The organism is Sorangium sp. So ce131 (genome assembly GCF_051519095.1).
Lineage (GTDB): Bacteria > Myxococcota_A > Polyangia > Polyangiales > Polyangiaceae > Sorangium.
In genome coordinates, this window is record NZ_CP150455.1 from 459,643 (window position 1) to 517,313 (window position 57,671).

41 protein-coding genes and 2 pseudogenes are annotated in these 57,671 nt (G+C 71.4%); 31 read left to right on the forward strand and 12 right to left on the reverse strand.

The window, feature by feature from the left end; all coding sequences use genetic code 11:
* The first annotated feature begins 91 nt into the window (after positions 1-91).
* A complete protein-coding gene (locus WMF43_RS01790; RefSeq protein ID WP_437677007.1) occupies positions 92-1,081 on the forward strand; it encodes a carbon-nitrogen hydrolase family protein in 990 nt (329 codons plus the stop codon).
* Between the two features lie 208 nt (positions 1,082-1,289).
* The gene (locus tag WMF43_RS01795) at positions 1,290-2,486 is read left to right on the forward strand and encodes a serine hydrolase domain-containing protein (protein WP_437677009.1); all 1,197 of its coding nucleotides are present in this window, start codon (positions 1,290-1,292) and stop codon (positions 2,484-2,486) included.
* Positions 2,487-2,532: 46 nt separating this feature from the next.
* On the opposite strand, the gene WMF43_RS01800 is transcribed toward WMF43_RS01795, so the two are convergent.
* On the reverse strand, positions 2,533-4,104 hold the full coding sequence (locus WMF43_RS01800; protein ID WP_437677010.1) for an AbgT family transporter: 1,572 nt from the start codon (positions 4,102-4,104) through the stop codon (positions 2,533-2,535).
* A gap of 328 nt (positions 4,105-4,432) precedes the next feature.
* On the opposite strand from WMF43_RS01800, the gene WMF43_RS01805 reads away from it, so the two are divergent.
* The 11 genes and pseudogenes from WMF43_RS01805 to WMF43_RS01855 all read left to right on the forward strand — a co-directional run bounded on the left by WMF43_RS01805 (position 4,433) and on the right by WMF43_RS01855 (position 16,432).
* Positions 4,433-5,551, forward strand: coding sequence for an ABC transporter substrate-binding protein (locus tag WMF43_RS01805; RefSeq protein ID WP_437677012.1), 1,119 nt, complete (start codon positions 4,433-4,435; stop codon positions 5,549-5,551).
* A 35-nt stretch (positions 5,552-5,586) separates the two neighbouring features.
* Positions 5,587-6,462 (forward strand): ABC transporter permease, encoded by an 876-nt coding sequence (locus WMF43_RS01810; RefSeq protein ID WP_437684265.1) that lies wholly within the window; start codon positions 5,587-5,589, stop codon positions 6,460-6,462.
* Positions 6,438-7,235: an ABC transporter ATP-binding protein gene (locus WMF43_RS01815; RefSeq protein ID WP_437677014.1), complete on the forward strand. Its 798-nt coding sequence runs from the start codon at positions 6,438-6,440 to the stop codon at positions 7,233-7,235. Before WMF43_RS01810 ends, WMF43_RS01815 begins: the two co-directional genes overlap by 25 nt.
* A complete protein-coding gene (locus tag WMF43_RS01820) occupies positions 7,232-8,590 on the forward strand; it encodes an LLM class flavin-dependent oxidoreductase (RefSeq protein ID WP_437677016.1) in 1,359 nt (452 codons plus the stop codon). Before WMF43_RS01815 ends, WMF43_RS01820 begins: the two co-directional genes overlap by 4 nt.
* Positions 8,591-8,604: 14 nt before the next feature.
* On the forward strand, positions 8,605-10,005 hold the full coding sequence (locus tag WMF43_RS01825; protein WP_437677018.1) for an LLM class flavin-dependent oxidoreductase: 1,401 nt from the start codon (positions 8,605-8,607) through the stop codon (positions 10,003-10,005).
* A 900-nt stretch (positions 10,006-10,905) separates the two neighbouring features.
* The gene (locus WMF43_RS01830; protein WP_437677020.1) at positions 10,906-11,577 is read left to right on the forward strand and encodes an endonuclease/exonuclease/phosphatase family protein; all 672 of its coding nucleotides are present in this window, start codon (positions 10,906-10,908) and stop codon (positions 11,575-11,577) included.
* Entirely contained in the window at positions 11,574-13,586 is a 2,013-nt protein-coding gene (locus tag WMF43_RS01835) for a type VI secretion system Vgr family protein (protein ID WP_437677022.1), read from the forward strand. Before WMF43_RS01830 ends, WMF43_RS01835 begins: the two co-directional genes overlap by 4 nt.
* 36 nt (positions 13,587-13,622) lie before the next feature.
* Positions 13,623-13,907, forward strand: a pseudogene (locus tag WMF43_RS01840) (PAAR domain-containing protein); the annotation flags it as partial.
* 92 nt (positions 13,908-13,999) lie between these two features.
* A complete protein-coding gene (locus WMF43_RS01845) occupies positions 14,000-14,860 on the forward strand; it encodes a DUF4123 domain-containing protein (protein WP_437677024.1) in 861 nt (286 codons plus the stop codon).
* A complete protein-coding gene (locus tag WMF43_RS01850) occupies positions 14,857-15,261 on the forward strand; it encodes a hypothetical protein (protein ID WP_437677025.1) in 405 nt (134 codons plus the stop codon). The genes WMF43_RS01845 and WMF43_RS01850 overlap by 4 nt, the downstream gene beginning before the upstream one ends.
* Positions 15,254-16,432 (forward strand): hypothetical protein, encoded by a 1,179-nt coding sequence (locus WMF43_RS01855; protein ID WP_437677027.1) that lies wholly within the window; start codon positions 15,254-15,256, stop codon positions 16,430-16,432. Before WMF43_RS01850 ends, WMF43_RS01855 begins: the two co-directional genes overlap by 8 nt.
* Before the next feature lie 175 nt (positions 16,433-16,607).
* Here WMF43_RS01855 and WMF43_RS01860 read toward each other — a convergent pair whose 3' ends face one another.
* Genes WMF43_RS01860 through WMF43_RS01875 form a run of 4 tightly spaced genes read right to left on the reverse strand, consistent with a single transcriptional unit; the run spans position 16,608 to position 22,585 of the window.
* Complete coding sequence (locus WMF43_RS01860; RefSeq protein WP_437677029.1) at positions 16,608-18,962, reverse strand: DUF2169 family type VI secretion system accessory protein; 2,355 nt, start codon at positions 18,960-18,962, stop codon at positions 16,608-16,610.
* On the reverse strand, positions 18,959-20,068 hold the full coding sequence (locus WMF43_RS01865) for a hypothetical protein (protein ID WP_437677031.1): 1,110 nt from the start codon (positions 20,066-20,068) through the stop codon (positions 18,959-18,961). The genes WMF43_RS01860 and WMF43_RS01865 overlap by 4 nt, the downstream gene beginning before the upstream one ends.
* Entirely contained in the window at positions 20,068-21,093 is a 1,026-nt protein-coding gene (locus WMF43_RS01870) for a PEGA domain-containing protein (protein WP_437677033.1), read from the reverse strand. Before WMF43_RS01870 ends, WMF43_RS01865 begins: the two co-directional genes overlap by 1 nt.
* A 22-nt stretch (positions 21,094-21,115) precedes the next feature.
* Positions 21,116-22,585: a serine/threonine-protein kinase gene (locus WMF43_RS01875; protein ID WP_437677035.1), complete on the reverse strand. Its 1,470-nt coding sequence runs from the start codon at positions 22,583-22,585 to the stop codon at positions 21,116-21,118.
* 1,128 nt (positions 22,586-23,713) lie between these two features.
* Here WMF43_RS01875 and WMF43_RS01880 point away from each other — a divergent pair.
* From WMF43_RS01880 to WMF43_RS01920, 9 genes are all read left to right on the forward strand, one after another.
* The gene (locus WMF43_RS01880; protein WP_437677037.1) at positions 23,714-25,558 is read left to right on the forward strand and encodes a glycosyltransferase family 39 protein; all 1,845 of its coding nucleotides are present in this window, start codon (positions 23,714-23,716) and stop codon (positions 25,556-25,558) included.
* Positions 25,559-25,674: 116 nt separating this feature from the next.
* A complete protein-coding gene (locus tag WMF43_RS01885) occupies positions 25,675-26,313 on the forward strand; it encodes a peroxiredoxin (RefSeq protein ID WP_437677039.1) in 639 nt (212 codons plus the stop codon).
* Between the two features lie 44 nt (positions 26,314-26,357).
* Positions 26,358-27,713, forward strand: a complete 1,356-nt coding sequence (locus WMF43_RS01890; RefSeq protein WP_437677041.1) for a hypothetical protein — start codon at positions 26,358-26,360, stop codon at positions 27,711-27,713.
* A gap of 157 nt (positions 27,714-27,870) precedes the next feature.
* Positions 27,871-28,365 carry a cupin domain-containing protein gene (locus WMF43_RS01895; protein WP_437677043.1) on the forward strand — a complete coding sequence of 165 codons (495 nt, stop codon included), beginning with the start codon at positions 27,871-27,873 and terminating at the stop codon, positions 28,363-28,365.
* 136 nt (positions 28,366-28,501) lie between these two features.
* Entirely contained in the window at positions 28,502-29,068 is a 567-nt protein-coding gene (locus tag WMF43_RS01900; protein WP_437677044.1) for a hypothetical protein, read from the forward strand.
* A gap of 231 nt (positions 29,069-29,299) precedes the next feature.
* Positions 29,300-30,022: an RNA polymerase sigma factor gene (locus WMF43_RS01905; protein ID WP_437677046.1), complete on the forward strand. Its 723-nt coding sequence runs from the start codon at positions 29,300-29,302 to the stop codon at positions 30,020-30,022.
* Complete coding sequence (locus tag WMF43_RS01910; protein ID WP_437677048.1) at positions 30,013-31,323, forward strand: FecR domain-containing protein; 1,311 nt, start codon at positions 30,013-30,015, stop codon at positions 31,321-31,323. The genes WMF43_RS01905 and WMF43_RS01910 overlap by 10 nt, the downstream gene beginning before the upstream one ends.
* Positions 31,320-32,447: a hypothetical protein gene (locus WMF43_RS01915; RefSeq protein WP_437677050.1), complete on the forward strand. Its 1,128-nt coding sequence runs from the start codon at positions 31,320-31,322 to the stop codon at positions 32,445-32,447. The genes WMF43_RS01910 and WMF43_RS01915 overlap by 4 nt, the downstream gene beginning before the upstream one ends.
* 72 nt (positions 32,448-32,519) lie before the next feature.
* Positions 32,520-33,170 carry a hypothetical protein gene (locus WMF43_RS01920; RefSeq protein WP_437677052.1) on the forward strand — a complete coding sequence of 217 codons (651 nt, stop codon included), beginning with the start codon at positions 32,520-32,522 and terminating at the stop codon, positions 33,168-33,170.
* Between the two features lie 66 nt (positions 33,171-33,236).
* On the opposite strand, the gene WMF43_RS01925 is transcribed toward WMF43_RS01920, so the two are convergent.
* Together WMF43_RS01925 and WMF43_RS01930 are read right to left on the reverse strand one after the other, a co-directional pair.
* Positions 33,237-33,815 (reverse strand): hypothetical protein, encoded by a 579-nt coding sequence (locus WMF43_RS01925; RefSeq protein ID WP_437677054.1) that lies wholly within the window; start codon positions 33,813-33,815, stop codon positions 33,237-33,239.
* A 709-nt stretch (positions 33,816-34,524) separates the two neighbouring features.
* A complete protein-coding gene (locus tag WMF43_RS01930; protein ID WP_437677056.1) occupies positions 34,525-38,433 on the reverse strand; it encodes a serine/threonine-protein kinase in 3,909 nt (1,302 codons plus the stop codon).
* Between the two features lie 267 nt (positions 38,434-38,700).
* On the opposite strand from WMF43_RS01930, the gene WMF43_RS01935 reads away from it, so the two are divergent.
* The 6 genes from WMF43_RS01935 (at position 38,701) to WMF43_RS01960 (ending at position 49,159) form a co-directional block, all read left to right on the forward strand.
* Positions 38,701-38,901 (forward strand): hypothetical protein, encoded by a 201-nt coding sequence (locus WMF43_RS01935; RefSeq protein WP_437677058.1) that lies wholly within the window; start codon positions 38,701-38,703, stop codon positions 38,899-38,901.
* Positions 38,902-39,314: 413 nt separating this feature from the next.
* Positions 39,315-39,767: a hypothetical protein gene (locus WMF43_RS01940; protein WP_437677060.1), complete on the forward strand. Its 453-nt coding sequence runs from the start codon at positions 39,315-39,317 to the stop codon at positions 39,765-39,767.
* 174 nt (positions 39,768-39,941) lie between these two features.
* Positions 39,942-40,550 (forward strand): hypothetical protein, encoded by a 609-nt coding sequence (locus tag WMF43_RS01945; RefSeq protein WP_437677062.1) that lies wholly within the window; start codon positions 39,942-39,944, stop codon positions 40,548-40,550.
* A gap of 168 nt (positions 40,551-40,718) precedes the next feature.
* Positions 40,719-44,633 carry a protein kinase domain-containing protein gene (locus WMF43_RS01950; protein ID WP_437677064.1) on the forward strand — a complete coding sequence of 1,305 codons (3,915 nt, stop codon included), beginning with the start codon at positions 40,719-40,721 and terminating at the stop codon, positions 44,631-44,633.
* A 337-nt stretch (positions 44,634-44,970) separates the two neighbouring features.
* Positions 44,971-45,420, forward strand: coding sequence for a hypothetical protein (locus tag WMF43_RS01955; RefSeq protein ID WP_437677066.1), 450 nt, complete (start codon positions 44,971-44,973; stop codon positions 45,418-45,420).
* 172 nt (positions 45,421-45,592) lie between these two features.
* On the forward strand, positions 45,593-49,159 hold the full coding sequence (locus WMF43_RS01960) for a thioester reductase domain-containing protein (RefSeq protein ID WP_437677068.1): 3,567 nt from the start codon (positions 45,593-45,595) through the stop codon (positions 49,157-49,159).
* Between the two features lie 147 nt (positions 49,160-49,306).
* On the opposite strand, the gene WMF43_RS01965 is transcribed toward WMF43_RS01960, so the two are convergent.
* Positions 49,307-50,116 carry a class I SAM-dependent methyltransferase gene (locus WMF43_RS01965; RefSeq protein ID WP_437677070.1) on the reverse strand — a complete coding sequence of 270 codons (810 nt, stop codon included), beginning with the start codon at positions 50,114-50,116 and terminating at the stop codon, positions 49,307-49,309.
* A 181-nt stretch (positions 50,117-50,297) separates the two neighbouring features.
* Entirely contained in the window at positions 50,298-51,791 is a 1,494-nt protein-coding gene (locus WMF43_RS01970) for an aryl-sulfate sulfotransferase (RefSeq protein WP_437677072.1), read from the reverse strand.
* On the opposite strand from WMF43_RS01970, the gene WMF43_RS01975 reads away from it, so the two are divergent.
* Positions 51,790-51,972, forward strand: coding sequence for a hypothetical protein (locus WMF43_RS01975; protein WP_437677073.1), 183 nt, complete (start codon positions 51,790-51,792; stop codon positions 51,970-51,972). The two genes, WMF43_RS01970 and WMF43_RS01975, sit on opposite strands and share 2 nt — an antisense overlap.
* A gap of 248 nt (positions 51,973-52,220) precedes the next feature.
* Here the strand turns inward: WMF43_RS01975 and WMF43_RS01980 are convergent, their stop codons facing one another.
* From WMF43_RS01980 to WMF43_RS01990, 3 genes are all read right to left on the reverse strand, one after another.
* Positions 52,221-53,618, reverse strand: a complete 1,398-nt coding sequence (locus WMF43_RS01980) for a cytochrome P450 family protein (RefSeq protein WP_437677075.1) — start codon at positions 53,616-53,618, stop codon at positions 52,221-52,223.
* 323 nt (positions 53,619-53,941) lie between these two features.
* Positions 53,942-54,352 carry a cupin domain-containing protein gene (locus WMF43_RS01985; RefSeq protein ID WP_437677077.1) on the reverse strand — a complete coding sequence of 137 codons (411 nt, stop codon included), beginning with the start codon at positions 54,350-54,352 and terminating at the stop codon, positions 53,942-53,944.
* A gap of 299 nt (positions 54,353-54,651) precedes the next feature.
* Positions 54,652-55,197 carry a hypothetical protein gene (locus tag WMF43_RS01990; protein WP_437677079.1) on the reverse strand — a complete coding sequence of 182 codons (546 nt, stop codon included), beginning with the start codon at positions 55,195-55,197 and terminating at the stop codon, positions 54,652-54,654.
* 216 nt (positions 55,198-55,413) lie between these two features.
* Between WMF43_RS01990 and WMF43_RS01995 the strand changes: the two are divergent.
* Positions 55,414-55,542 (forward strand): annotated as a pseudogene (locus WMF43_RS01995) (pentapeptide repeat-containing protein); the annotation flags it as partial.
* 69 nt (positions 55,543-55,611) lie between these two features.
* Positions 55,612-57,528 carry a toll/interleukin-1 receptor domain-containing protein gene (locus WMF43_RS02000; RefSeq protein WP_437684267.1) on the forward strand — a complete coding sequence of 639 codons (1,917 nt, stop codon included), beginning with the start codon at positions 55,612-55,614 and terminating at the stop codon, positions 57,526-57,528.
* Positions 57,529-57,671 lie beyond the last annotated feature (143 nt).

Consider the following 57,671-nt stretch of genomic DNA (forward strand, 5'->3'; position numbering starts at 1 on the left):
CGTCGGGCGAGCCGCCGACGCCGGTGCTGGGGCCGACGACGCCGGTGCTGGAGCCGACGACGTCGGCGCTGGACCTGCGCTACAAGGGGCCATGACCACGTCCTCTCCGCGCTTCAAAGCCGCGGCCGTGCAGGCCGCCCCCGTGTTCCTCGACCTCGACGCCGGCGTGGACAAGGCCGTGGGCCTCATCGCCGAGGCGGCGAGCCACGGCGCCTCGCTGATCGCCTTCCCGGAGGCGTGGCTGCCCGGCTACCCGTTCTGGATCTGGCTCGGCTCGCCGGCGTGGGGCATGCAGTTCGTGCAGCGCTACGTCGACCAGTCGCTCGAGGTGGCCGGGCGGCCGATGGCGCGGCTCCGCGAGGCGGCCCGGCAGCACCACATCCACGTGGTGATGGGCTACAGCGAGCGCTCCGGCGCGAGCCTCTACCTCGGCCAGGCGCTGATCGGCCCCGACGGCGGGCTCGTCGCGGCGCGGCGCAAGCTCAAGCCCACCCACGCCGAGCGCACGGTGTTCGGCGAGGGCGACGGCGGCGACCTGAAGGTGCACGCGACCGCGGTCGGCCGGCTGGGGGCGCTCAACTGCTGGGAGCACGTCCAGCCGCTCGTGAAGCAGGCGATGTTCACCCAGGGCGAGCAGGTGCACGTCGCGTCGTGGCCGAGCTTCTCGCTCTACCGCGGCATGGCGTACGCGCTCGGCCCCGAGGTGAACCTCGCCGCCAGCCAGATCTACGCCGTGGAGGGCCAGTGCTTCGTCATCGCCTCGTGCGCGGTCGTCTCCGAGCCGATGACGGCCCTCCTGTGCGACGCGCCGGACCGGGCGAAGCTGCTCCAGCCCGGCGGCGGCTTCGCGATGATCTACGGCCCCGACGGCCGCCCGCTCGCCGAGCCGCTCGACGAGCGCGCCGAGGGCCTGCTCTACGCGGAGCTCGATCTGGGCCTGATCCCGCTCGCCAAGGCCGTGGCGGACCCGGCAGGGCACTACGCGCGGCCCGACGTCCTCCGGCTGATGTTCAACGACAGGCCCCAGCGGATCGTGCAGCGCTTCGACGCGGAGCCCGGCGGCGCCGACGAGACGGCGTGAGCCCCCGGCAGCCCAGCGCCCCGGGGCCGTGGCTTCTCGGTTGAGCCTGCTTTGAGCCCGTCGTCTGCCGCTGCGGGGGAATGCGGCGCCAGGCGCGGAACCCATGTGGTTATTCTAGCGTCACGGTAAATGTCGCGCCTTGATCGTGCGAACTCGACGAAATCGGAAGACCTTTGAACGGTGCCAAGCCGAGAGGGAACACACGGACATGGCACTCAACAAGCTCTCGATTCCGCTCTTCTGCATGGCATCTCTCGTCGCGGGTTGCCCGAGCAGCTCTACCGAGGAGGTCAACACGACCTACGACGAGCTGCTCCAGGAAGGGGTGGACAAGATTCAAGCGAGCGGCATTGTCGCCGTGCATGCGGAAATGCTCGACGGCGACCGGCGGATCCTCGCCCGCAGCGGCGTGGCGCAGCTCGACAGCGAGACGCCGATCGACTTCGACAGCTACTTCCGGATGGGCAGCAACACCAAGACGTTCGTCGCCATCGTCGTGCTGCAGCTCGCCGGCGAAGGCGCGCTGTCGCTGGACGACACGGTCGAGCAGTGGCTGCCCGGCGTCGTGTCGGGCAACGGCAACGACGGCTCGCTGATCACGATCCGCCAGCTGCTGCAGCACACGAGCGGGATCTACAACTACACCGGCCAGGCCGAGCCGGACGATCCGGATCCGCAGTCGAACCTGGCCGCGCTGGACACCGCCGACGGCTACATGCAGCACCGGCTCGAGCACGTGGACCCGGAAGAGCTCGTGGCGCTCGCCATGGAACACAAGCCGAATTTCGATCCGGGGACGGAATGGGCCTACTCCAACACGAACTACGTGCTCGCCGGCATGATCATCGAGCGCGTCACCGGACATCACTGGAGCGAGGAGGTCGAGGCGCGCATCCTCGAGCCGCTCGGCCTCGACCACACGTTCGAGCCCGGCGACGAGCCTGATCTGCCTGCCCCGCACGCGACGGCCTACCAGCAGTTCAAGGTCGGCGGCCCGCTGGTCGACGTCACGATCGCGAACCACACCTGGGCCGACGCCGCCGGCTCCCTCGTCACGACCAGCGCGGACCTCGCGAAGTTCTGGCGGGCGCTGAGCGAAGGCTCGCTGCTGGAGCCGGAGCAGACGGCGGAGCTCCACGACACGGTCCCGGCGCCCGCCTTCGACCCGATCGCGCCCGGCGCCGGGTACGGCCTCGGGATCATGTGGGTCCCGACCAGCTGCGGTGGAGGATACTGGAGCCACGCCGGCGACACGCTCGGGTACTCGACCCGGAACGCCGCGAGCGACGACGGCTCTCGCGTCGTCGTGATGTCGCTGTCGACGTCGACCAACGATCTCGAGGCCTCGTTCGCCACGATCATCGAGACCTTCAAGATCATCGATCAGCTCATGTGCGCCGAGTGAGCGTGGGCCCGGCGCGAGGGGCGCGGCCGCCCCCCGGGGGGGCCCGTCAGGGGTAGACGTACGGCGCGTCCAGCCCGAGCGGGAGCCCGAGCTGCCAGTAGGCGAGGAGGAACAACGTCCACGCGACGAGGAAGGTCACGGAGTAAGGGACCATCAGCGCGACGAGCGTGCCGATGCCCGTGCCCTTCACGTACTTCTGGCAGAACACCACCACGAGCGGGAAATACACCATGAGCGGCGAGATGATGTTCGTGGTCGAGTCCCCGATGCGGTACGCCGCCTGCGTGAGCTCCGGCGAGATGCCGATCGACATGAGCATGGGCACGAGGATCGGGGCGAGCAGCGCCCATTTCGCGGACGCCGATCCGATGAGGATGTCGGTGATCGCCGTGAGCAGGATGACGCCCACGATGGTCACCGCGCTCGGCAGCGCCAGGGCCTGGAGCCCCGCGGCGCCCTTCAGCGCGAGCAGCGCGCCGAGGTTCGAGCGGTTGAAGAGGTAGATGAACTGCGCGGCGAAGAAGGCCATGACCAGGTAATAGGCCATCGTGCTCATCGTCTTGCTCATGCCGTCGATCACGTCGCGGTGGCTCGTGAACGTGCCGGCGACGTAGCCGTAGACCAGCCCCGGGACGAGGAAGAACAGGAAGATGAGCGGCACGATCGCGCTCATCAGCGGCGCGCCGCTGATCGTGAGCTGCCCGGTCGGCGCGCGCAGCGGCGAAGAGGCCGGCGCGCTCGCCGCGACGAGCAGCGCGACGCCCAGCGCCATCGACGCGAGCGCCAGCAAGAGCGCGCGCGCCTCGCGCGGCGAGAGCGCCGACGTCATGTGCTGCTCCTGCTCCTCGGGCGCGGCGTCCACGGGCGTCCGGGCGACGCGCGGCTCGATCACGCGGTCGGTGATGTACCAGCCGACCGCGACGATCACGAGGCAGGAGGCGCTGCAGAAGAACCAGTTGCAGAGCGGGTTCACGGTGCGCTTCGGGTCGAGGATGCTCGCGCCGGCCTGCGTCAGGCCCTGCAGCAGCGGGTCGAGGCTCGACGGGATGAAGTTCGCGCTGAAGCCGCCCGACACGCCCGCGAACGCCGCGGCGATGCCCGCGAGCGGGTGCCTGCCGGCGGCCTGGAAGATGACGCCGCCGAGCGGGATGACGAGCACGTACCCCGCGTCCGCCGCCGTGTGGCTCGCGATGGCCACGAGGATCAGCATCGGCGTGAGCAGCGCCCTCGGCGTCACCGCGAGGACCTTCTTCAGGCCGGCGTTGATGAACCCCGAGCGCTCGGCGATGCCCACCCCGAGCAGGGCCACGAGCACGACGCCGAGCGGCTGGAACCCCGTGAAGGTCTGCACCATGGTCGCGAGGAACTCGGCGATAGCCTTGCCCGAGAGCTGGCTATGGACCACGAGCGGCTGCTTCGTGCGCGGGTCGATCTCGCTGAACTGCAGCGTCGCGAGCGCCGCGGACAGGACCACGACCACCGCGGCCAGCACGACGAAGAGCACGGCCGGATCAGGCAGCTTGTTGCCGGCCCGCTCGAGCGCGTCGAGGACGCGGCTCGCCCCGCGGAGCTCGGCGCGGGGCAGGGGAGGGGATTGCTCGGGTTGCTCGCTGGACATGCGCGCATCTTATAAGCGATCACCCCCGCGCGCGTGACGCGCTGAGCGCCGCGCCGGCTGCCTCGGGCGGACCCGCGCGCGTGCTCGTGCGGGAGCAGCGGATCACCACCGGCTGTTGCTGGAGCAGCAATGCGGGCCCGGGCGCCGCCGCCTTTGGCCGCGCCGGCGGCCAAAGGCGCGCGCGGGGGCCGGCGGGCGCCATAACGTTCCGGCGGCGGATCGGGGGGCGCGGCCGCCGGAAAGCGTCGTGGATACGGGCCGGTCGGGCGGGCGCGCCGCGCGGCACGGACAGTGCTCATCGCAGCGGGGAAAGGAAACGTAAGCACGCATGTCCCGCTGCCTCAGCTCTCCGCCGGCCACGGGCGTCCGCCGGCGCGCCGCGGCCCTCCTGGGCCTCTTGCTGGTCCTCTCGCTCGCCGCCCTGCCCGGGTGCGGGCGCGACGGCGAGGCGAACGCCGGCCCGCGGCTCGCCCTTGACGCGGCGATCCCGGCCGATTTCCCGCGCGAGACGAGGCTTCGCATCGGCGACCCGACCGTGCAAAAGCAGCTGCAGCTGAGCGGCGAGATCGACAAGCTGCCGTTCGCCCCCGGCTGGCAGAACATCAGCGGCGGGCCCCACACCGTCGAGGCGTTCCGCGCCGGCGCGCTCGACGGCGGCGCGGTCGGCGACACGCCCCCGATCCACGCCACCTTCACCGGGCTCGACATCAAGATCATCGCGGTGCAGGTCCGGGAGAAGCCGGTCTACGAGCTCGCCACGGCGCCGGGCGTGCGCCTCGCGTCGATCGAGGATCTCCGCGGCAAGAAGATCGCCTATTCGCCGGGGCAGGCGCAGGGCGCGCTCGTCCTGCGCGCGCTCAAGAAGGCCGGGCTCTCCCAGCAGGACGTGAAGCTCATCCAGATCAGCAGCGCCGAGTTCAAGGAGGCGCTCACCAGCCGCCAGGTCGACGTCGCGCCGCTCTCCGGCACGGTGCTCCGGCGCTACCTCAACGAATACGGCGACGATGGCGCCACGTCGATCACGCACGGCGTGCGCGACAACCTCAGCTTCTTTTACGTGCGCACCGCGGCGCTGGAGGACGCGAACACGGCGGCGGCGCTGCGCGAGTACGTGAAGCGCCGGACCCGGGCGCAGCTATGGGCCTACGCCAACCCGGACCCGTGGATCGAGGCGTATTACGTCAAGGACCAGGGGTTGACCGCCGCGGAGGGGCGTTACCTCATCGAGAGCGCCGGCAAGCCGCAGTACCCGAGCGACTGGACGGAGGCGATCGCGCTGACCCAGGAGACGATCGATCTCGTCGCCGAGGCCACCGGCCAGAAGCGGTTCGACGCGAAGACGATCTTCGACCTGCGATTCCAGTCGATCGGGGCGGAGGCGGCCCGCACCGCCGAGAACGCCGGCGCGGCGGACAGGCCGACGACGGCCCAGAGGAGCGCGCCGTGACGGCCGCGCTGCCCACGAGGGCGAGCTCCCCCGCGCTGGCCGCCTCCCCGGCGCTCGCCACCGCGACGCCGGCGCCCGCGCCGCCGGCCGGCTCTGCCCTGGCGCCGCAGCGCGACCTCGGCGGCCGCCGCCTGCGGCGCCGCCTCGGCCCGGGGCGGCCCATCCCCTATGGCCTCGCCATCGGCCCGGCGCTCCTGCTCGCGGCCTGGAGCGTCGCGTCGGCCACCGGCGCGCTCGATCCGCGCGTGCTCTCCGCGCCGTGGACGGTGATCGGCACCGCCCGCGATCTGCTCGCCGACGGCCGCCTGCAGGACAACCTGGCCACGTCGGCGATGCGCGCCTCCCTCGGACTCGCCCTCGGCGTCGGCGCGGGCGCGATCCTGGCGCTGCTCTCCGGCCTCACCCGCGTCGGCGAGGCCCTGATCGACGGGCCCGTGCAGATCAAGCGCGCGGTCCCGACGCTCGCGCTCATCCCGCTCCTCATCCTCTGGTTCGGCATCGGCGAGCAGATGAAGGTGCTCACCATCGCCCTCGGCGTCACCATCCCCGTCTACGTCCACACCCACGCTGGGCTGCGGACCATCGACGCGCGGTACGTGGAGCTCGCCGAGTCGGTCCGGCTGACCAAGTGGCAGTTCATCCGCAAGGTGGCGCTGCCCGGCGCGCTGCCCGGGTTCTTGATGGGGCTCCGGCTGGCGGTCACCGCCGCGTGGCTCTCGCTCGTCGTGGTCGAGCAGATCAACGCGACGAGCGGTATCGGATACATGATGTCTCTGGCCCGCTCCTATGGCCAGACCGAGATCATCCTGCTCGGCCTGGTCGTGTACGGGCTGTTCGGGCTGGCCTCCGACTCCGCGGTCCGGCTCATCGAACGAAAGGTCCTGTCATGGCGTCGCATCCTGGCCGGCTGACGCGACACGTCGAGGCCCCGCCGCCCACCGTGCGGATCCAGCGCCTGGTCCGCCGCTTCGGCGCCCGCACCGTGCTCGACGGCGTCGACCTCGAGATCCAGGCGGGCGAGTTCGTCGTCCTGCTCGGCCGCAGCGGCTCCGGCAAGAGCACCCTCCTCAGGGCCGTCGCCGAGCTCGACGATCACGTGGTCGGCTCGGGTGAGCTGATCACGCCCGAGAACCGCTCCGTGGTCTTCCAGGACACCCGCCTCCTGCCCTGGGCGCGGGTGCTCGACAACGTGATCCTCGGCCTCAACGAGCCGGGCGCGGAGGAGCGCGGCCGGGCCGCGCTCGCGGAGGTGGGGCTCGCGGGGCGGGAGCGCGCGTGGCCCGTCGAGCTGTCCGGCGGCGAGCAGCAGCGGGTCGCGCTGGCGCGGTCGCTCGTGCGCGAGCCGGCGCTGATCCTGGCGGACGAGCCGTTCGGCGCGCTGGACGCCCTGACCCGCATGCGCATGCACGACCTCCTGCGCGAGCTGTGCGCGCGGCACCGCCCGGCCGTGCTGCTCGTGACCCACGACGTGGACGAGGCGATCGCGCTCGGCGATCGCGTCCTCGTGCTCGTCGACGGCCGCATCGCCGTCGACCAGCGCATCGACCTGCCGGGCGTCCGCCCGCACCGCGACCCGGCCGTGCTCGCGTACCGCGAGCGGCTGCTCGGCGCGCTCGGCGTCGCGCACGCCGTCGACCTGAACCACCCCGCCCGCCCGATCGATCTGGAAAGGACCGCTCCATGACTGCGTCTCAACGTCCCGGCAAGCTGCACCTCAACGCGTTCCTCATGAGCGTCGGCCACCACGAGGCCGCCTGGCGCCTGCCGGAGAGCGACCCGTTCGCGAACACGAAGGTCGAGCACTGGAAGCACCTCGCCCGCGTCGCGGAGCGGGGCAAGCTCGACTCGCTCTTCCTCGCGGACAGCCCGGTCCTCTGGAACAACGTCGGCCGGCGGCCGGCCGGCACGCTCGAGCCGACGGTGCTGCTCGCCGCGCTGGCCGGCGCGACCGAGCACGTCGGGCTCATCGCCACGGCGTCGACCACGTACAACGAGCCGTTCAACCTGGCCCGCCGGTTCGCCTCGCTCGACCACCTGAGCGGCGGCCGCGCCGGCTGGAACATCGTCACGACCGCCGGCGTGGACGCGGCGCGCAACTTCAACCTCGACGAGCTGCCGGCGCACAGCGACCGGTACGCCCGCGCGGCCGAGTTCATCGACGTGTCGCTGAAGCTCTGGGACAGCTGGGACGACGACGCCCCGCTCGGCGACAAGGAGAGCGGCGTCTGGGGCGACAGCCGCAAGATCTACCCGCCGCGGCACGTGGGCCGGTACTTCAAGGTCGAGGGTGCGCTCAACGTGCCGCGCCCGCCGCAGGGCTACCCGCTGCTCGTGCAGGCCGGCTCGTCCGACGACGGCAAGGAGCTGGCGGCCCGGTACGCCGAGGCGGTGTTCACCGCGCAGCAGACGCTGGAGGACGGGCAGCAGTTCTACACCGACCTCAAGGCGCGCACGCGCGCGCTGGGCCGCGATCCCGACACGATCAAGATCCTGCCGGGCCTCGTCCCCGTCATCGGCGGGACCGAGGCCGAGGCGCTCGCGCTCGACGCCGAGCTCGATCGGCTGATCAAGCCGGAGTACGCGAAGCGCCAGCTCGCGCAGACGCTGCGCGTGAAGCCGGAGGACCTCGATCTCGACGCCGAGCTGCCGAAGGATCTCCCGAGCGAGGACGAGATCGAGGGGGCGAAGAGCCGTTACACGCTGATCGTCACCCTGGCGCGGCGGGAGCGGCTGACGGTGCGCCAGCTGATCGGCCGGCTCGGCGGCGGCCGCGGCCACCGGACGTTCGCGGGCACGCCCGAGCAGGTGGCGGACGCGATCCAGACGTGGTGGGAGCAGGGCGCCGCCGACGGGTTCAACGTGATGGCGCCGGTGCTGCCGTCGGGGCTCGAGGTGTTCGTCGAGCACGTGGTGCCGATCCTCCAGCGGCGCGGGCTGTTCCGCACGGAGTACGAGGGCAAGACGCTGCGCGACAACTACGGGCTGCCGCGGCCGGCGAACCGCAACCACGGTCAGGATCTGGTCGAGGCGGCGGAGTGAGCGGGAGGGGCGGCGTGACATCCTCGCGGCGGCAGCTGCACCTCAACGCGTTCCTGATGACGATCGGCCACCACGAGTCGGCCTGGCGGTTCCCGGAGAGCAGCCTGACCGGCACGTGGGACGTCGCGCATTACCGCCACCTGGCCCGCGTGGCGGAGCGGGGGACGTTCGACTCGATCTTCTTCGGCGACGGTCCGGCGCTGCAGGGCGACATCCGTTACCGGCCGGTGGGCCGGCTCGATCCGACGGCGCTGCTGCCGGCGCTGGCCGCCGTGACCGAGCGGATCGGGCTCGTGGCGACGGCCTCGACGACGTACAACGAGCCGTACAACCTGGCCCGCCGGTTCGCGACGATCGACCACATCAGCGGCGGCCGCGCGGGGTGGAACATCGTCACCACGGCCGGCAGCGACGCGGCCCAGAACTTCGGCCTGGACGAGGTGCCGGAGCACCGGCACCGGTACGAGCGCGCGACCGAGTTCGTCGAGGTGTGCCTCAAGCTGTGGGACAGCTGGGAGGACGACTTCCTGATCGGCGACAAGGCGGCGGGGCGCTTCGCCGACGGCGGAAAAATCCACCACATCCACCATGAGGGGCGGTTTTTCCGGGTGCGTGGTCCGCTGAACGTGCCGCGCACGCCGCAGGGGCATCCGCTGCTGGTGCAGGCCGGGTCGTCCGAGGATGGGCGGGAGTTCGCGGCCCGGTTCGCCGAGGCGGTGTTCACGGCGCAGCAGACGCTGGCGGAGGGGCAGGCGTTCTATGCGGACCTCAAGCGGCGGGTCGGGGTGCTGGGGCGGGACCCGGCGCGGGTGAAGATCTTGCCGGGTATCGTGCCGGTCCTCGGGGGCACCGAGGAGGAGGCGCGGAAGCGGGAGGCCGAGCTCGCGGAGCTGCAGGTGCCGGCGTACGGCCTGCGGCAGCTGTCCGGGCTGGTCGGCGTCCAGCTGACCGAGGCGGACCTCGACCGGCCGCTGCCCGACGTGGGCGAGGTGAGCGCGGTGCGGGGGATGCAGAGCCGCTTCGCGCTGGTCACAGAGCTCGCCCGGCGGGAGAACCTGACGGTGCGGCAGCTGCTTGCGCGGCTCGGGGGCGGCCGCGGGCACCGGACGTTCACCGGGACGCCGGAGCAGGTGGCGGACACGATCGAGGAGTGGTTCACAGGCGGCGCGGCGGACGGGTTCAACGTGATGCCGCCGCTGCTGCCCTCCGGCCTGGAGGAGTTCGTCGACCACGTGGTGCCCGTCCTGCGCCGGCGCGGCCTGTTCCGCACGGAGTACACGGGGGCGACGCTGCGCGACCACTACGGGCTGCCCCGCCCGGAGAACCAGTTCACGGCGCGCCGGTGGGCCGCCGGCGCCGAGCTGGTCCGGCAGGGCGCAGCGGAGACAGCGACGACCGCAACCCCGGTGGGGTGAACCCAACCGGGGCAACCGCAACCCCGGTCGGCTGAACCTACAATCCAACCGACGGCCGCGACCCCGGTGGGGTGAACCCAACCCCGGTCGGCAACTGCGTCGCGGTCACCGTCGCGGCGTCGATGCTCGCCGCGCTGCTCCCGCGCGACCTTCATGCCCGCCTCGAACGACTCGTCGAGAACAGGTCGCGGCCATTGACATTGCACGCGGTGCCGTTCCTCCCTGCGCCGCCGCTGCCGTCCCCTATGCCCACGCGCACGGCGCTATCCGGTAACCGCTGAGGTCCGCCTGTAGGGGCGCGTCACCGTCGCCCTAGAGCGACAAACGGGTTGAACCAGCCTGGGACGAGCCGAATTCGAAGCGCCAAGGACGCCAAGGACGCCAAGGACGCCAAGGACGCCAAGGACGCCAAGAAGAAGAGAGTGTCTTGGCGTCCTTGGCGCCTTGGCGTCCTTGGCGCTTGATTTATCGGTCGATCAACATGGCAACATGGCCGGTGTCCTAGCCTCTGAAGGACCAAGGGCGTGATTGTGGCGAGAACTTCCGCTCGACGTCGTCGTCTTTTTCAAGGCGGTGCGAGAAGGCATCGCGAACGAGCCACGGGCGCCGACGCGCAGGAGTGCCCCGTGCAACGAGAGAGGGAGACACCGTCGCGGACAAACGTACGTAGGAGTATCGCCAAGGCGTGCCCCACGATGGGCTTGACACGACCGATGGCTCTAGCATCATGGTCCACCGGACCGATCCTTCCCGGCGGTCGGCCTTGGGGGGCCCTCTCTGCGGTGCGGTGCGATCTCGGCACTGGACAGGCTTGATTTTATTGTGGCTCGGGCGGCGCGGGCGACGCAGGCGGCTTCATGCCATGATGAGGCCTTTGCCAAAAGGGGCAGGTCTTTCCTCATGAACATCTACACTTGGAACATGGAACATGCCAACCCCAATTGGGGGTTCTTGAGCCAGTTCGCGAACCTGGACGCGGTCTGCCTGCAAGAAACCGGGGCACGGATGACCCGCATGATACCGGATCGTCATTCGCCGCGGAACATTCATGGCGAGCTTGTTTACTTCGGAATGATCCAGATCGGTAGATACAATTTCATGAGGATAGCGCTCGCCTGGTTCAGGGCTGGGCAGAACAGCTTGGCCGTGGCGACCCGTGACACACATGCGCCTTTCGACATCGAGGTGATCCCACCACCGGCCGCGAACACGCGCGCGACCATCGGGCTGCAGCTCGCTCCCCCGCACCAAGATACGTGGGTATACTCGATCCATGCCCCATCGAAGCAGGGCAGCGCCTGGCAAATGGAATGGATCGCACGTGTGCTCGCGGCCATCGATGCCAGAGGCCACGCGAGGTGGATCTGCGCTGGAGATTACAACGCCTCGCCGGCCGCCGTCGGCGCGTTATGCCCGCCTGAGCACTTCGTCGTCGACGCGGGGCAAGCGACTCACCAGAAAGGAGGAAATTACGATTTTGCGGTATGCAAGCCCCTGATCGTCAACAGGGGGGCGGTGATGAGCAACCACGGCGGGGATCATTGGCCGGTACAACTTTGGAGAGAAGCATGAGGCGGCTCAGCCTGTGGTTCGAGGAGAAGGACGAGGACGAATACCTGTCGGTGCGCTCCTTCTCGGTGACGGAGGCGATGTCGGGCCCGTTCGAGGTGTACGCCATCGCGATGTCGCGCGAGTCGTCCATCGATCTCGAGGCGATCGTCGGTAAGCCGGCCGCCTTCACTCTCCAAGGTGGGGTCTTGTTCCGGGGCATCGACCAGCAGCGACGGTGGCGAGGGATCTGCAGCTACATCGAGCAGGTTCGCGTCGAGGTCTCTGACTCGGGCCTGTCGACGTATGCGCTCACCATCGTGCCCGGGCTCTGGTTGCTCGGGCAGCGACGCGATCAGCGCATCTTCCAGAACCGATCCATCCCCGACATCGTGGACGTCATCCTCGACCGCTGGAAGATCGAGCGGCGCTGGAAGGTGGACCGGGGCGCGTACCCGAAGCTCGAGTACCGGGTCCAGTACGGCGAGACCGACCTCGCCTTCCTGACCCGCATGCTCGAAGAGGCGGGCATCGCCTACACCTTCCCGGACCAGGACGGCGCGAGCGCCGTCCTCGAGCTCGGCGATCGCTTCGAGGCGGCGGAGGCGTACGGGACGCCTCTCGTCTTCGCCGATTCGCCCAGCCGGGACGACGAGAAGGAGTACGTCACCGGGGTCCAGATCGGCCGCGGCGTCCGGCCGGGCGCGTACATCCTCCGCGATCATGATTTCCGGCGCCCGGATTTCGAGCTTCAGGGCGAGGCGCCGCGCGCCAAGACCCCGGAGGATCGCTACGAGCAGTACCGCTACGAGGACGGCGCCCTCCTGCGGGTCGTGGACCAGGGCGGCGACACGCCGGTCGCGGACGGCAAGAGCGTCGCCCGGCGACAGCAGAGCTACGGCGTCGAGCGCGCCACCCGCCGCCTGGACGCGGAGCGCCACGAGAAGCAGGCCGTCAGCTTCGAGACCAACTCGATGATGCTGGCGCCGGGCACGGTGTTCTCGATCGCGCGTCACCCGCACCAGGACCTCGCCGGCCGGCGGCTCTTGGTGACGGAGCTGCGCGTGCAAGGGACGGCGACGGACGAGCCGCAGATGTTCGGGAGGGCCGTCTTCACCGACCGACCCTACCGGCCGCCGCACGTGACGCCGAAGCCGAAGGCGACCGGCATCGAGAGCGCCTTCGTGGTGGGCCCGAGCGGCGAGGAGATCCACGCCGACGAGTTCGGCCGCGTGCGCGTGCAGTTCCCCTGGGACCGCGAGGGCAAGAAGGACGACGACAGCTCGTGCTGGATGCGCGTGAGCCAGGGCTGGGCGGGCGCGGGCTTCGGCGCCATCGCCCTGCCCCGCGTCGGGCAGGAGGTGCTGGTCAGCTTCCTGGGCGGGGACCCGGACCAGCCCATCGTGGTCGGGCGGGTGTTCAACGCCAAGAACGTGGTGCCCTACAAGCTGCCCGAGCACAAGACGCGGAGCTCGTGGAAGAGCCAGTCGTCCCCCGGCGGCGGCGGCTCCAACGAGATCACCTTCGACGACGCCAAGGGCCAGGAGCTCGTCTACATGCAGGCCGAGAAGGACCTGCGCAAGCTGGTCAAGAGCGACGAGACCGAGGTGACGCGAGGCCATCACCAGCTCCTCATCGCGAGCGGCCAGGAGATCGTCGTCAAGGCGGAGAAGAGAGAGCTGATCGAGGGCGACAGCCATCTCCACGTGACGAACGATCAGCGCCGGAAGGTGGAGGGCAAGGAGTCCATCATCGTCGGCGGGAGCCGGCACGAGACGATAGGAGAGAGCCACGCGCTCGAGGCCGGCAAGGAGATCCACCTCAAGGGCGGGACCACGGTGGTGATCGAGGCCATGAACCTGACGCTCAAGGATCTATCCGGCAATTTCATCCACATCGGCCCCGGCGGGGTGGATATCGTGGGCACGATGGTGAACATCAACAGCGGCGGCTCGGCCGGATCGGGGAGCGGCGCGCGCCCCGATGCGCCGGACGAAGCAGCCGAGGCCAAGGTCGAGCCGCCCAGCGCATGAGCCCCGCGGATCCACCCCGGGAAAGGAAGAAGACCCATGCCTCCGGCCGCGCGAGTCGGCGATAAGCACCTCTGCCCGGTGACCGACGGCCCGAAACCGCATGTCGGCGGGCCGATCCTGCCGCCTGGAGCGCTCACGGTGACGATCGGGTTCATGCCCGCCGCGCGCGAGGGCGACATGGCGTTCTGTGTAGGAAAGCCCGACAAGATCACGCTCGGCGAGCCAACGGTGAGGATCTGCGGTCGCTCTGCGGCACGCGTGGGCGATATGACAGAACATGGGGGGAAGATCACGGTGGGGTGTCTGTCGGTGAATATCGGATCCTCGCCCCAGGCGGCGGCGCTCACGCAGGCGGCGCAGAACGGGACGCCGTTCTGTGAGGAGTGTGAGAAGGCGCGCATGCGGGGGGGGACGTGAGCCACGGGAGGCGGGCGATGCTGGAGGTGCAATGGGCCCAGCCCGCGCCGCCGGTGCGCCGGGTGGTGCTGGAGCCGGGGCGGGTGCTCCGGGTGGGGCGGACCGAGCTCGCAGATTTCCGGGTGCCGGCGGATGGGCAGATGTCAGGCGTGCACTTCGAGCTGGCGTGGGATGGAGAGCGCGGCGTGGTGCGCGACCGGGGCAGCGACAAGGGGACGTGGGTCGACGGGCGGTTGGTGCGCGAGGGGGAGGTGAAGAGCGGGGGGTGGCTGCGCGCCGGAGATACGCTGTTCATGGTGTACTTCGAGGGGGTGAGGGAGCGGCAGGGGCCGGCGGACGCGCCGGCGGTGGTGGAGAGGAAGGAGCGGGCGCTGGCGGCGCTGCGCGGGGAGGAGACGCCGCTGTTTGCGCTGCTCGACGCGGCGCGTGACAAGCGGGTGCTGGAGGTGTTGCGGGGGTCGGTGGAGGAGCATCAGTCGCTCTACGATGGGGTGAAGGGGGAGGCGCTGGCGGAGGTGGCTCCGTATCTGGTGAGTTTGCCCAGGGAAGGCGGGCTGCTGGAGCGACTGGTGCGCGAGGGGTGGGGGGAGAGCTGGGGGGTGTTCTTGACGAGCACGGGTGCGTTCGCGGCGGTGAGGCGGCATTTCCGGCGGATCTTGATGGTGGAGGCCGAGGAGGCGGGGCACCCCGCCCGGCGCGTGTATTTTCGATTCTATGATCCGCGGGTGCTCAGGGATTTTTTGCCGATGTGCAACGCGCGACAGGCTCCGGAGCTGTTCGGGCAGTGTGATTGCTTCTTGCTGGAGGGAGAGCGCGCGGAGGTGCTGCGGTTCGGCGCGAGCGAGGTGACAAGATGAAGATCACGGCCGAGCAGATGAGGGTGTTCGTCCGGTCGGCCGATCGCGCCTGGGTCGATGAGCTGTGCCAGCACCTGCGCGCCCACCACCGCGAGGCGGTGGCGCGCCTCGGCGACGAGCAGCTTCGTGAGGAGGTCGCGCGGGGCATCGAGCGGGCGCGCGGCCATGCGCTCTACGCTCGCTCCAAGGTCGGGTTCTTCGTCGCGCTGCTCTTCGAGATCGGGCCGGGGTTCGATGAGCACCCGCGCATCCGAGAGTGCATGGGACCTGGGCGCCTGTCTCCGGACGAGCGGCTCGCGTCGCTGGCGGGCGTCATCTCCGAAGAAGAGTGGGAGGAGGCGAGCCGCATCCCACGCCCCGGGCGGGGCGTGGAGGAGGCAACGGAGAGGGACTATGCGTGATACGGGGAGTCTCAAGCGCAAGCGGGAGCCCGATAACGACGAGACGTCGCTCCAGATCGCAAGGGTATTGCTGTCCTTATCTGCATCTACTGAGCTGGGGTCCACAAGCGGAACCACTACGCCCTGCGCCAACATCCGCAGCTTCGCCGCGTCACCACGCCCCCACTCCCCGCGGACCCGCACGGAGGCGGCGCCTCTCACGTCCGACGAGCAGTTCGATCAAGAAAAGTTCATCGCGGCGTTCAGCGAGCATTTGGCGAGCCAGAAGAATGACGATGAGGAAGCGGGGCGGGCAATAGTCCACGGAGCAGAGGCGCTGGTCGGCGAGAGGAGGCCCAGTGGCAAGGACCAGGCGCGGAAGAAGGCGAAAAACTCTCGCTGGGCAGCGTGCTCCGACGACGAGCGCGATCTCGTCCGGCTCACCTGGGTTCTGGAGAAGCTCGACCCGCGGAGGGTGTGCGTCGCAGCCCTGTTGACGGCGAACAATCACGTTTATCTCTATGCGAACGTGATCGACGAGGAGCGGTTCAAGCGCGACCTGGCGGACCTGGTCGAAGCCTCGTCCAACCCCGAGATGCGGAAGCGCATCTCGAACCAGGTGATCGAGAGCCTGGGCAAACAGGACCGCACGGCCCAGGGCAGACGGGACACGGCCGAGTACGAAAAGAAGGTGGAGGAGCGGACCGCGCTCGCAACCAGACGAGTGGACAAGGCGCTGCGCTTGCTCGAGAAGCTCGAATTGAACAAGGACGACTTCAGGATCCATGTCGCGGAGACCGAATCGAAGCACGCAGAGATGCGCGCCGGTGACGCTGCGGTGGAGAACGCCGGAGGCTTCGTGGGCATCTCCAAGCTGTGCTGCGGCAAGTGCCGGATGGGGCTCTTGGCCCTCGAGAAGAGCCGCCGCATCAGATTCAGCGTGCAGGGGGCCCACTACAAAACGTACGACACCCAGACCGGTTGGCCAGTGCCGGCGTTTCTGCACTGTGACGAGGAGGCCATGAAGGCGTTCCTGGGTGACGAAGCCTTCGCCATGTACCAGAAGCACCCGGATGAGGCCCTGCGCGCCGTGGCGAGCGAGAAGCTCAAGGCCCCAGCCTACGCGGCGACCGACATGGTATCGAGCGGCGAAGAGTACGGCGAAGGCGAGGCGGAGGACGACGACGATTGATATCCTCTTGAGTCGCGCCGGGAATCGGGATCTCTCGGGATCGGGGACCCCGCTTTCGGTTAGGAAGGGAGGCACCGTGAGGGCGGCCCCGGGAGCGCGCTCCTCCGCGGCCCTCCGGCGAGCACCGATCCACGGCGACCCGACCGAGGTCGGGGTGCTGCGGACCTCCCCGGCGTCACCACCCGCCGCTCGCGCCGACCCGCGCCACCGCCGCCGCCTTGAGCGCCGCCGGGTGCGCCTCGCGTTGATCGACCGGGAGGTGCGCCTCGGCCACCACCCGCGCCGGGAAGCGCTGGAACATCGGCAGCACCTCGGCCAGCGCCTCCGGCAGGTACGCCGGGATCCCGCCCGGGGCGCCCCGCGGCCGCAGCAAGCAGCGCAGATGAGGCCCCCCGAACAGCACCCGCCGCTGGTAGCGCCGGTGCTCCAGCAACACCCGATCGACCTGCATCTCCACCTCGACGAGCGCCTGGACGCGCGTGCCCCTCGTGTAAGCCTCCTTCATCGACGCCGTGAGCCCCTCGGCGGCGCTCGGAGAGCTCAGCGGGTCGAGCATCTGCAAGAACTCCCGCGCTGCCGTGACCGCCGCCTTCAAGCGATCATCACCTCCCGAGAGCGGCCCCATGATGGCGACCGTCGCTTTCAGGATCTCGATCTCCTCGAAGGGGAAGGAGAGCTCCCCCTCCACCAGCACGAGCGGCGGCACGAACCGCCCATCCCTCCGGATCGCCCCTCGGAGCGCGCCGCGGAGCGCCTCGTCGCCCATCGCCTCGCCGTGCGCGAGGACCTCGAAGATCTCGCGCCGATCCTCGGCCGCCGCCGGCTCCACGTCGAGCGCCGGATCATCGATGTCCGGATCGGGCGGCTCGTCCATCAAGCCCTCGAGGAGCGCCCGCCAGGCCGGCTGCCTGCGGATCCGCCCCATGCTCCGCGGATCGAACCACAAGAGGTCCAGCACGCCGAGGGGCTCGGCCCGCGGATCGACGCGCGCGGCGCCGTCCGGGAGCGCGCTCGTGGCCTTCGGCTCCTCGCGCGGCGGCGCCGCGACGGGCTCCGTCGCGCAGCCGGAAGCCGCCGCACGCCACGGCGAGGAGAAGACCGCCGGCTCCCGCGAGGGGGCGAGCCCGATCGGCGCCACCCCCAGGAGCGCCGGAGGTTGCACCGGGACCGCGACCGGCTCCGGCGGGCGAGGCGCGGCGAAAGGTGTCGGCGGCGCCGGCGGCGCACTCCCGGTGAACGGCAGCGCGGGCCGCCGCGGGGGGGCATTCTCCGGATCGGGGGAGATGTTCAACGTCCCGGTGAAGAGAGGCACAGGGCGCCCCTCCACTCCCGGCCGCTCAGGGGTTGTCGCGATCGCAGGCGCGGGCGAGCCTGGTCGAAAGGGCAGCGCCGCGCAGCGAGCGAGCGCCTCCGCCTCTGCCGGCGCCACGTCGAGGGTCACCTTCAGCAGGTCGCTCGCGCCTTCCATCGCCTCCGTCAGCGATCGCTCCTCCTCCTTCGTGGCGCCCTCGTCGATGACCACGAGCGCATCCGCCGAGATCGGTGGCGCCGCCCCCGCCTGCGGGTTCGCGCGTGGCTCGAACCACGCGCTCGGCTCCCCGGCGACCTCGACGCCGGCCACGACGCGCACCGCCGCGAGCGCCGCTTCCGCCGGGACAGGGAAGCTCCGCCGGCACACGACGGTGCATCGCTGCGCGTCGCCGTCGATGCGCAGCGTATCGAGGTAGAGCTCGAGCGGCTGGCCCTCGGCGATCCCGAACGCGGCGAGGCCATGAATCCGCGCGAGCCCGCGCGCGCCCGCCAAGCGGGTCCGGAGGCGCGGCAGATCCGGGTGCAGCCCCTCGAGGATGATCCACTCATCGCCGCGCAGGCGCTCGACCCGCTGATCGAGCGGAGCCGCCTGGAAGTACGCCCAGTCGAAGCCCTCTGGGATCTCGGCGACGGCCCCTTCGAGCACCCGGCGCGGGACAACCCCGAGCAGGCGCTTGCGCGCGGGCCAGGCGCGTCCGAGGGGGCCGAAGCCGACGGGGCGTCCGGGCTGCGCGGGGTCGACGACGCTCGTCACACCGGCGGTCGAGGCGAGGCCAAAGGGGTTCTCCGTGTCGCCGAGCCCGAGGCCCGTCCGCTCGTAGACGATGGGCACGCGCGTCACGCCGCCCGGGTCATGGACAAGGAGGTGCTTGTCGAGCAAGGGCCGGTGGCCCGCGAAGAGCGCGAGGCGCACGGGCAGGGAGCGCACGGGCGCGCCGGGCGGGGCGTGGGCCGCGCCCGTGAAGAGCACGTCGGCGCGGGCGAGGGCGGGGGCCAGATCCGTGGTGAAGCGGACGCTGCGCCCGGGATGGTCGCCGTGGTGGACCTCGGCGCGGAGGATCTCCTGGGGCTCGATCCGGGGCATCACCGCGTCGGGCGCGAAGGCGAAGGTGGCCTTGGCGATCACGGTGACGTGGAGCGCCCCCTGGGCGCGCCAGGCGACGGCGGCGGCGGCCGCGCCGGGGAGCGCGGTGGCGGCGTCAGCGGCGAGCGTGCTCATGGCCTCGGTAGACCCTGCGGGATGCAGCAGAAGGTCGTCGGGTCGACAGGCGTCGTCGTGCCCGTAGGCTGCCCGCCGCTCGGCGGACATGCCCCGCCAGACACGGGGTCGAACGCCGCCGTGCGCCCTTGCGTCCGAGGGTTGCCGGTGAGATCGGCGCAAGCCTCGTCCGTGGATGTGGGATGGAGCGTCGCCAGCAAGTTGTTCATGGTGCACATCGCGTCCGAGTACATCGTCACCGTCGCCGAGCAGGTCCCGCCCATGGGCGCCCCGCAGGTGCAGCTCGAGCAGCCGCGGGTGTCCATCGCGGCGTCGTAGAAGATGTGCTGCTCCGAGAACACGCCCGTGGTCGGGCATGACTTCTCGCCCTCCTGCATGATGCAGAGGCCCGCGTGAAAGGGCCCCTGCGGGATCGGCAGGCAGGTTTCATCCATGTTCGCGCAGCCGGCGCCGGGCATCGCGCCGGCGCACGCCTCGCCGACCGTATCCCACGCCACAGGCTGAAGGATCGGGGCCTGGGTGCTCGCCGTGCAGCTGCCGCCGCTGACCTGGAGTCTGTCCACGGTCACCCGCTGGTGGCACGGCTGTTCGCTGCAGTCCATCCCGCCTGGGGTGTAGTTCAGCGCATAGCAGCTCCCGTCCCAGTCCAATGGCACGTCGACAATCGTGGTCCCGGTCTCCGCGTCGTTGCAGGGGGCATTTTGGACGGTGATGGGGTAGAGCGTGCCATCCAGGTGGGGCACGGTGGAAAACCAGCATTTCTGGCCGACCGGCTCGTCGCAGGTGCACGGCGAGCATCCGGCGTCGGGGGCCGAGATGTCTCGTTGTCCCTTGTATACCGACATCGGGAAGTAGCCCCCACATCCCGGGTTCTGCGCTGCTGGGCCGTCATAGAGGGCGAAGGGCCCCGTCCAGCCCATCGGCACGGTCTCCACGCACGTGTGCGTGGACGTGCAGATGGGGTTGGAGCAGTCACAGGGGCCGTCGAAAGCGATCGAGCCCGCCCCCGAGATCGCGTTGCAAGCTGCGCTCCCGGCGAGCGCGAGGGCCACCGGACCGATCGCCGTGAATCGACGCCGCTGCACCTGCATCGTCGCCTTCTTCATCAGAAGCTCCCTTGGAAACCGATTCGTCCGGGCCCGACGGTGACGCGAACGCGGTCCGCGAAGCTCGTCGTCCGATCGCCTGCGGCGGCGGGCGTGCTCTCGTCCCCGGGGCGGAGCAAGAGCAGCACGACGCCGGTCGCGGCGAGGACACCTCCGGCGATGAAGCCGGCTGTGGAGGCGTTCCCGAGCGCCTTCGCCGACTCCAAGGTAGCTTTATCGGGCCCGTCCTCGGCGGGGCAACGAGGATAACCCGGGCATGCGTCGCTCGACCCGATGGAGCTGACCTTGTTGAGCGAGAGGACCCCGGTCACGGCCCCGACCCCGAGCCCCACAGCCCCGGCGGCGGCGAGCGCGATGCCGGTCGGTCGCGACCAGCTCCGAGCCGACGGCTGCACCTGCGCCGCCGCGCGCTCGACCGCGGCCTCCTGCGGCTCGAGCGACGGCTGCACCTGCGCCGCCGCCCTCTGGAGCTCGAGCTCGACCACGGTGGTCTTGCCCTCCTCCAGCGTCACCGAGCGCGTCGCTTCGTGGTGGCCGGGCGCGCTCACGCGCACCAGGTGCGGCCCGGGATCGGCGGGCAACGCCTCGCCCAGCACGGCCGCGGGCAGCTCCTTGTCGTCGCTCCGGACCTGGACCCCCGGCGGCGGGCTCTTGAGCTCGATGCGCAGCCTGGGCAAGCGCGGATCGAGCGCGCGGATCCCCTGGCGCGCGAGCTCCTCCAGCTGTTTGCGCCGCGCCGCGCCGGGGGTGTCGCCGTTCAGGCGGAGGGCCTGCGTGTAGTCCGCCCACGCGGTGGCGAGCTTCTCCTCGCGCTCGTGGCAGCGGGCGATCTGGATCATGGTGCTGGCCGCCGGGCTGAGCGCGAGGCTGGCCTCGAACTTGGCGCAGCCCGCGGCGAGGTCTCCAGCTTTGAGGAGAGCTTGCCCTTCGTCGTAGAGCGCGTCCGCGGCGGCCTGATCGCTCGCCGAGCTCTGGGCAAGCGCCTCCGGTGAGGCGAGCAAGAGCGCGGCGAAGAGCCCTCCCATGAGCCGCGGGGATCTGAAGCGATCAGCGATGCTCGAGGGGGTCACGACGGGGCTGCCCTCCGGGTTTGCCGGGAACCGGCACCTTTGTTTTCGGTTGTGGGAAGGCGGAAATCGGCTCATGGAGGCCGCGGGCGCTCGGGCTCGGGCTCGCCGGGACATCCGCCGATGACGGCGCGCTGGCAAACGAGGCCGGCGTCGACGGAACGGCCGGTGAAGACGGGGAAGGAGCGGAGTCGGTCGAGGAGGGTTGGGCCGAGCGCACGTCCGCGGGAGCGCTCGGCGAGTCGACGCCAGGGCTTGGCGGTGGCCCACGGAGCTTGAGGGCGATGCCGGCGAGCCCCAGCAAGACGACGCCGCCCAGAACGGCCGCGCTCATGCCCATCCAGCGCCGGCGGCCCGGCGAGGTGGAGAAGGTCGCGCTGGCAGGCGAGAGCGTGCCGGGAGACGACGCCGCCCCCGGGCGGGGCGCCGGGCCCATGCCCGGCGAATGCGCGGTGATCGCCGCGGCGGGAGGCGCTGGCGCGCCCGCGCCGGCGTGGGGCTCGAGGGCGCCGCCGGCCGTGAGAGGGAGGAACGGAGCAGAGGCCCCTCGCGTCGCGGAAGGATAGGGCGGTCTGCCGTACGCTTGAGGGGCCCCACCCGCCGCGTGAACGACGCCGGCGAACGCTTCCGCGAGCTCGCGCGCGCTCTGAAACCGGTGATCCGGTCTGCGCGCGAGGGCGCGGCCGAGGAACCCATCCACCCCGGGGCCGAGCTCGGGGACGAGCTGCGATGGGAGCGGTATTTCATCCGAACAGATCGCCACGAGGACGTCGCCGAGCTCCTCGCCTGCGAACGGAACCCGGCCGGTGAGGCACTGGAAGAGGATCACCCCGAGCGACCAGAGATCGCTCCGCGGGTCGACCTCTTTGCTCCGGCGCACCTGCTCGGGGCTCATGTAGTACGGCGAGCCGAGGAGCGTGCCTGTCTTCGTGACCCCGGGAGCCAGCGTCGGGGCCATGGCCTTGGCGATTCCGAAGTCGAGGACCTTCACCATCTCCTCTCGGCCCTGCCGCGCCAGAAAGATGTTCGCCGGCTTGAGGTCACGGTGGACGATCCCCGCGTCGTGCGCGCATTCGAGGGCCTTGCACACCTGGGCGACGATGGCCGACGCTGCGGCCGGGGTGAGGCGTCCGCTCCGCGCGAGGCGAGCGTCGAGGTCTTCCCCCTCGAGGAGCTCCATGGCGAGGAAGAGGGTGCCGTCCTCGGCGCCGTAGTCGAGCATGCGGACGACGTGCGGGCTGCTGAGCTTCGCCGCGGCCCGCGCCTCGCGTTCGAAGCGCCTCCTCGCATCGGGCGAGGAGGCGAGCTCCGGCTCCATGAACTTGATCGCGACGTCGATCTCGAGCTGGAGGTGGCGAGCGACCCACACCGCGCCCATGCCACCCCGCGCGAGCGCCCTCTCCAGCCTGTATTTCCCCGCGATGACCGCACGCTCTTCGAGCAAGACCATGGGCTGGCTCCCTGTTGCGCTCAACGCACGCCGGGGTGAGGTTGCGTGAGCGTACCGCATGGTCCTGCCCTCCACAACGTCGGCTCCGCGCGGATTCAGACCGGGTACCTGGGTGAAGCGGCAGACCGGGTACCTGGATGATACGTCCACATCTGGCAGGAGGCAGGTCACGAAGACTCGCAGATGCCCCGGAAGGAATGCTCTGTCATGGACGAACGGTTGTGGTTTGTCGTGGCCGCAAAGAATGGGGACGAAAGCTTCTCGGAGCTGTGCCGGCAGCTCGGGATCAGCCGCAAGACAGGCTAGGACACCGATCATGTTGATCCAGCGAGAAATCAAGCGCCAAGGACGCCAAGGCGCCAAGGACGCCAAGATATTCTCTTCTTCTTGGCGTCCTTGGCGCCTTGGCGTCCTTGGCGCTTCGAATTCTGCTCGTTTCAGGCTGGTTCAACCCGTTTGTCACTCTAGAAGTGGTTGGACAGGTGCGACGAGCACGGGCCCTGTGGGCTTACAGGTACGCGCACCGATTGCTCACCGGCACCCGCATCACACGCCCGACGCTGTGATCGACATGATCTTGAGAGCGCGCAAGGAGCATCCGTATTGGGGACCGAAGAGGCTGCGTGCGCTTATCGCAGCAAAGCGCCCGGAGCTCGGGATACCTGCGGCGGGCACGAACGGCGAGTCGCGACGCTCGCCGATGGTCGACGCACGGCGAAGACTTCATCGTGTGCAAGGCCGATGGCTGTACTCGACGAGACCAGGGACGAGCCGCGCCTCGTACGCGCTGCCTGAGTTAGGGCAACTCTCGGGCCCCAGGCTGCCGGTCCTTGTGACCTGGGTCCCGGATCGCGGCGCCGAGAGAGCGGAAAGCTGTAACCTGGGCTGCCGGTCCGAGTTGTCACCCAAGATCCCGGCTGCACAACCGCAACCCGGGTCGGGGCAACCGCAACCCGGGTCGGGGCAACCGCAACCCGGGTCGGGGCAACCGCAACCCGGGTCGGGGCAACGGCAACCGCAACCCGGGTCGGGGCAACCGCAACCCCGGTCGGGACCTGCACCGCCCGCCGCGAGGAATCCCGTTCTCCTGCGCCCCCCGCGCGGCTAGCTTGCGCGCCTGTCCCGCCCATGAGCGCCGCCGCACCCACCTCCACCCCCCCCGCCGCCCCGCCCCCGCCGCAGCGCCGCCTGCACCTCACCCGCCGCACGGCGCACGCCGTCGCGGCCGGGATCCTCGTGCTGATGGCCGCCCTCATGGCGGTCGCCGCGGCCCGCGACTCGCCCACCTACGACGAGCCGTTCCACACGACCCGCGGCCTCGCGCTCTGGTGGCAGGGCGACAGCCGCCTCTCGCACGCCCACCCGCCGCTCGCCAACGCCCTCCAGGCCGCGCCCGGCGCCGCGCGCGGCACGCCGGTGGACCTCTCCCAGCTCTCCGGCTGGGACAAGGCCGACTCGACCGCGGTCGCGCGCGCCTACGGCGCCAAGGCCTTCGCGCGCGCCCGCACCGACATGCTGCTCGGCCGCGCGGTCACCGCCGCGCTCGCCCTCCTGCTCGGCGTGTACCTCTACGCGCGCACCCTGCGGCACGGCCCCGTGCGCGCCCTGCTCGCGCTCGGCCTCTACGCCCTGCACCCCATCGTGCTCGCGCACGGCCACCTGACCACCACCGACCTCCCCATCACCGTCGCCTTCACGATCGCGGTCTGCGAGTGGGAGCGCTACCTCGCGACCGGCAGGCTGCCGCGCCTGTTCACCGCCGCGCTCGCGCTCGGCGCCGCCATGGTCACCAAGTTCAGCGCGCTGGTGCTCCCGTTCCTGTTCGCGCTCGTCGCCCTCTACGCCGCGCTCCGGCGCGCCGGCCGCTTCGCCGGCCTCTCCTGGCCGCGCGTCGCCGGCGCGCTCGCGCGCGACGGCGCGGTCCTCCTCGCGGTCGTCCTGCTCGTGATCAACGCCTCCTACGGCTTCCAGCGCACCGGCCTCACCGTCGCCCGCATCCTCGCCGAGCCCGAGCCGGGGCACTGGCTGAGCAGCAAGGAGCGCGGCCGCCTGCTCGACCATTCGCAGCTCCGGCACCTCCCGGCCGGGCTCCCGGTGCCGCTGCCGTACACCTACGTCTTCGGCGCGTTCGCCGCCGCCGCGCACACCAAGTCGAACCACGGCAACTACTTCTTCGGCGGCCTGCACGGCCCCTCGCCCGCCTACTTCCCGGTCCTGCTCGTCCTCAAGAGCCCCGTCGGCTTCCTCTTCCTGCTCGGCGCCGGCGCGTCGCTCCTCCGCGTCCGGCGCCGCTGGCCCCACGTGCGCACGGTGGCGCTCGCGACGGCCCCGGTCGTCTTCCTCGCGCTGGCGGTGAGGTCCCAGATCAACCTCGGCGTGCGCCACGTCCTGCCCGTGGTGCCGTTCATGGCCCTGCTCGCGGCGCGCGGCGGCGCGTGGCTCGTGCTCCGCCCGCGCCGGCCGGGCAATCCGGGCCTGCCCGCGGCGCGCGCGTGGTCCACGTACGTGGCGGCGGGCGCGGCCGGCCTCGTCGTCGTGGAGGCGGTCGCGGCCACGCCGCACCAGCTGAGCCACTTCAACTGGCTCGTGGGCCCGCGCGCCGGCCACTGGGTCAGCATGGTCGGCGAGGACTGGGGCCAGGACATCGCGAGCCTCGGCGCAACCCTGCGCGAGCAGAAGGCGTCGCCCGTCTACTACGAGCCCTACGGCGACTGGGCCTCCGCCGAGCTCGCGCGCGCCGGCGCCCCGCACCGGCGGCTCCGCTGCGATCAAGACGTGCCGCGCCCGGCCTGGGTGGCGATCCACGCGACCGTGGACGTCCGGCGCCGCAAGCCGTGCAAGGCGCTCCGCACCGGCGCCGTGCGCGAGGCCGTCATCGACCACCACATCCACGTCTACCGCCTCGAAGAATCGAAGGGCCCGCCCGCGCCCGCCCCCGCCGAGGCGGACGAGGACGCCGAGCCGAACGAGTGAGCGTGGCGCGCGGCACCTCCGCCGCCGTTCGCCGCAGCGACGTCTTGACAGGCTGCGCCTCCTGGCAGAGATTCGTCCGCGATAACGGACGAACCGTCGTCGGAGGAGGAGCTGACATGAGCCTGCAACTCGGAAGCATCGCGCCCGATTTCGAGCAAGCGTCCACGGAGGGGACCATCCGGTTCCACGAGTGGGCCGGGGATTCGTGGGTCATCCTGTTTTCCCACCCGAAGGACTTCACGCCGGTGTGCACGACCGAGCTCGGCGCGGTCGCGAAGCTCAAGCCGGAGTTCGACAAGCGCGGCGTGAAGCCGATCGCGCTCAGCGTCGACGACGTCGACTCGCACAAGCGCTGGACCCTGGATATCGAGGACACACAGCGCACGAAGCTGAACTACCCGATCCTCGCCGACGTGGACCGGAAGGTGTCGAACCTGTACGGGATGATCCACCCGCAGGCGAACGACACGCTCACGGTCCGCTCGGTGTTCATCATCGACCCGAGCAAGAAGATCCGCGCGACGTTCACGTACCCCGCGAGCGCCGGGCGCAATTTCGACGAGCTCCTGCGCCTCCTCGACTCGCTCCAGCTCACGGACAACCACGCGGTCGCGACGCCCGCCAACTGGAAGGACGGCGATGAGGTCGTGATCGTCCCGTCGCTCCAGGACCCGGAGGTCCTCGCGCAGAAGTTCCCGAAGGGCTACAACGCCGTCCGCCCGTACCTGCGCCTCACGCCGCAGCCGAACCGCTGAGGCGGCGAGGGGTGGCGAGGGACCGGACGCCGAGGCCTCGCCGCGTGCGCGCGCTCGTCCGGCTGCTCGTCGCGCTGGCCGTCCCGCTGGCAGGCTGCTCGGGCGCGCCCGCGCGCGAGGCGGGCGGGCCGCGCGGCGGCGCGCCGGCGCCGGCGCCGGCGCCGCCGCCTCTGCCGGCGCCGCCCTCTCCGCCCGCGCCGGCCGCACCCCATGCGGCCGGCGTCCGGTGGCGGCTCGTGCACCACGAGACCTTCGACACGCCGTTCCAGGAGCCCGCGGCCTGGACCGAGGACACGTACGGTCCCGCGAGCCCCTACCACGTCGACGCCTTCGACGACGACGGCGCGTTCTTCATCTCGCGCGCGGGCGAGACCTTCCGCCAGGGGCTGCGGAGGTTCCGCTCGTTCCGGAAGTCGTTCTCCTACGGCGAGGGCGGCTGGCTCACGGTCGAGCTCTACGGCCGCGACAGCGACCGCGACGGCGTCCCCGAGACGGGCGGCCGCTTCGAGGCCGCGGGCGGCAAGGCGCGGCTCGTCTCCACCCGCCATTACGACGGCGCGATCCTCCGCTCGACGCGGCCCTTGCCGGCGCGTTACCGCGTCGAGGTGACCGTCTCGAACATCGATTTCGGCGGCCCGAGGGAAGGCCGCTGGACCCATGGCGGCAAGGTGAACGGCTACGACGGCGACGAGCTGGCCGACCCCTGGCGCTTCAGCGACAGGAGCACGACGCCGCTGTCCGCCACGTTCGGAAACGGTGTTTACTTTCTCTGCATCACCGATTACGCGCGGCCGGCGCCGCACAACAACGTCCTCATCCACCATCACCGGAAGGTGGTGATGGACACCGACAACAACTTCGGCGACACCGGCCCGTGGTCGGCGGTCTGGAACCCCGCGACGGGCCGGCCCGAGCAGGACGGCGCGCGTTACGTGAGCATGATCTGGCTCCGCGGCGACGCGTTCGGGAGCCCCTGGAACGGCAACCGGTTCACGTCGTACACGGCGGGCGGGTGGCAGGACGACCCGGTGTTCGTGGACAAGTACCTCGACCGGGAGGCCTACGTGTTCGCGATCGAGCGCGACGGGGGCGGCTATGCGATGTCCGCGGCGGGCACGTTCCACCACGGCGGCCGCACCACGTACGCGGCGAGGCGGGGATTCCGCGAGCCGCCCGTGACGTGGCATTACAACCAGCGCCCGGACGAATACGAGGCCCCGCGCCACAACGAGACGGTCACCTTCGGGGAGACGTTCGAGACCTGGCCGGAGGGGTCGGCCTATCCGGATCACTTCTTCTTCGGCGACCCGCACATCAACTATTACGAGGGGACGGCCGAGTTCGACGATCTCAAGCTGTACCTGCCGGACGAGGAGGCAGCTCCCGAAGCCCACCCTTGAGCGGGGTCGTGGGCGAGGAGCACCCCTTGCGCGGACCGGGCCCGCGCGCGGGGGAGCGCTGCGGGCCCGAGATCACACGCCGGCGTCTTCGGCGCTTCCCGAGGCGCTCCGCGCTTTTCCAGGTGAGCGCTCCCTCCCTGGGTGCTTCACTGGCTGCATGTCGATCATCCAGCCCAGCTTTGATCGGTCGGTCGTCGTCCGGGGGGCTCACGCCGAGGTCGTCGGCTCCCCCACCACGAAGATCCAGCTCCTCGCGGACAGCAGCGCGACGGGCGGAGCTCTCTCCACCGTACGTGTGACGCTCGCGAAGGACGCGGACGGCGCTCGCCCGCACCGGCACGACGGCTCGGCCGAGATGTTCTACGTGCTCGACGGCGCGGTGCAGGTCCTCTCGGGGAGCGACATCGTGACGGCCGAGCGGGGCGATCTCCTGGTGGTCCCGCCCCGGGTCGCCCACGCGTTCGCGGCCGCGCGCGGCAAGACCGCAGAGCTCTTGATCGTCATCACCCCAGGGGTCGAGCGCTTCGAGTATTTCCGCCACCTCACGCGCATCGCGTACGGCCAGGAGCCGCCCGAGACCTTGCGCGACGTCCAGGAGCTCTACGACACGTACTTCCTGAGCAGCCCCGAATGGGACGCGGCGCGCCGATGAACGGGCGTGCGCGGCTGCGGTCCGCACGCGCGGCGACCAGCAGGGTCGACGTGGTCACACGTGGGCCAGCGGCTCCTCTCTGGCCTGCTCGCGCGGTGCGCGGTACCCTCGTCGCTGAGGGCGCTGGCGCGGCTGGATGACTGACGAACCCAAGGTCAAGGGACTGGCGTTTCGCTCCGTGTACGGGAGCCTCGGCAAGCTGCGCGGAGAGCGCCTCCAGAAGCTCAGCCTGGACGAGATGAGCGAGCCCGTGCGCGACGGCATGCGCTACGGCAGCATCGTCTCCACCGGCTGGTACCCGATCGCCTGGTACAAAGACCTCTTCCAGGCCATCCGGCGCGCCAGCGGTGAGGGCAGAGAGCTCATCCACCAGATTGGCCGCCAGTGCACCCGCGACGACATGAGCGGCATCTACAAAGTCCTCGCGGCCCTCATCTCCCCTTCCGCCCTCTTCTCCCTCGGCCAGCGCGTCTTCTCCACCTACTACTCCGTCGGCCGAGTCCAGGTCATCCAGTCCCGCCGCGGCTTCACCCACGCTCGGTGGAGCGGGTGCTACGGCTTCGACGAGAGCATGTGGACCGAAGTCATCGGCTCCTGCGAACAGCTCCTCGAGCTCGGCGGCGCCAGCCACGTCCGCCTACGCATCATCGCCGGCGGCGGCGACTACGCCGATGGCCTCGAGTTGACCGCGCACTGGAGTTGAGAACCCCGGCCCGACGAGACGCTCGATGTGGGAGATGGTCCCCCGCTGACGGTGGTCCTGTCGAGCGCGTCGCTCCCGCCTGCGGCGCGGCTGCGGGCAACGCCGGCGCTCGTTCGAGGAGGCGGACGCTCTCGGAGAGCGCTCGCTTGCCGGCCGCCGTGGCCCAGGGCGTCGCGGCTCGCCCGCGATGAGCCGTCGCGGCGGGGTCCGGCCATCTAAGGGGCTACCGGCATGCCAGCGCACCTCCGCGTCGTCCGAAAGCCCCGTCCAGCGGACCGCCCTGCCGACACGCAGCGCCCTGCCGACACGCAGCGCCCTGCCGACACGCAGCGCCCTGCCGACGCGCAGCGCCCTGCCGACGCGCAGCGCCCTGCCGACGCGCAGCTCGCCGCGTCCGACGTCCTGCGTGGCCTGCACGCCCGGAACCCCGCGGCGGAGCGCCGCCTGCTCGACGTGTACGCGGGCCTCGTCGAGCGGCTGCTGTTTCGCATCCTGGGCGACGTCCGGTGCCTGGAGGACCTGGTGCAGGACGTGTTCGCCCGGGTGTTCTCCCGCATCGACGACGTGCGCGAGCCCGAGGCGCTGAGGCCCTTCATCACGAGCGTCACCGTGTTCGTCGCGCGCGAGGCGATCCGCAAGAAGCGGCGGCACCGCTGGCTCGCGTTCTTCGCGAGCGACGAGCTGCCGGAGGTCGCGGCCATCGTCGATCCGGAGGCCCGGCAGGGCGTGCGCGCCTTCTACCGGGCCCTCGAGGCGCTCGACCCCGACGAGCGGCTGGCCTTCACGCTGCGGTTCGTCGAGGGCCAGGAGCTCGCCGACGTGGCCGCCGCGTGCGACGTGTCGGTGGCGACCATCAAGCGCCGGATCCACCGCGCGGAGCTCGCGTTCGTCGAGCGCTGCAAGAAGGATGACGTGCTTTCCACCTGGCTCGCGGAGGGCGACCGATGGACGTGAGGACCAAGGACATCGCGGCCGTGGGGCGCCGGGTCGCCGCGCACCAGGACGCCGCGCTCGAGCGCCTCGTGCGGCCCGGGGCCGCGGATCGGCTCCAGGCGATCTACCGCAAGGAGGCCGCGCTCTCGCTGCGCCCGAGGGCGGCTCCCTCCCGGCGGCCGCTCGGAATCGCGCTCGCGGCGGCGTGTGTCGCCGCGTTCGCGCTCGTCTTCGCGTTCGCGCTGGCGCGGCCGGGCGACCCGCTCACCTACCGGGTCGAGGGCTCGCCGGGCGCCGTCGGCCGGTGGGTGGCCGCGGACGCGTCGCAGGTCGGGCTCGACTTCTCGGATGGATCGCGCGTGGACCTCGCGCCCGGGACGCGCGCCCGCGTGACCGAGGTCGGCCCTCTGGGCGCGGGCGTCCTCCTGGAGCGCGGCTCGCTGCACGTGCGGGTCGTGCATCGCGACGACACCCGGTGGGTGGTGGCGGGAGGCCCGTTCGAGGTCCACGTGATCGGCACGGAGTTCGACGTCACGTGGGACACGGAGGCCGAGGAGCTCGCGGTCTCGATGATCGCCGGCCGGGTGCACGTCCTTGGCCCCTGCGTCGAGCCGCCGGGGCGCGCCGTCGCCGCGCCCGAGTCGATACGGCTGACCTGCGCGGCGCCACGCGCCGCCGCGCCGCAGGCGCCGTCTCCGGCGGTCGCGCCGGAGGCGAGCCCGCCCGCTCGGCCTCCCGCCCTCCTCCCGAGCGAGGGCGTCCCGAGCGCGAGCGCCGCTGCGCCCGCGCCCCCTGCCTCGCCGCCGGCCCGCGCGGGAGCGCCCCTGGCCGAGGCCCCCTCCGCTCCGGGGGCTGGCAGCTGGCGCGCGCACCTCGTCGCGGGGAGGCTCGGCGAGGCGCTCGCGGACGTGGAGCGCCTCGGCGTCGAGGTGGTGCTCGGGGGCGCCAGCAGCGCGGAGCTGGTCGAGCTCGGTTCCGCGGCGCGGTTTTCGCGCAAGCCGGACGTCGCGGTCCGGTTCTACCAGGCGGCGCGCCAGCGGTTCGCCGGGAGCGACGCCGCGGCGGTGGCGGCGTACCACCTCGGCCGCATGGCGTTCGACGGGCGCGGCGCCTGGGCGGAGGCCGAGCGCTGGTTCGCCGTGTACCTCGCGGAGCGGCCCCGCGGCACCCTCGCGCCCGAGGCGCTCGGCCGCTCCCTGGAGTGCGCGAGGAACCTGAACCTCCCCGCGCGCGCCCGCGAGCTCGCCGCGCGTTACCTCGCGGCCTACCCGAACGGCGCCCACGCCGGGCTCGCGGCGACGCTCGCCGGCGGGGCCGATTGAGCCTGCGCCGGCGGACGCCGCGGTGGTCGGCCCGGTGCCGGCGGAGCCGGCGGGCGCCGCGCGCCGCGGCGCGCTCGGCGTGCGGCGCGCTCGCCGTGTTCGTGGCGTTCCTCGCGCTCGCGGCGCCGTGTTCGGCCGACGAGCCGCCGCCGGTCACCGTCGTGGCCGGTTTGCGCGGGGCGCTGGCGCACCGGCTCTCGCAGGAGCTCGAAGCGGCGGGCTTGCGGGTGCAGGTCGAGGCGAGCCCCGCGGCGGTTGCTCCCGGCGGGCTGCTCCTCCTCGTCCCCGAGGGCGAGGAGGGGGCGATCGAGATCTGGTCGGCGTCGGGCGGGCGGGCGGACCTCGTGGCGAGCGTGGCGCCCGACGGCCCGCTCGACACCCGGGTGCTCCGCGCGGCGGAGCTGGTGCGGGCGCTCCGGTCGGCGTCCGTGGCGCCGGCGTCCGTGGCGCCGGCGGCCATCGCGCCGGTTTCGCCCGCCCCCGTCGCGCCGGTGCCGGTCCCGCCCGCCCCCGCCGCGCCTCAGGCCGTGGTGCCCGGTGAGGCGCGGTGGAGCCCGCCGCCCCGCGCCTGGGCGCCTCCCGCGCCCGCGTTCCCTGTGTCCGCGGCGCCCAGGGCCGCGCTCGTCGATGTCGGCGTCGCGATCGCCGCGGGATGGCAGGCGCCGGGCGCGTCGCTTTCGCTCGACGCCTCGCTCCGGATCTGGCCCTCGCCCCGGGTCGGTGTCGGGCTCCTCATGGACCTGCCGGTGGTCAGCCCGACGATCGAGGCGCCGGAAGGCGCAGTCCGCTTTCGCTCCACGCTCCTCGGCGCCGAGCTCGTCCTCGCGCCCGTGCCGAGGAGAGGCCGTGTCGGGCTCGTCGTCTCTCCCGGCCTGGGGCTCGGCCACGTGAGCGCGTCCGGAGACGCCGAACCGCCCTACAGCGACAGCGACGAGTCCACGTTCACCGCGCTCGTGTATGGCCGTGCCGAAGCGCGTCTCCGGCTCATCGACTCCCTGGTTGTCACGGCGGGCGCGCTCGGCGGCGCGGCGATCCCGCAGGTCGATATCCGGTCCGTGGGACGGGTGATCTCGACCTTCAGCCCGCTCGCGTCGTTCTCGCTCGGCGTCGTCGTCGAGCGGTGAGCCGTCGGGGCGAGTCGCGGCCATCTCAGGAATGGATCGCAAGCGCTCTCCAGGAGCGCTCAAGGAGTCACCGTGAACAAGACCATGATCTCTGCATGTATCGTGATGATGGCGCTCGGGACCGCGTGCCGGATCTCGCTCGATCCCATCGGCGGCGCGGGCGCCGGGGGCTCGGGCGCCGGCGGGAACGCGCCCGTGGATGGGGGGGACGGGGGCGCGGGGCCGGGGCCGTCCACCACCACCTCCTCCTCCGGCGGCGGCGCGGACGCGCCCGACCCCGCCGTGGACCTGTTCGCGTGCGGCTTCGAGCTGAGCTGCCAGCAGTTCTACCATCACGCCTACACGTATTTGACCGACGCGCTCCCCTGCGCGGCCAGGCTCCTGGTCGGAGGCGGCACGGGCGTCCTCAGCTCGCTGCTCTCCATTGGCCCGTACGTCGACGAGACGGAATCGATGATCTTCGTGCTGGGCGACGGCACCGCGCTGGTGCAGACCCGCGAGAAGCATTGCGGACGCCCCGGGATGGAGTGCGGACCCCCGCCGGGATGGGACACGCTGTCACAGCATCAGATCTGCGACCTCGAGATCTCTCCGGAGGTCGAGGAGGCGTGTGCTACTGACGGTGAGGAGTGCTCCTGGTCGCCGTGGCCTGGGGTGGCCAACTGCCGGGCGGCCGAGGAGCACACGTGCGAGGAGGTCGCCGCGCGGCTCGAGGCCCCCTGAGCGCGGCGGAGCGTGTCACCCGTGAGCGGCCGCGCTTGCCCGCGAGGCCGGCGCCCTACGCGTGGCTCAGCCCCGGTGCTGGTGCAGGTGGTGCAGGTGGTGCTCCTCGCCGTTCAAGGTCAGCACCGCCATGAACCCGTCACGCGCGAGCTCCTTCTCGAACCTGAACTCGTGTGTCCCCGGGGTGACGGAGGTGTCGACGACGCGCGCGACCACGGGCTCCAGGGCGGCGCCGGGGTAGCTGTAGATGTCGAGGCGCAGCGCGCAGGCGCGCTCGATCGTCGCGCGCGCGGCGAACGTGTCGTCGCCCTCCGTCACCGAGAAGGCGCTCCCGAGCTCTCCCTCGACGGAAGATCTCCTGAGCGCCCAGGCGATCTGCTGGCCCGCGATCGGGGCGTACACGTCCAGCACCATCACGTCCTTGTTCTGCTCCTTGAAGCGCGCGTGGAGGCGCTCCCGGGTGGCGGCGTCCACGCCGCCGCCGAGGGTGATGAGGTCGAAGTCGCCGGCGTGGAACTCCCTGTCCGGCGACGCGCTCACCGTGCCGACAGCCGAGTATCCCTGCTTGTTCAGCGCCGCCACGCTCCGCTCGAGGATATCGGCCCTCTTGCCGATGACCAGGATCCTCTTCGCTCTCGATGCCATACACTCTCCTTCCTCGCGAGCTGCCGTCGCGTCTTCCTGGAACCTTTTACGCGGCGCTCAGCCGCCCGTCGAACGTCCGCGCCCTGCGCCCGGGAAGCTGGACCAAGGACACCCTGTCCGCGCCCGCGGACGCCGCGTCGAGGGTCACGAGGATCCTCGACGCGGCGTCCGGAGAGCAATGTGCAGCGGCGCCTCCCGGGGGTTGGACTTCGCGCCAATAAGTTGGAATCGTTCTGTTCGTTTGTCGAACCCGCTCTTCGGCGCGGAGCCCACGGGTAAGCGCTACGAGAAGCACGGCTTCGCCATGTACCGGATCCAGGACGGCCAGCTGCGCGAGGTGTGGCTGCAGGAGGACAAAATAGCTTCTTCGACCGGCTCGGATGCAAGAGCTTCGGCTAGTTCCGTGCCTCACAAGTCTGGCCAGGGATCCCGAGAGATTTCAACGCAAAGGCGCAAAGGCGCAAAGGCGCAAACCAGAATTTCTTTTGTATTTTTGCGCCTTTGCGTTGAAATCTCTCTTCTCTCGCCGTGATCCCTGCCAAGACTTCTGACAGGCCGAACTAGCAGGCGCGAGGAGGCGCCCATGAGCAGAACGTGGCCGCGCCCCCGCGGCGCAGGGGCCACGCAGAAGCTCGTCGAGGGTGCACGGCTCGCCGCCGAGCTCGCTGGATCGGAGCGTCGTTCTTCCAGGAGCGCCGGCGCGTCGCCTCTACCGATCCCCGCCGCCGCCCAGCCACGCCCGCGCAAGCTCGAGCGTGCGCGCGTTCTCGGGCACATCCTCGAGGAACCTCTTCCGGTACGCAGGGTCCTCGATGCTCGCCGCGACGGCGAGCAGCCGTTCGCGCGCGCTCGCCATGGCGCCGCGCGCCTCGTCGATCCGGCCGGCCGCGTGGAGGCACTCGGCGTGGACGAGGCGCACCTGGGCGCCGCGGAAGAAGCCGGCGGCGCCCTGGGCCCTGTACCGCGCGAGGCCCTCGGTCGCCGCCGCGAGCGCCTCGTCGACGCGGCCCGCGGCGAGCCGCACGGCCGCGAGCGTGGCGAGGAGGCCGGGCGCGTCGAGGGCGACGGCGGCGAGCAGCTCGCGCGCGGCGAGCAGCTCGCGCTCGGCCTCCCCGAGCCGGCCGGCGCGGAGCAGGGCGGCGCCGAGCGCCCAGCGGCCGCGGCCCTCGTCGAGGCCGACGCCCCGCGCGCGCGCCGAGGCGACGAGGCGCTCGGCCTCGGCCCGCGCCTCGTCGAGCGCGCCCCGATCGGCCAGCGCGCCCGACCGGCAGAACATCGGGTACGCCGAGAGCAGCCCGAGCTCCGGGTGCGCGGCGACGACGGCGCCGAGCTCGCGCTCGGCCTCGTCGAGCGCGCCGAGGTACCAGAGGTTCGTGCCCCGCACGGCCGAGAGGAGGAGCTGGAGCCGCCGGTTGCCCGTCCGGCGGCAGATCTCCTCGGCGATCGCGGCCTGCGTGAGGCCCGCCCAGGGGTCCTCCGCCACGTGGCCGACGCGCTGCGCCTCGGCGGCGATCGTCCAGGCCGGGACGTCCGGCTGCTGCTCGCCGAAGCGGGCGGCGATCGCGGCGGTCCGCGCCGCGACGCGGTCCCCGATGTCGAGCCGCCCGGCCGCGTCGGCGACGATGCCCGTGGCGCCGAGCGCGAACACGAGGAGGTTCGCCGCCTCGGCCGTGGGCTCCACCTGCAGGAGGAGCTCCCAGAGCGCCGCCGTCTCGGCGGGCGCGTCCCGGCAGAGCAGCGCGCGGAGCTGGACCAGGACGCCGCGCACCCACGGCATGCTCCCCGCGGGCGCGGCGCCGACGACCTCCTCGGCGTGGGGCAGGGCGGCCTCGACCTCGTTCCGCCAGACGAGCGCCTCGCAGGCGACGCCGAGCAGCGCGCCCCGCGTGGCCCCGCCGGAGCCGCCCGCGGCGCCGGCGGCGGAGGCGAGCCCGCGCTCCGCGATCCGGAGCGCCGCGGCCGCGTCGCCGCTCCGGATCGCCTGCTCCGCGGCGGCGAGGCAGTGCCGCGCCGCGCGCTCGTGCTCCCCCCCGCGCTCGAAGTGCTCGGCGAGCAGGAGCGCGTCGGCCTCGCCGCGCGCCTCGAGCCACGCGCCGGCGAGCCGGTGGCCCAGCGCGCGATCGGCCTCCGTGAGCATCGCGTAGGCCCCCTCGCGGAGCAGCGCGTGGCGGAAGGTGTACTCCTCCTCGCCCGGAAAGCGGCTGTCCGGGCCGCGGACGAGCACCGCCTGATCGACCAGGTACCCGAGCCTGCCGCCGACCTCGGAGCGCGCCGCCTCCCCGCCGAGCAGCGCGGCGACGCCCCCGTCCCAGAACACCTCGCCGAAGATGCTCGCCGCGCGCAGCGCCCGGCGCGCGTCGAGATCGAGGCCCTCGAGGCGCGACCGGACCATCGCCACGACGGTCTCCGGCAGCGCGCGCCGCGTGGCCCCGCCGGAGCCGGCCGCGGCCCGGATCAGCTCCTCCAGATAGAACGCGTGGCCCTCGGCCTGATCGACGATGCGCGCGATGGTGGCGTCGCCGGCGAGGCCGCCGAGCATCTCGCGCGCGAGCCGCTCGGCGGCCCGGCGGGGCAGGGGCCGGAGGCTCATCACGTGCGCGCCCCGCTTGGCCCAGAGGTCGGGGAAGGCCTCGCGGATCTCCGGCCGCGCGAGGGCCAGCACGAAGAAGGGGGACTGGTCGGCGGCGCGGAGCGCGGCGTCCACGAAGCGCACGGTGGCCGCGTCGCCCCAGTGCAGATCCTCGAGCAGGAGCAGGACCGGGCGCTCCGCGCACGCGGCGCGGACCAGGTCCTCGAAGGCGCGCTGCATCTGCTCGGCCATGAGGAGCGCGTCGCGGCGCGCGGCCCGGAGCTGGGCGCTGTCGTCGTCGGGCAGCGGGGCGCCGATGATCTCGCCGACGAACTCGGCGACGCGACGCCGGTGGGCGGGCGGGACGATCCGATCCACCCAGGCGCAGAGCCTGGCCCTGCGCTCGTCGAGCGGCTCGCCGCCGAGCACGCCGGCGGCGCCGCGCAGGGCCTGGCCGAGCAGGCCGAGCGGCGAGCCGTTGCGGAGCGAGTCCCCTCGGCCGATCCACAGCGTGAGCGGCTCGCCGCGCCGCTCGAGGGAGCGCAGGAGCTCCTGCGCCAGGCGAGATTTCCCGGCCCCGGCCGGCGCGACCGCGACGAACGCCTGCGCCTGCCGCTCCGTGGCGCACTCGGCGAAGGCCTCCTCGAGGCTCGTGAGCTCCCGCTCCCGGCCGACGCAGGGCGCGGGCTTGCCGAGCAGCAGCCGCGGGCCCTCCGCGTGCTCCGCCTCGCCCCAGAGCTCCGGCCCCGCGTCGCCGTCGCGCACGTCGAAGCGCGGGTCGAGCAGCGCGGCGGTCACCTCGTCGACGGCGACGGCGGCGGACCCCGGCCGCGCGAGCCGGCGCGCCGCGCGGTCGATGGCGTCGCCCAGGGAGAGCCGGCCCGCGACGTCGTCGACGCCGCTGGCGACGGCGATGGGCCGCTCTCCGGCGACGGCCCGCAGCGCGAGGGCCAGGCGCGCGGCGCTCGCCGCCCGGTCCTTGGCGACGCCGCCGTCCCCGAGCGCGATGGCGACGGTGTCGTCGGCGAGCAGCTCGAGCCGACCGCCGGCCGCGGCGGTCGCGCTCCGGAGCTCCGCGACGGCCTCGTCGTGATCGCGGCGGGCGACGAGCGTCGTCCCGTCCGGGTTCACCGGACCGGCGTGGCCGCCGATCAGCACCACGGAGACCAGGCGGCGCTCGGCGGCCCCGAGCGCCGCCGGCGCGGCCGCGGGGCCGCCGTCCGGCGCGCGGCGCCCGGCGATCGCCTCGAGCTCGGCGAGCAGGGCCGCGCCGTCGCGGGGCCGCGCGAGGGGGCTCTTCGCGAGCATCCGGCCCACGAGCGCGTCGAGGGCCGGTGGCGCGTCGGGGAGCACCTGCCCGAGCCGCGGCGGGTCGTCGAAGACGAGCTTGGCGAGGAGCGCCATCGCGTTGTCGGCCTGGAACGCCGGCCGCCCGGAGAGCGCCTCGTACAGCACGGCGCCGAGCGCGAAGACGTCGACCGCCGGCGAGAGGTGCAGGTCTCCGCGGGCCTGCTCCGGCGCCATGTACCCCGGCGTGCCGAGGAGCGCCCCGGTCTGCGTCACGCGGGAGAGCGCTCCGAACCTGGCGATGCCGAAGTCGATGAGCTTCACCCCGTCGATGGCGCCGCCGACGAGGAAGAGGTTGCTCGGCTTGATGTCGCGGTGCACGGCGCCCCGGTGGTGGAGCTCGGCGAGGGCGCCAGCCACCCCGCGCGCGAGCGTCAGCGCCTCCTCGGGGTCGAGCCGCCGCCGCCGGAGCAGCGAGGCGAGATCCTCGCCGTCGAGCCACTCCATGGCGAGGTAGAGCGCGTCCCCTTCGGTCTGTCCATGTGTGATGTATCGTACAATTGCGGGGTGATCGAGGTCGGCGAGGGCGCGGGCCTCCCGCTCGAGCCGGTGCAGGTCGTCGCTCGAGGCGCCGCGCAGGATCTTGAGCGCGACCGGGGCATTTCGGGCGTCGTCGAGGGCCTCGAAGACCTCGCCCATCCCTCCCGCGCCCGCGCGCCGTCGGAGGAGGAAGCGCCCGCCGATCCGATCCCCGAGCCGCACGGCGAGCAAAATACCGAGCCGGGGCGCGCTCGCGCAATGGTTGCTGGAACATACCGGGAGGAGCCCAGGCGAAACCCTGGGACATGAGGCGCCCGACGGGATCGCGCTGGGCGGGTCCCACCGGCGCCACGTCGCGCTCCACCGCCCGAACGCCGGCCCCGGTGCTCGAGCCCGGCGGCGAGGTGGCGCGCCTCGAGGGCCCGAACGGCAGCCCCATGGCCTGCGACGCGCCCGCGAGCATCGCGCTCGACGAGCGGCTCGCTGCTCGTGACCAACCACGCCCTGTTCACGAAGGACCCAGCGTCGTTCGTGTCGCTCAAGGTCTTCGTCGACGACCGGAGCGCGCGTCCCCGCGCCGCGCATGCCCTGACAGAGGAATCCAAAGCTGAACTTTTCAATTCGATGGCGCTGTTCAGGATTGCTGCTGCGTCCGCCTTCATTCGAAATATTCGAGATAGGACGAAATAAATCGCAAGAAGAACGTTCTTGACGTTCTTCTGCTTTTCGTAGAATCTCCGCGTGTGCTCTGACTTACGAGGAGGGGCACGGGGAGTGTTCTGGCGCGGCGTGGAAGGATTCCGCCGCTGCAGTAAATGGAGCGCTCCTCATGAATCGTGGGGTTCTGAGATCGTGCGCCTGCACGCGCGGTGACCTTCGCAGTGCGCCCCTGTTCGGGGGCGAGCGCGTTCTCTTCGCAGGCGCCCGAGGGGCTACAGCTCAGAGCATTTCTGAGCGGGAGCCTCCTGCGTCGCGGTGTCTATCTGCGACGTGACATCGAGAGAGGAGGCCGGACCCGAACGAGGTCCTGTCAGGGTCGCCGTGTGTCCGAGTCACTGTTCTGCCAATTGCACGCGTAAGGAGGATTTATGAAGAAATGGGCCATGGGTCTGCTGGGAACGGCTGCGTTTGCTCTCCTGAGCACCGGAGCCGCGATCGGCTATTCTGATACGCTGCCGGCGATGGCGGGTCATGCCTGGGTGGCCGCCGACGCCGGCTGTTTTGCCTCGTCCTGGTCCGAGGTGCGCAATAACTGCGGCAGCTCCAAGAAGCTCCTCGTCCCGATCCAGTCGCGGGCGAACGGCTCGGTCAATTTCAGGGCGACCCCCACCACCACGACCCCGGGGCTCTGTCTCAATACGCCCGTATGCCGAGCCGTGGTGACCTCTCCGAGCAACGGCTTTATTGCTCAGACTGGCTCCACCCTCATCTGCGACTCGTCGAGCCCGCCGGCGGCCGTCTCCCTCGGGAGCCTCACGGTGGCCAGCACGTCGGTCGCGCACTACGACTGCGACTTTCCGGGCAACTCGGAGGCGATCGGCTCCTTCACGTTCTGAAGGGGGCGAGGCGGGACGCCGCAACAAAGAAACGATAGGCGCGACGCGCCGCATGTGAGCGCGCTTCACGCGAAAGCGCGTGCTCCGGAGGGATCCGCGCGCCTCGCGCGCGGATCCCTCGCGGGCGCGAAGCTCGTGAGCCATGCCTGCAGATCATCAGTCGACGGTGAGAAAATGAAACAGACCCTCAAGCTCGGGATCTCCGTGGTGGCCATCTCCGTTGCGATCGTCGGCGTCGTCCAGTTTGTCGTGGATCGCTCACCGAGACATCGAGAGCGCGAGTACCGCGTCACGGTCGCCGAGCCGACCCGCGGCGCCAAGGCTCCGGATCGCCACGCGGCTTCGGCGCGGCCGGCGCCCCGAGAGCTCGCGCCGGAGCCGACCGTCGAGCCCGAGCCGCCTGCCCCCGAGCGAGCAGCGGCCGTCGAGCCGACCGCTCCGGAGCCCGAGGACCAGGTGGCCCACGTGGAGGCCCTTTATAGCGGCGAGGCGGTCGACCGCAGCTGGGCTGCCTCCGCCGAGCAACGGCTGGACGAAGGGCTGCGGCGCTACTTCGGGGAGGGGTCGCGCATGGTGTCCGTCGACTGCCGGACGTCCCTGTGCAAGGTCAACGTGTTTCATCAGGGCCTGTCGGAGCAGACCGCCTTCGTCGAGAAGGCGTTTCGCGCGAACGACTACTGGCCGGGCGCGAGGATGGCCTGGAGACAGGCGCACCCCGATGGAAGCGTCACGAGCGAGCTGTACTTCGTGAAGGACGGCGAGCCCCTGCCTCAGCTCAACTAGCGACCGGCGCGAAGGCGCAAAGGCGCAAACCAGAATTTTCTCTGTATTTTTGCGCCTTTGCGCCTTTGCGTTGAAATCTCTCTTCTCTCGCCGTCATCCCTGCCAAGACTTCTGACAGGCCGAACTAGGTCTTGCCGGAGCGGCGAGCGAGGAGACAAGCTGCGCGGGATGCTCGCTGGCAGCGTGATCGACGGTCGCTTCGAGGTGGATACGCTCGCCGGGGCCGGCGGGATGGGGACGGTGTACCGGGCGCTCGACCGGGCGAGCGGCGCGACGGTGGCGCTCAAGCTGCTGCGCGAGTCGGACGCGCAGGCGGCGGCGCGCTTCGTGCACGAGGCGCGGGCGCTCGCCGGCCTGGAGCACCCGCACATCGTGCGGTACGTGACGCACGGAACGGCGCCCTCGGGCGAGCCCTACCTGGTGATGGAGTGGCTCGCGGGCGAGACGCTCGCCGAGCGCCTTGAGCGCGGAGCGTTGCGCCTGAAGGAGGCGATTGCCCTGGTGAGCACGGCGGCCGAGGCGCTCGGGGCGGCGCACGCGCGCGGGGTCGTGCACCGCGATATCAAGCCGAGCAACCTGTTCCTTGTCGGCGGAGCGGTCGAGCGGGTGAAGGTGCTCGACTTCGGGATCGCGCGCCTGCAGATGGCAGCGACGAGGCTGACGGCGTCGGGCATGACGCTGGGGACACCCGGGTACATGGCGCCGGAGCAGGCGCGGGGGCAGCAGGAGTTGCTCGACGCGCGCGCGGACGTGTTCTCGCTCGGGTGTGTGCTGTTCGAGTGCCTGACCGGGGTGCCGGCGTTCCACGGGCAGCACGCGATGGCGCTGCTGGCGAAGCTGCTGCTGGAGGAGCCGCCGCGGGTGAAGGAGCTGCGGCCGGAGCTGCCCGTGGCGCTGGACGAGCTGGTCTTTCGGATGCTGGCCAAGGAGCCGTCGGCGCGGCCGGCCGACGGCGCGGCGGTGGCGCGACGCCTGGCCGAGCTCGGGGAGCTCACGGGCGGCGGCGCGGGCTCGGCGGACGCCAGCGTCGCGCTGAGCACCGGGGACGAGCGGCGGCTGGTCTCGGTCGTGGCGGTCCAGCCGGCCCCCGAGCGCCCGAGCGCCTTGCAGGACACCGTGCCGCTCACGGCGCCGCCGCCGGGCGCGCTCGCGCAGGTGCGTCGCGTGGCGATTCCGCTGGGCGCGCGGGTGGAGCAGCTGTGCGACGGGACGGTGGTGGCGACGGTGACGGGCGCCGGCAGCGCGACCGACGTGGCGGCGCTGGCGGCCCGGTGCGCGCTGCGGATCCGCGCGGCGTTGCCGGAGGCGGCGTGGCGCGTGGCGCTGGTGACGGGCCGAGGCGAGGACACGGGGAGCATCGAGCTCGGCGAGGTGCTGGAGCGGGCGGCCTCGCTGCTCGCGGAAGGCGCGCTGGGCGGCCGCGCGCACGAACCCGAGGAGGGCCGCAGGGGGGTCCAGGTCGATGCGGTGACGCGGGCGCTGCTCGACGTGCGGTTCGAGGTGAGCGAGCACGGAGGCGCTCTCTGGCTGCAGGCGGAGCGGGAGGTCGGCGAGCAGGCGCGCAAGCTGCTCGGCAAGCCGAGCCCGTACGTGGGCCGCGACCGGGAGCTGCGCGGCCTGCTCCAGGTCGTGGAGGGGAGCTTCGAGGACGGGCAGGCCGCGGTGGCGCTGGTGACCGCGGCGGCGGGGATGGGCAAGTCGCGCCTGCGCTTCGAGCTCCTGGAGGTGCTGAAGAGGCGTTATCCCGCGATGGACCTCGGCGTGAGCCGCGGCGACTCCATCGGCGCGGGCTCGGCGTTCGCGATGCTGGCCGGGGCGCTGCGCAGCGCGCTCGGGATCGCGGCGGGCGAGGCCGTCGAGGCGCGCCGCGAGAAGCTCGAGCAGGCCGTGGGCCGCCTGCTCGCCGGCGCCGCGCGCGCGCGGGTGACGGTGTTCCTCGCCGAGCTGATCGGCGCGCCCTTCGCCGACGAGGACCAGCCGCTCTTGCGCGCAGCGCGGCAGAGCCCGGGGCTCATGGCGGACCGCATCCAGGAGGCGTACGTCGGTTATGCGCGCGCGGTGACGGACGCGCAGCCCATGCTGGTGGTGCTGGAGGACCTGCACTGGGGGGATGCGCCCTCGGTCCGGATCCTCGACCGGGCGCTGCGGGAGCTGCGCGACCGGCCCTTCGTGGTGGTGGCCTTCGCGCGGCCCGAGGTCCACGACCTCTTCCCCCGGCTCTGGGGGGACCTCGGGTGCTCGGAGCTCCGGCTGCGCCCGTTGCCGGTCCGGGCGGCCGAGCTCCTGGTGCGGAGCGCGCTCGGCGAGCACGTCGACGCGCGGACCGTCGCTGCGCTGGTGGCGCAGGCCGACGGCAACACGTTCTACCTGGAAGAGCTGCTCCGGGCCGTGGCCGAGGGGCGCGAGGGCGCGCTGCCGGAGACGGTGCTGGGGATGGTGGAGGCGCGACTCGCGGCGCTGGGGGACGAGGAGCGGCGGCTGCTGCGGGCCGCGAGCGTCTTCGGCGAGGCGTGCTGGGCCGGGGGCGTGCGCGCGCTCCTGGGCGCGCCGGCGCCCGGCGAGCAGGAGCAGGATGCCTGGGCCGCGCTCATCGAGCGCGAGATCCTGGAGCGGCGCCCGACGTCGCGCTTCGCAGGCGAGGAGGAGATCGCGTTCCGTCACGCGCTCTTGCGGGAGGGCGCCTATGCGATGCTCACGGGCCGCGACAGGGGCGTGGGGCACAAGCTCGCCGGGGAATGGCTGCTCCGGGCCGGCGAGCAAGACCCCATGGTGCTGGCCGAGCATTTCGAGCGAGGCGGGGAGGCGGCGCGCGCGGCGGAGTTCTACCTGCGGGCCGCCGAGAAGGCGCTGCTCGCCGCCGACATGCCGGCGGTGCTCGCGCGCGCGCAGCGGGGCATCGCCTGCGGGCCGACGGGAGAGGTGCTGGCCTCACTCCACGTCATCTTGTCGAATGTGCTGTTCTTCATGGAGGACAGGACGCAGAGCTACGCTCACGCGCTCGCGGCGCTGGACAGCGCCTCGCCCGGCGGCCTGGCCCACGGCAGGGCCATGGCGAGCGCGCTCATCTGCGCGATCCACTCCAGCGACCGGCAGGCCGCCCACGACCTGCTCCGGCGCGGCAACGCCGCGGATCTCCTCCTCGAGCCCCGGCTCGTGTCCTGGGGGACCCGCAGCATCCTTCTCGCCATGATCTGGGAGGGAATGCCCGATCTGGCCCGGCGCACCATGCGCCGGATCGAGCAGGACGTGGCCCCGGTCGCCCGTGAGGATCACCTCGTGGCTGCGTGGGTCGAGGCCGCCAGGGCGTGCTGGTGCACCCACGTGGAGCGGGATCCATGGGGAGCGCGCCAGCGGAACCGCGCCGCCGCGGAGCACCTCGAGGCGCTCGGCGACGGCTTGAACGCGTGGTTCATGCGGATGCTCGAGGCCGGCGACGAGTGGATGCTCGGCGCCTTCGCCCGTGCCGAGGAGATGCACGACCGCCTCCTCGCATCGCAGGGCGCGCTCACATTCCTGTCGTCGGGGGCGCTGCTTGTCCGGATCACGGTGCAGCTCGAGCAGCGAAGGATCGCGGAGGCGCAGGAACAGGCCGAATCACTGCTGCGGCTGGCCTCGCCGCGCAACGATTTCTTTTTCATCGTCCACGCGCGTCTCCTCCTCTCCGAGTGCCGCCTCCTGCAAGGGGATCTCGCCGGGGCCGAGGGGGAGGTGCACGCGGTCGGGGATCCTGTCAGGCTGGCACCCTTCTTCCGGTCCGTGCGCCTGTCGCTGCTCGCCGAGATCCGGCTCCGGCAAGGTCAGGCCGCGGAGGCCGCCGCGCTTGCCCGCGAGGCATACGCCCTGGAGCGGTCGACCGCGCCGCTCTTCATGCCCCGGCAGGAGACCGCCCCCGTGCTGCTGGCCGAGGCGCTCCACGCGAGCGGCGAGGTGGAGGCGGCCCGCGAGGTCCTCCGCGAGGCGCGCGACGCGCTGCTCGCGCGCGCCGACAAGATACCGGATCCCGCCTACCGGAGGAGCTTCCTGGAGAACATCGCCGCGCGCGCCCGCACGCTGGAGCTCGCACGCGCGTGGCTGGAGGCGTGAGCGGACACGGGGTCTCCCGAGGGCGCTGGAGCTCGCGGCCTGCCGGCGAGCCCGGCGACGCCCGCGGCGTCGCGCCGCGAGCCGCCGCGGCCGCCGCTCGCAGCCGCCGCGGCCGCAGGGCGCGCCCGATGGCGTGATGTCGCCGCGCCTCGGATGGCGCGGATCGGGCGGCGCGTGCGCGAATTGAGCGAGCCTTGCTCAGGTCGCGCCAAGGGGGCCCGAGCGGCCGAGGATCTCCCGCGAAATGGCGCCCTGATTCGGGCGGCACGCGCGCTGCTATGTGGACCGACGTGAACGAGGCTCGATGGCCCGTCACCAAGAACGCAAGGAGCTCATCATGAAGAACCTGCTTGTCGCGCTCACCGCCTCTCTCTTCTCGTCGTTTGCCGCCGCGTGCATCGCGACGCCGAACGAGGCTGGCGAGGTCGAGCCAGATCAAGAGATGACCGAGGAGAGCTCTCAGGAGAGCGTCCAATGTCCCCCGGCTGGGCTCTGCAGGTCCGCCGACATCTCCTGCGTGGATCTCCAGACCACCCCCCGAGCGTGCCGCACCTTGATGCGCTGCCGCGAGTGCGAGGACCGGGTCGAGGACGAGCTCGGGGTGCCGGAGACTCCCGTGGAGTCGAGCGCCCGGGCGCCGGCCGCGGAGGAGCTGTCGGCCCAGGCGCTCTCGTGCCCCTCGCCCGCCACGTGCGCGAGGGCCGAAGCCCGCTGTCAGGATCCCGAGACCACCCCCAGCTGGTGCAGCATCTTGACGCGTTGTCTGATGTGCGGCGAAGGGCTCTGACCTGACGTGGATGGCGAGCCGCTCGTCCTGCTCGCCGCAGGCAAGAGCCTGGCTGGCCGAAGGTCCCCCTGAGATGAACGCAGCCCGAGCAGGCGTGGCGCAAGGCCCGCTCGCTTGACCGTGCACCCCCTCCGACCAACATGCTGCGTCGGTGTCGGTGAGGAGGGGGAACATGGATGTGCCCGAGGAGCGCAAGAGGCAGGAGCGCGAGGGGCTGCTCCGGAGGTCGCTCGATCGTTATCAACGCCGCCTCGAGCAGGATCTCGAGCTCCAGCGGTCCGCTCCCTCCCCCGAGGCCGTCGAGCGCCTCGCCGGCGGAGATCGGCCCAGCATCGAGCTCATCGCCCTCGCCTGCTCGCTCTACGCCGACCGGCCGGCCCTCGGCGCGCGCGCCTTCACGGTGGAGGGCGGCGAGCTCCGCTACCTCCCGAGCTACGACACGCTGAGCTACGCCGAGCTGTGGGCGCGCGTCCAGGCGTTCGCGAGCGGGCTGCGCCGCGGCGGCCTGGTGCTGCCGGGGGAGCGCGTGGCCATCTCCGGGTTCGCGAGCGTCGACTGGATCGTCGCCGACTTCGCCTGCCTCTATCTCGCGGCGGTCTCGGTGCCGCTCCAGACGGGCATGCCCGCGGCCGATCTCCAGCAGATCCTCGGCGAGGTCGAGCCGCGGGCCGTCGTGTGCAGCGCCGAGCAGCTCGACGCCATCGCGGCGGCGCTCGCGAGCTGCCCGGCGGTGCGCAGTCTCGTCGTGATGGATCTCGAGGAGCGGGACGCCGCCCGCGCCGGCGCGGTCGCCGCGCGCATGAAGGCGCTGCGCGAGGAGCACGGCCAGCGGCTCGCGCTCTTCACCATCGCGGACGTGGAGCGCCTCGGCCGGCAGCGCGGGATCGTGCCCCACGCGATCCCCTCGGAGGCGCGCGCCGGCGAGCCCGACCCGCTCATGGCCATCCTCTACACGTCGGGCAGCACCGGGACGCCGAAGGGCGCCATGTTCCCCGAGAGCCTCATGCGCGCGTTGTGGCAGACGCAGGGGAGGGGGCGCGTGGCGCCCGTCGCGTCCATCAGCGTCGGTTACATGCCGCTGAACCACGCCGCGGGGCGCTTCGAGGTGATGCGATCCATCATGGAGGGCGGCGTCACCCACCTCGTCCTCGCCAGCGACATGTCCACGCTGTTCGAGGACATCCGCATCACCCGGCCGACGCGCTTCATGTTCGTGCCGCGCGTGTCGGCGATGATCCACCAGCATTACCAGGCCGAGCTCGTGCGGCGCGGCGCCGGCCTCGGGGGCGGCGCCGCGGATCGGATCAAGGCCGAGATCATGGCCGAGATGCGCCGGTCGTTCCTCGGCGACCGCCTCGTGTATGCGGTGACGGGCACGGCGCCGACGGCGCCGGAGATCATCGACTTCCTGGAGCGCTGCTTCGAGATCCCGATCTACGACGGATACGGATCCACCGAGGCGGGGATGGTCAGCTTCGACGGCCGGCTCTCGCGCGAGGACGTCCTGGCCTTCAAGATCGCCGACGTGCCCGAGCTGGGTTATCGCGCCACGGACAAGCCCCATCCGCGCGGCGAGCTGCGGGTGAAGATGCGCCGGCACGTGCCCGGGTATTACAAGAACGCCCAGGCGACGAGGGATCTGCTCGACGAGGAGGGGTACCTCCAGACCGGCGACATCGTGGAGCTGCACGGAGAGGACGAGATCGTGTGGCTCGACCGCAAGAAGAACGTCCTCAAGCTGGCGCAGGGGGAGTTCGTGAGCACCTCGCGCCTCGAGGGGATCTATGCGGCCATGAGCCCCTTCATCCAGCAGATCTACGTTTACGGGAGCAGCCTGCGCGCCTACCTGCTCGCCGTGGTCGTGCCCGACCGGCGCGCCGTCGAGGCGCACCTCGGGCCGGCGGCGAGCGAGGGCGCGATCAAGCAGCTCGTCCGGGGCGAGCTCGACCGCATCGCGCGCGAGGCGGGGCTCCCGCGCTGGGAGGTGCCGCGCGAGATCCTGATCGAGGCGAGCCCCTTCACCCGCGAGAACGGCCTGCTGACGGCGAGCAACAAGCCCGCTCGCCCGAAGCTCAAGGCGCGTTACGGCGCGCAGCTCGAGCGGATGTTCGATCAGATCGAGCGCACGCAGCTGGAGAAGCTGCACGAGCTCGAGGGGCAGCGCGCGGGCGCGAGCGCGGCCGAGCAGGTCGCGCTCGCGATGGAGGTCACGCTCGGCCTGCACGACGTCGATCCGCGGCAGACCTTCGTGGCGCTCGGCGGGGACTCGCTGGCGGCGGTGCGGCTCTCGACGATGCTGGAGGAGCGCTTCGGGGCCGCCGTCCCGGTGGGGCTCATCCTCGACCCGACGAGCAGCGTGGAGCGCCTCGCCGCGCACGTCGAGGAGCGCGCCGGGGGCGCCGCGCGCGCGGTCACCTTCAGCCAGGTGCACGGCGCCGGGGCGACGGCGGTGCGGGCCGCGGATCTGCGGCTGGAGCGCTTCCTCGCCCCGGAGGAGCTCGCCGAGGCGGCGCGAGCGGCGGCGCCCGCGTCCGCGGTCCGGACCGTGTTCCTCACGGGAGCGAACGGCTTCCTCGGCCGGTTCCTGCTGCTGGAGCTGCTCGAGCGGGCGCCGCGCGGCGGCACGGTGTCCTGTGTCGTGCGCGCGTCGAGCGACGCCGAGGCGCTGGCGCGGCTCCGGGCGGCGTACGGGGCCGATCCCGCGCTCGGGCAGAGGTTCCAGGAGCTGTCGGCGAACGGCCGCCTGGAGGCGCTCGCGGGCGACCTGACGAAGCCGCGGTTCGGCCTGCCGGAGGCCGTGTTCGACCGGCTCTGCGACGAGGTGGACGGCATCCTCCACAACGGCGCGCTGGTGAACCATGCGTTCTCGTATCCCCAGCTCTTCGAGCCCAACGTGCTCGGGACGGTGGAGATCATCCGCCTCGCGCTGCGCCGGCGGCGGAAGCCGGTCGGCTACGTGTCCACGGTCGGCGTCGCCGGCGGGCGGGATCCGCGCGACCCCGTGCGCGAGGACGAGGACGCCCTGTCGCTCTGGGAGGAGCGGCCGACCGACTCGGGATATGCCGTGGGGTACGGGGCGAGCAAGTGGGCCGGCGAGGTGCTTCTCCACGATCTCGCGCGGCGCTTCGGCGTGCCGGTGGGCGTGTTCCGGTGCAGCATGATCATGCCGGATCGGCGCTACGTGGGAGAGGTCAACACGAGCGATTTCCTGACGCGGCTCTTCGCGGGGATCGTGTACACGGCCGTGGCGCCGCGGTCGTTCTACTCCGGCGCGGGAGCTCACCACTTCGACGGTCTGCCGGTCGATTTCGTGGCCGGCAGCATCGCGGCGGTGACCACCGACCTCCGGGCGGGCATCGCGACGTACCACGTGACGAACCCGCACTGGGAAGATGCGGTGTCGCTCGACACGATGGTCGACTGGATCCGGACGGCGGGCTACGAGGTGGCCCGGATCGACGCGTATGCCCGCTGGTACGAGGTATTCCGGGAGCGGCTCGAGGCGCTGGGTCAGCCGCAGAAGCAGCGGTCGCCGCTGCCGATCCTCCAGCAGTGGGCGCGGCCGATCGGCCGGGAGCTGCGGTTCGACACGGCGCGGCTGGCGCAGCGTTTGCGGGAGATCGCGGCGCGGCCAGGGGCGCGGGTCGAGGCCGTGGCGCCGCACCTCACCGAGGAGTACCTGCACAAGTACCTGCGCGACATGGTCGCGGCGCGCGTGATTGCGGGGCGGGCCGGGTAGGCGCCGTCGAGCGGCGGTCGTCGCTTGCAGGGGAGGTTTGGCCGGGCTGGGCGGCCCCCCGGCGAGGGTGGCCGCCGCGCGGCGCGGGGGGCGGGCTGAGCTCGCCTTGGACGTCGTGTCCCCTCCGTGCTGCGCATTCCCGCCCGGTCAGCCGTCCAGCGCTTCGCCCGGGCGGCGCGCGATCAGCGCGTGTCCTTCGAGCACCTCGCGCACGAGGCCGTCCGCGCCTGCATACTTCGCGATCGTCTGGCGGATCTCGACCGCCAGGTCCTCCTCGCGCGACCCCGACCGCCCGTGCCACGTCGCGGCGAACGACAGGGCGCGATCGACGAAGCGCTCCACGGGCGTCTCCCGCCGCTCGAGGACGGAGATGCGCTCGAGGTGGCTGAAGGCGGACTCGAGCAGCACGGCCTCGTTCTTCGTGGACTCGCGGATCTGCGGCCGCGCCGGATCTTCGGTCGAGTACTTGTCGATGAGCGCCTGGAACTCCTTGTGCCACGTGTTGCTCGGCACCTCGGGGTAGCTCTCCCCGAACAGCGCCACCGCGCCGCCCCGCTCGAGCAGGCCGTCGAGCGACTTCAGCGTCTCGACGCGGTCCATCCAGTGGAAAGCGCGGCCGATGGTGACGAGCTTGAAGCGGCCGAGGTGCGGCCCGAGCTCGTACGAGCTCCCCTGGACGAACTGGATCGCGACATCGGCGCGCGCGGCGTTCTCCCTGGCCGCCGCGAGCATCTCGGGCGACGGATCGACCGCGGTCACGGACTTCGCGTGCGGCGCGAAGTCGATCGCGAGGAACCCCGGCCCGGTCCCCAGGTCGAGCACGGCGGCCTCTCGCTTGAGGCCGACCAGATCCGCCACGCGGCGGCTGAGGAGCTTCGGATAAGAGGGGCGTCCGGTCGTGTAGTACCGGGAGGCGGTCTTGAATCGTTCCGGATAAAAGAGCTTGCGTTCTGACATGGTGATGGGACCTCTTCTCGTCATTCTGGCTCTGGCTGAAGGCCAGCGTCGCGCGACGCGGCGCCCGCCGCGGCTCGCCGTGGATCGGCACCTGACCTGCGCTGAACGGCCAACCTGCGCTGAACGGCCAGCCCGCGCTGCGCGGCCAGCCCGCGCTGCGCGGCCAGCCCGCGCTGCGCGGCTACCCCGCGCTGAGCGGCGGCGGCCCGCTCTCCTCGGCGGTGACCACGCAGAAGTCCGCCCTGGCGGCGTAGCCCTGCGCGCCACGGAGCTCCACCACGCGGTCTCGCCCGAGGGCCGCCGCGCCCGGGACGCGGAACGTCGCGACGTCGAGCCGCGGCACCGGCTGCTGGCGGGGCGTCGGGAGCTGGGGCACCCACGAGTACGGCGCGCGGTAGGCGCGGTAGACCAGGTTGAGGGCCAGCGGCGGCTTGCGCCAGTAAGGGCTGATGTATTCCCAGACGATCTCGTGTCCCGGGGTGACCTCGAGGATCCGCCCGTCGGACCCTTCCGTGATGAGCGTGTTGCCGTTCGGCAGCCGCTGGGCGCTGCTGATGAACGGGCTATAGAACCGCGCCGCGTCGAGGGGCATCACGAAGCCCGCCTCTTTGGGCGTGTACTGCCACCGGATCTCCAGGGTGATCGGGTCGATCTCCAGCACCCGCGAGTGGTCGCGCAGGGCCGTCTTGAGCCCCTTCGGCGCGCCGGGGTTGGGGGCGCCGTAGCCTGCCCAGCCCCCGTTGTCGAAGACGAGGAGGTTGCCCTCGCCGGGCAGCCCGCGCGGGATGAGGTGGGCGTGGTGCTGACCGATGATCCAGCCGAGCCGCTGCTCGGCCTCGCTGCCGTCGTACCGCGGTCCGAGCCGCCACACGACCCGCCCCGTCTTCTTGCTGACGATGGCGATGATGTTCGCCTCGCGCGCGTCCCAGATCAGGTTGTCTGGATGGAAGCGCTCGTCGCCGGCGTCGTACCAGCGGTTCGGCCCGAGCAGCGAGAGCGAGTTGATGTGCAGCCAGTCGCCGATCCCGGCGGCGGGGCGGCTCTGGTCGAGCACGCTCCCGCCCGGCGCGCGCAGGTTGGGATCGCGGCGCAGCACGTCGCGCGCGGCCTGGTCGAAGCCGAGCTCCTCGACGTGCTCGTGGGCGCGCCATTGCCAGACGATGTTGCCTTTCCAGTCCACCTCGACGATCTTGTCGTCGAGCAGCGGGTGCTCGGAGATGGCGGGGTTGTGCACGTTCTCGTGCACGAGGAGGAAGGTGCTCCCCCGGTCGACGAGCGGCTCCTGGCCGGGCGCGTAGTACCCGACGGGGTTGCCTTCGCGCTGGAAATCGTGGTGCTGGCGCGCGAACCAGCGCGGCGCCTCCCCGGGATCGGCGATGTGCTCGAGGCCGTCGAAGCGCCAGACCACGTTGCCGTCCCAGTCGACCTGCACGAGGTCGATCTGGTCTTGCGCCCCGTGCAGCGGGTTGCGCTCGCCGGTGCTGCCGAACACCTGCCCTCCGGGCAGGAGTTTGTTGGGAAAGCCGTGGAGCCCGTTCCAGAGCTGCACCTCGCGGCCGTTCATGTCGATGAGCAGCGCCCCGAGGCCTGCGGCCTGGAAGATCGTGTACCCGTTCCAGCTGCGGTCGGGGTCATAGATCGTGACCCCGGTGGGATAGATGGTCGGATGGCCCATGCCTCGCGTCTCCTGGCGGTGGTCGCGGCGCGACGGCGTGCACGGGATGTACCAGGGGCAGAACCTGCAGGAGGAAGGGGTTGCGGCCGCGTGGTGGTGCGGCGGTGCTGCGCCGCAAGCAGCCGCGCAGCACCGCCGCTGGCCGGGGCGCATGGCGCGAGAGACGACCGACCCAGGTTGAGCCGACCGACCCAGCCAACCGACCCAGGTTGAGCCGACCGACCCAGGTTGAGCCGACCCAGATCGATCTAGTTCGGCCTGTCAGAAGTCTTGGCAGGGATCACGGCGAGAGAAGAGATGTTTGAACGCAAAGGCGCAAAGGCGCAAAGGCGCAAAAATACAAAGAAAATTCTGGTTTGCGCCTTTGCGCCTTTGCGCCTTTGCGTTGAAATCTCTCGGGATCCCTGGCCAGGCTCGCGAGGCACGGAACTAGAATAGCACTGGCAGCTCCCGGAACCCGCGCATCCCGCCGGCGGCGCTCCAGCGCAGCCCTTCGGCCGGCGCGGCGAGGCGCAGATCGGGGAGGCGTCGGAGCAGGGTCTCGAAGGCGATCTGCCCCTCGACGCGCGCCAGCGGCGCCCCGAGGCACAGGTGGATCCCCCTGCCGAAGGCGATGTGACGGTGGGCGTCGTCGCGCGAGATGTCGTACCGGTCGGGATCCTCGAAGCGTTGCGGATCCCGGTTGGCCGAGCCGAGGCCGATCGCCACCTGCGCCCCTTTCGGGATCGTCGTCCCGCCGAGATCGATCTCCTCCGTGGCGATGCGCATGCTGCGCGGGTAGTCGACCGGCCCCCAGTAGCGGAGCGTCTCCTCGACCACCCCTCTGGCCAGCCCGGGATCCTGCTTGAAGCGGGCGAGCTGCTCGGGGTGCGTCAGGAGCGCCGCGACGCCGTTGCCGATGAGGTTCACCGTCGTGATATGCCCGGCGAAGTAGAGGAGGAACACCATCGAGAGGAGCTCTTCCTCGCTGAGCGTGTCGCCGTCCTCCTGGGCGTGGATCATCTGGCTGATCATGTCGTCCGCCGGCGCGCGCCGCTTCCGCTCGAACAGATCACGGAGGTAGCCGCTGAACGCCGCGATCAACTTGCGGCTGTGCTCCACGGCCACGGGGTCCCCGAAGCGCTCGGCGCGGATCTCCGCCCACTGCTGGACGGCCTCGCGGTCCTCCTGCGGGATGCCGAGCATGTCGCTGATCACCGTCACCGGCAGCGGGTAGGCGAACGCCTTGATCAGCTCCATCCGCCGCTCCGGCGCCGCCTCGCCGCGCGCGGCCGCCTCCTGCTCGGCCCTGTCGAGCAGGTCGTCGGCGATGCGCTGGACGCGCGGCTTGAGCGCCTCCATGGCGCGGGCGCTGAAGCTCGGCTGGACCAGCTTGCGCAGCCGCGAGTGGTCGGGCGGGTCGAGCATGATCAGCGAGCGCATGATCGGCCGGAACTCCACCGGCACGGGCGGCAGCGTCTCCCGCTGCTCCGGCGTCATCAGCGCGTAGGGGTCGGACGCGAGGCGATCGTCGGCCAGCGCGGCGGCCGCCTCCTCGTAGTGGTTCACGAAGAGCACCTCGCGCACGGGGCGCTCGCCGGCCATCACGCTCTTCTCCTCGTCCTCGTCCCTGAGGAAGGGGTAATGGCGAGTGCGCACGACGGGCCCCTGGGCCCGCATCTCCGTGTAGACCTCGTAGGCCCTGGCCAGGAAGCTCGGATCCGACCTGTCCAGCACCACGGACCCGGCCGCGGGCGCCTCCTTCGGGGCGCCTCCCGCGCCCTCTCTGCTCCCGTGCTGCGCGCGTGTTCCTGTTGCCTCGAGCTCATCCGTCGGTCTCGCCGTCATGGTTTCCTCCGTGTTCGGCTACCTGACCCAGGTTGGAAGCGGCCGGCGACCCGATCCAGGTTGAGCAGCGATCCGACCCTGAGCAGCGACCCGACCCAGGTTGAGCCGGTCGGTCCGACCTGGAGCGACCCGACCCAGGTTGGGCAGCGACCCGACCCAGGTTGAGCCGGTCGGTCCGACCCAGGTTGAGCCGGTCGGTCCGCGCGACCGTCGCATTACAATAATCGCCTGTAGATGTTCCGGCCGCCCGCCTGCTTCAGCGCGTAGGCGAACCCGAGCTCGGGCATCGAGCGCGTGACGATGATCCGGCGGTGCGGCCGCTGTCAGGAGAGCGGCGCCTCTCGATGCGCGAGGTGATGTTGATCCCAGGGGAGCGCGATGCGCTCGCCCGCGGGCGTCTCGACCGTGACCGGCGCTGCGCCGAGCGCGGCGACGACCTGCATCTCGTCTGCGCCCGTGTTTGCGATCTGGTGCGGGACGTTCGCGGGCAGGATGAGCGTCGACCCCGGACCGAACGTCAGGGTGGTTCCGTCGATCTCGCACGTCCCCGAGCCGCTGAGGACGACGACCACCTCCTCGCAAGCGTGCCGGTGCCGCGGCGTCTGCGCGCCGGGGGCGATGGTCTGCATCCAGACCTCGACGCTGCGGAGGCCGTCGCGAGGTCCGGCGAGGGTCTGGTGCGTGAGCCCGGGCAGGTGGAGCTTCTCGATGGACGCGATGTTCAGGACAGTCATGGTGTAATTCTCCATGCAGGTCGTGGTCGGATCCTGCCTGTCGCGGCAGGCCGTCGTGCCCGTGGTACGGCGGTACCTCGCTGGCGTTTCTCTCCGCAGGACGAACGGGGGCGACCCGACCGAGGTTGGGCGACCCGACCCGGGTTGAGGACGACCCGACCCAGGTTGAGGGCAACTCGACCCAGGTTGAGGGCAACCGGGGGACGACCCGACCCAGGTTGAGGACGACCCGACCCGAGTTGAGGACGACCCGACCCAGGTTGAGGACGACCCGACCCAGGTTGGCGGCTCCGGGCAGGTTACCGGCACCCGAGCTGCCGCCGCCTCGCCCGCGCCTGCGCCGCCGAGCGCGAGCGCTCCGCCGCTCCCCACCGCCCGACGACGCTTCCGTACGCCGCGCACGCCCCCGCCTTGTCCCCGCTCGCTTCCAGCGCCTCGCCCAGCCACGCGCTCGCCCACACGTACACGAACGGCTCGTCCAGCGGGATGCACGCGCCCGTCACGGCGCGCAGCAGGGGCACGGCCGCCGCGTGCTCCCCGGCCATCGACAGCGCGCGCCCCGCGAACGCCTGCGCCGTCCACGCGTCGCGCCCGAACTGCTCCGGCCGCGGCGCGCCCCCTAGCTCCGCCGGCATCGCCTGCACCGCCCGCGCCGCCTCGCTCGCCGACGCCACCGTCGCCGCCTCCGTGAGCGCCCACAGGTCTGCCGCCGTCAGCAGCCCGCTCCCGTGCAGCTTCGCGAGCCGCCCTCGCCAGCGCGCATCGAGCGCCGGCGCTTCCTCCCTGCCGCCCGCGCCCTCCCTGCCGCCCAGCAGCAACCCGACCCAGGTTGGGCAGGGCGCCAATTGGGCAGGGCGACCCAACCAACCGGTGAGCGCATGGCCAGCCCCTCACCTCCGACCGCGGGCGCGGCATCGCGACGGCCGCTATCGCCCTCCGGCTCCCGCATGGCCCAAGCCAAAACGAGTAAGCGGCGGTGCGTGGTAGAACCGATGGAGGCTTGCTCCTACCGTGTCAAGTGCAGGTACCAAACCCATGCGGAAATGTGTAAGCTACAACTGATGCACGGAGCCGAGCTGAGGGAGCGCTATGCCCGCGGAGAGCGCGACTTTCGCGGAGCAGACCTAGCTGGCGCGGATCTACGAGGAGTCAACCTGCGCGAGGCGAACTTTCGAGGGGCAAGCTTCCGTGAGGCCCGACTGGGACCCCGGCCGCACGCGATAGTGCTGCGCCAAGCAGCCTTGCTGATAGGTGGGGTGATGAGCACCTCCGTGCTGTTGCTGGTCGCGACTTGGGTGGTCGCGCTTTTTAAGACGAATTTTGTTGATGATAATACCGTTGTTCCCGGGCTGTTTGTTGTTGCATTTGTTGTGACGGCCAACGTCGTTTTTCTTCGTCGCGGCGCTGGCGCTGTCCCTGTCGTTGTCACTGGTGCCACTATCAGCGTCCTCGCTATCGCGGTTGCGGGTGTCGCTGCAGCTACAAAACGTCTGGGTTCGGTTGGCGATGGTGTGTACGTCAGCGTGGAATTCAACTATAGTCTTATCTTTTTTGATTCGCTCGGCTATGCCAACCATGCCGCAGATCGGTCATTCGTATATAATGGTTTAGTCCTGGCCTGCGCCGCATTGCAGTTCCTGGTGATCCTGGCAGTCTGCCGCCGCGCCCTGCGGGGCGATCATCGTCATGCTGGGATACGCCAGCTTATTGTATCGCTTAGGGGTCTAGGAGGCGCCTCCCTGGCCGGGGCCGACCTGCAGGATGCAGACTTTAAGGGCGCCCAGATGTTTGGCACCGATCTGCGAGGGGCCATCCTTCTGCGCACGCGCTTCCGTGGCGCGCGTGAGCTCCACTGGGCACGCTTGGATTCGGGGGACCTGCGCCTTTTGCCTGTACAGAAGCTCCTCGCGTCCGGCGATGGTGCTGGCTTGAATCTCGACGGGATGCGCATGCGCGGAGTTTACCTGCGCGATGCCCAGCTCGTCCGCGCCTGCTTGACGAAAGCCGACTTGTCTGAGGCTGATCTAACCGGCGCCAATCTGCAGGGCGCACGCCTCCGCGGGGCAGATCTCTGTGGGGCCGTAATGGCGCAGGCATCGCTCGACGGTGCGGATATCGACGGAGCGCGCATCGATGCGTTAGCCTACCAGCGTAGCGGTTTCACGCCGGAATTGCTTGCTGATATGCAGCGTCGAGGCATTGAGATCATCGGCCTAGAAGCGTTTCCCGAGGCGGCGCAGGACCGGCTCGTAGGCGAGCGCGAAGGACTCTTTCTATGCTTCAGTACCCGGTTGAGCGCCTTCGATAAGTTGCTGGTGGAGGGAATGATCGTGGGCATACTCGGTCGGGACACGGATTGCTACGTGGCCGAGTACCGCGTGCACGGCGACACCGCCATCGTGCGCCTGTGTGGCTCCCGCCGAGCCGACCTGGAGCGCGTCGCTGACGCCCTATATCTGAAAGTATGGGAGCAGGTGCAGGTCCATCAGACTGCTCTCGTGCGCATGGCGGCGGTGCTCCAACCCAGCACTCTGAAGAGCGGCCTCGACGACCTATTCGGTCGGCGACTCGCGCGCATGGAGCTCCGCGACGCACCACCTCCCGTCGCGGAGGCTGATCGCTCCTCCAATGCGCTGGTCGATGCCTGGCGCCCGATACTCCGTAGAGAGGCACTGCTTCGCTGGACATGGCATGAGCCGACACGCCCAGGAGTGGATCGCATTGAATTGGCTATCCATCCGCGCCGGATGTTTCTCTGCCATACACCCGCCGACCTCGAACTCGCTCGCGAACTCTGCGTCAACCTGAGTGTCCTGCATCGGCAAGGGTTGATTGATGCGTTCCGTCCCGAAGACGTGCTCCCAGGAGCCGTGGTCGCGGAAAGGCTTGCTGAGCGACTTGGTCACGCCGATATTGTCATCTGCTTGATTAGTGCGCAATTCTTCGCCGATGAAGCCTGTGTCCAACAGATGGAGCGTGCGCTGACGCAGAGGATTCAAGCAGGAACGCCCATTGTCGTACCAGTGCTGGCGCGCCCATCGGAGTGGCGGCAGTCGCCGCTTGGTACCCTCCACCCGCTCCCCGAGGACGGATTGCCCGTCACCATATGGTCGAACAAGGATGATGCGTGGCTGAATGTGGTCAGTGGATTGCGCCGTCTGCTTCTTAGCATGTGATCGTGAGTTGAACGAAGGCTCCGGTTGGCGAAGCGCCGTGAATCAGCTACCGCTCGTCCAACGGGTCGTCGTCGAGCAGCGAGAGCTGGCGTATCTTCCGCGGCGTCAGCTTCCACGCGACGAGGTGGCGCTGACCCGTTGGC

Excerpts from the sequence above, each read along its gene's own strand:
- WMF43_RS01790 (WP_437677007.1), top strand. The coding sequence starts at position 92 with ATGACCACGTCCTCTCCGCGCTTCAAAGCCGCGGCCGTGCAGGCCGCC.
- WMF43_RS01795 (WP_437677009.1), top strand. The coding sequence starts at position 1,290 with ATGGCACTCAACAAGCTCTCGATTCCGCTCTTCTGCATGGCATCTCTC.
- WMF43_RS01800 (WP_437677010.1), bottom strand. The coding sequence starts at position 4,104 with ATGTCCAGCGAGCAACCCGAGCAATCCCCTCCCCTGCCCCGCGCCGAG.
- WMF43_RS01805 (WP_437677012.1), top strand. The coding sequence starts at position 4,433 with ATGTCCCGCTGCCTCAGCTCTCCGCCGGCCACGGGCGTCCGCCGGCGC.
- WMF43_RS01815 (WP_437677014.1), top strand. The coding sequence starts at position 6,438 with ATGGCGTCGCATCCTGGCCGGCTGACGCGACACGTCGAGGCCCCGCCG.
- WMF43_RS01820 (WP_437677016.1), top strand. The coding sequence starts at position 7,232 with ATGACTGCGTCTCAACGTCCCGGCAAGCTGCACCTCAACGCGTTCCTC.
- WMF43_RS01830 (WP_437677020.1), top strand. The coding sequence starts at position 10,906 with ATGAACATCTACACTTGGAACATGGAACATGCCAACCCCAATTGGGGG.
- WMF43_RS01835 (WP_437677022.1), top strand. The coding sequence starts at position 11,574 with ATGAGGCGGCTCAGCCTGTGGTTCGAGGAGAAGGACGAGGACGAATAC.
- WMF43_RS01850 (WP_437677025.1), top strand. The coding sequence starts at position 14,857 with ATGAAGATCACGGCCGAGCAGATGAGGGTGTTCGTCCGGTCGGCCGAT.
- WMF43_RS01855 (WP_437677027.1), top strand. The coding sequence starts at position 15,254 with ATGCGTGATACGGGGAGTCTCAAGCGCAAGCGGGAGCCCGATAACGAC.
- WMF43_RS01860 (WP_437677029.1), bottom strand. The coding sequence starts at position 18,962 with ATGAGCACGCTCGCCGCTGACGCCGCCACCGCGCTCCCCGGCGCGGCC.
- WMF43_RS01865 (WP_437677031.1), bottom strand. The coding sequence starts at position 20,068 with ATGAAGAAGGCGACGATGCAGGTGCAGCGGCGTCGATTCACGGCGATC.
- WMF43_RS01870 (WP_437677033.1), bottom strand. The coding sequence starts at position 21,093 with ATGGGAGGGCTCTTCGCCGCGCTCTTGCTCGCCTCACCGGAGGCGCTT.
- WMF43_RS01875 (WP_437677035.1), bottom strand. The coding sequence starts at position 22,585 with ATGGTCTTGCTCGAAGAGCGTGCGGTCATCGCGGGGAAATACAGGCTG.
- WMF43_RS01880 (WP_437677037.1), top strand. The coding sequence starts at position 23,714 with ATGAGCGCCGCCGCACCCACCTCCACCCCCCCCGCCGCCCCGCCCCCG.
- WMF43_RS01885 (WP_437677039.1), top strand. The coding sequence starts at position 25,675 with ATGAGCCTGCAACTCGGAAGCATCGCGCCCGATTTCGAGCAAGCGTCC.
- WMF43_RS01895 (WP_437677043.1), top strand. The coding sequence starts at position 27,871 with ATGTCGATCATCCAGCCCAGCTTTGATCGGTCGGTCGTCGTCCGGGGG.
- WMF43_RS01900 (WP_437677044.1), top strand. The coding sequence starts at position 28,502 with ATGACTGACGAACCCAAGGTCAAGGGACTGGCGTTTCGCTCCGTGTAC.
- WMF43_RS01905 (WP_437677046.1), top strand. The coding sequence starts at position 29,300 with ATGCCAGCGCACCTCCGCGTCGTCCGAAAGCCCCGTCCAGCGGACCGC.
- WMF43_RS01910 (WP_437677048.1), top strand. The coding sequence starts at position 30,013 with ATGGACGTGAGGACCAAGGACATCGCGGCCGTGGGGCGCCGGGTCGCC.
- WMF43_RS01925 (WP_437677054.1), bottom strand. The coding sequence starts at position 33,815 with ATGGCATCGAGAGCGAAGAGGATCCTGGTCATCGGCAAGAGGGCCGAT.
- WMF43_RS01940 (WP_437677060.1), top strand. The coding sequence starts at position 39,315 with ATGGGTCTGCTGGGAACGGCTGCGTTTGCTCTCCTGAGCACCGGAGCC.
- WMF43_RS01945 (WP_437677062.1), top strand. The coding sequence starts at position 39,942 with ATGAAACAGACCCTCAAGCTCGGGATCTCCGTGGTGGCCATCTCCGTT.
- WMF43_RS01950 (WP_437677064.1), top strand. The coding sequence starts at position 40,719 with ATGCTCGCTGGCAGCGTGATCGACGGTCGCTTCGAGGTGGATACGCTC.
- WMF43_RS01955 (WP_437677066.1), top strand. The coding sequence starts at position 44,971 with ATGAAGAACCTGCTTGTCGCGCTCACCGCCTCTCTCTTCTCGTCGTTT.
- WMF43_RS01960 (WP_437677068.1), top strand. The coding sequence starts at position 45,593 with ATGGATGTGCCCGAGGAGCGCAAGAGGCAGGAGCGCGAGGGGCTGCTC.
- WMF43_RS01965 (WP_437677070.1), bottom strand. The coding sequence starts at position 50,116 with ATGTCAGAACGCAAGCTCTTTTATCCGGAACGATTCAAGACCGCCTCC.
- WMF43_RS01975 (WP_437677073.1), top strand. The coding sequence starts at position 51,790 with ATGCCTCGCGTCTCCTGGCGGTGGTCGCGGCGCGACGGCGTGCACGGG.
- WMF43_RS01970 (WP_437677072.1), bottom strand. The coding sequence starts at position 51,791 with ATGGGCCATCCGACCATCTATCCCACCGGGGTCACGATCTATGACCCC.
- WMF43_RS01980 (WP_437677075.1), bottom strand. The coding sequence starts at position 53,618 with ATGACGGCGAGACCGACGGATGAGCTCGAGGCAACAGGAACACGCGCG.
- WMF43_RS01985 (WP_437677077.1), bottom strand. The coding sequence starts at position 54,352 with ATGACTGTCCTGAACATCGCGTCCATCGAGAAGCTCCACCTGCCCGGG.
- WMF43_RS02000 (WP_437684267.1), top strand. The coding sequence starts at position 55,612 with ATGAGCACCTCCGTGCTGTTGCTGGTCGCGACTTGGGTGGTCGCGCTT.